46 protein-coding genes and 1 pseudogene (2 of these 47 only partly in view) are annotated in these 57,671 nt (G+C 71.5%); 23 read left to right on the top strand and 24 right to left on the bottom strand.

The annotated features are described in order from the left end of the window. On the top strand, positions 1-1,563 hold the final stretch of the coding sequence (locus ACIG5F_RS20350) for a protein kinase (protein WP_396519544.1). The gene continues 2,949 nt to the left of window position 1, outside the view; only the last 1,563 of its 4,512 coding nucleotides appear in the window; its start codon lies beyond the left edge, outside the window; its stop codon occupies positions 1,561-1,563. A 22-nt stretch (positions 1,564-1,585) separates the two neighbouring features. Beyond that, positions 1,586-2,392: a hypothetical protein gene (locus ACIG5F_RS20345; RefSeq protein WP_396519542.1), complete on the top strand. Its 807-nt coding sequence runs from the start codon at positions 1,586-1,588 to the stop codon at positions 2,390-2,392. A 193-nt stretch (positions 2,393-2,585) separates the two neighbouring features. On the opposite strand, the gene ACIG5F_RS20340 is transcribed toward ACIG5F_RS20345, so the two are convergent. Genes ACIG5F_RS20340 through ACIG5F_RS20280 form a run of 13 tightly spaced genes read right to left on the bottom strand, consistent with a single transcriptional unit; the run spans position 2,586 to position 13,642 of the window. Then, positions 2,586-3,812: a beta-ketoacyl-[acyl-carrier-protein] synthase family protein gene (locus ACIG5F_RS20340; RefSeq protein WP_396519540.1), complete on the bottom strand. Its 1,227-nt coding sequence runs from the start codon at positions 3,810-3,812 to the stop codon at positions 2,586-2,588. Beyond that, the gene (locus ACIG5F_RS20335) at positions 3,809-4,048 is read right to left on the bottom strand and encodes an acyl carrier protein (RefSeq protein WP_396519538.1); all 240 of its coding nucleotides are present in this window, start codon (positions 4,046-4,048) and stop codon (positions 3,809-3,811) included. Before ACIG5F_RS20335 ends, ACIG5F_RS20340 begins: the two co-directional genes overlap by 4 nt. A gap of 13 nt (positions 4,049-4,061) precedes the next feature. Beyond that, positions 4,062-5,066 (bottom strand): beta-ketoacyl-ACP synthase III, encoded by a 1,005-nt coding sequence (locus tag ACIG5F_RS20330; RefSeq protein WP_396519536.1) that lies wholly within the window; start codon positions 5,064-5,066, stop codon positions 4,062-4,064. Continuing rightward, positions 5,063-6,817 (bottom strand): beta-ketoacyl synthase N-terminal-like domain-containing protein, encoded by a 1,755-nt coding sequence (locus tag ACIG5F_RS20325; protein ID WP_396519534.1) that lies wholly within the window; start codon positions 6,815-6,817, stop codon positions 5,063-5,065. The genes ACIG5F_RS20330 and ACIG5F_RS20325 overlap by 4 nt, the downstream gene beginning before the upstream one ends. Continuing rightward, entirely contained in the window at positions 6,814-7,683 is an 870-nt protein-coding gene (locus ACIG5F_RS20320) for an ACP S-malonyltransferase (protein WP_396519532.1), read from the bottom strand. Before ACIG5F_RS20320 ends, ACIG5F_RS20325 begins: the two co-directional genes overlap by 4 nt. Beyond that, positions 7,680-8,864 carry a beta-ketoacyl synthase N-terminal-like domain-containing protein gene (locus tag ACIG5F_RS20315; protein ID WP_396519530.1) on the bottom strand — a complete coding sequence of 395 codons (1,185 nt, stop codon included), beginning with the start codon at positions 8,862-8,864 and terminating at the stop codon, positions 7,680-7,682. Before ACIG5F_RS20315 ends, ACIG5F_RS20320 begins: the two co-directional genes overlap by 4 nt. After that, complete coding sequence (locus ACIG5F_RS20310; protein ID WP_396519528.1) at positions 8,861-9,640, bottom strand: polyketide synthase; 780 nt, start codon at positions 9,638-9,640, stop codon at positions 8,861-8,863. The genes ACIG5F_RS20315 and ACIG5F_RS20310 overlap by 4 nt, the downstream gene beginning before the upstream one ends. Further along, positions 9,637-10,383, bottom strand: a complete 747-nt coding sequence (locus ACIG5F_RS20305) for an enoyl-CoA hydratase/isomerase family protein (RefSeq protein ID WP_396519526.1) — start codon at positions 10,381-10,383, stop codon at positions 9,637-9,639. The genes ACIG5F_RS20310 and ACIG5F_RS20305 overlap by 4 nt, the downstream gene beginning before the upstream one ends. Continuing rightward, positions 10,380-11,624, bottom strand: coding sequence for a hydroxymethylglutaryl-CoA synthase family protein (locus ACIG5F_RS20300; protein ID WP_396519524.1), 1,245 nt, complete (start codon positions 11,622-11,624; stop codon positions 10,380-10,382). The genes ACIG5F_RS20305 and ACIG5F_RS20300 overlap by 4 nt, the downstream gene beginning before the upstream one ends. Next, complete coding sequence (locus tag ACIG5F_RS20295; protein ID WP_396519522.1) at positions 11,621-11,887, bottom strand: acyl carrier protein; 267 nt, start codon at positions 11,885-11,887, stop codon at positions 11,621-11,623. Before ACIG5F_RS20295 ends, ACIG5F_RS20300 begins: the two co-directional genes overlap by 4 nt. Continuing rightward, the gene (locus ACIG5F_RS20290; protein WP_396519520.1) at positions 11,884-12,150 is read right to left on the bottom strand and encodes an acyl carrier protein; all 267 of its coding nucleotides are present in this window, start codon (positions 12,148-12,150) and stop codon (positions 11,884-11,886) included. The genes ACIG5F_RS20295 and ACIG5F_RS20290 overlap by 4 nt, the downstream gene beginning before the upstream one ends. Beyond that, complete coding sequence (locus tag ACIG5F_RS20285) at positions 12,147-13,388, bottom strand: cytochrome P450 (protein WP_396519518.1); 1,242 nt, start codon at positions 13,386-13,388, stop codon at positions 12,147-12,149. Before ACIG5F_RS20285 ends, ACIG5F_RS20290 begins: the two co-directional genes overlap by 4 nt. A gap of 11 nt (positions 13,389-13,399) precedes the next feature. Next, a complete protein-coding gene (locus tag ACIG5F_RS20280; RefSeq protein ID WP_396519516.1) occupies positions 13,400-13,642 on the bottom strand; it encodes a hypothetical protein in 243 nt (80 codons plus the stop codon). A gap of 109 nt (positions 13,643-13,751) precedes the next feature. Between ACIG5F_RS20280 and ACIG5F_RS20275 the strand changes: the two genes are divergently transcribed. The 13 genes and pseudogenes from ACIG5F_RS20275 (at position 13,752) to ACIG5F_RS20215 (ending at position 23,709) form a co-directional block, all read left to right on the top strand. After that, a complete protein-coding gene (locus ACIG5F_RS20275) occupies positions 13,752-14,009 on the top strand; it encodes a hypothetical protein (protein ID WP_396519514.1) in 258 nt (85 codons plus the stop codon). A gap of 413 nt (positions 14,010-14,422) precedes the next feature. After that, positions 14,423-15,001, top strand: coding sequence for a LuxR C-terminal-related transcriptional regulator (locus ACIG5F_RS20270; protein WP_396519513.1), 579 nt, complete (start codon positions 14,423-14,425; stop codon positions 14,999-15,001). A gap of 209 nt (positions 15,002-15,210) precedes the next feature. Then, entirely contained in the window at positions 15,211-16,008 is a 798-nt protein-coding gene (locus tag ACIG5F_RS20265; RefSeq protein ID WP_396519511.1) for a DUF4142 domain-containing protein, read from the top strand. Continuing rightward, the gene (locus ACIG5F_RS20260) at positions 15,999-16,832 is read left to right on the top strand and encodes a 4Fe-4S domain-containing protein (protein WP_396519509.1); all 834 of its coding nucleotides are present in this window, start codon (positions 15,999-16,001) and stop codon (positions 16,830-16,832) included. The genes ACIG5F_RS20265 and ACIG5F_RS20260 overlap by 10 nt, the downstream gene beginning before the upstream one ends. Then, positions 16,829-18,058, top strand: coding sequence for an NAD(P)/FAD-dependent oxidoreductase (locus ACIG5F_RS20255; protein WP_396519507.1), 1,230 nt, complete (start codon positions 16,829-16,831; stop codon positions 18,056-18,058). Before ACIG5F_RS20260 ends, ACIG5F_RS20255 begins: the two co-directional genes overlap by 4 nt. Before the next feature lie 16 nt (positions 18,059-18,074). Beyond that, positions 18,075-18,353 carry a hypothetical protein gene (locus ACIG5F_RS20250; RefSeq protein WP_396519505.1) on the top strand — a complete coding sequence of 93 codons (279 nt, stop codon included), beginning with the start codon at positions 18,075-18,077 and terminating at the stop codon, positions 18,351-18,353. Then, positions 18,350-19,027 carry a DUF742 domain-containing protein gene (locus tag ACIG5F_RS20245; RefSeq protein ID WP_396519503.1) on the top strand — a complete coding sequence of 226 codons (678 nt, stop codon included), beginning with the start codon at positions 18,350-18,352 and terminating at the stop codon, positions 19,025-19,027. Before ACIG5F_RS20250 ends, ACIG5F_RS20245 begins: the two co-directional genes overlap by 4 nt. Positions 19,028-19,047: 20 nt before the next feature. Continuing rightward, positions 19,048-20,961 carry an ATP-binding protein gene (locus ACIG5F_RS20240; protein WP_396519501.1) on the top strand — a complete coding sequence of 638 codons (1,914 nt, stop codon included), beginning with the start codon at positions 19,048-19,050 and terminating at the stop codon, positions 20,959-20,961. A 23-nt stretch (positions 20,962-20,984) separates the two neighbouring features. Continuing rightward, positions 20,985-21,419: a roadblock/LC7 domain-containing protein gene (locus ACIG5F_RS20235; RefSeq protein WP_396519499.1), complete on the top strand. Its 435-nt coding sequence runs from the start codon at positions 20,985-20,987 to the stop codon at positions 21,417-21,419. 26 nt (positions 21,420-21,445) lie between these two features. After that, positions 21,446-22,051 carry a GTP-binding protein gene (locus tag ACIG5F_RS20230; RefSeq protein ID WP_396519497.1) on the top strand — a complete coding sequence of 202 codons (606 nt, stop codon included), beginning with the start codon at positions 21,446-21,448 and terminating at the stop codon, positions 22,049-22,051. 32 nt (positions 22,052-22,083) lie between these two features. Continuing rightward, positions 22,084-22,470, top strand: coding sequence for a thioredoxin family protein (locus ACIG5F_RS20225; protein WP_396519495.1), 387 nt, complete (start codon positions 22,084-22,086; stop codon positions 22,468-22,470). Between the two features lie 24 nt (positions 22,471-22,494). After that, a pseudogene (locus tag ACIG5F_RS20220) lies at positions 22,495-22,944 on the top strand (peroxiredoxin); the annotation flags it as partial. Between the two features lie 141 nt (positions 22,945-23,085). Continuing rightward, on the top strand, positions 23,086-23,709 hold the full coding sequence (locus ACIG5F_RS20215; protein WP_396519493.1) for a LuxR C-terminal-related transcriptional regulator: 624 nt from the start codon (positions 23,086-23,088) through the stop codon (positions 23,707-23,709). Positions 23,710-23,712: 3 nt separating this feature from the next. Here ACIG5F_RS20215 and ACIG5F_RS20210 read toward each other — a convergent pair whose 3' ends face one another. The 4 genes from ACIG5F_RS20210 to ACIG5F_RS20195 form a co-directional block, all read right to left on the bottom strand. Continuing rightward, positions 23,713-25,785, bottom strand: coding sequence for a BTAD domain-containing putative transcriptional regulator (locus tag ACIG5F_RS20210; RefSeq protein WP_396519491.1), 2,073 nt, complete (start codon positions 25,783-25,785; stop codon positions 23,713-23,715). Next, entirely contained in the window at positions 25,778-28,615 is a 2,838-nt protein-coding gene (locus tag ACIG5F_RS20205; RefSeq protein ID WP_396519489.1) for a BTAD domain-containing putative transcriptional regulator, read from the bottom strand. Before ACIG5F_RS20205 ends, ACIG5F_RS20210 begins: the two co-directional genes overlap by 8 nt. Before the next feature lie 585 nt (positions 28,616-29,200). Beyond that, positions 29,201-30,124 carry a prolyl oligopeptidase family serine peptidase gene (locus ACIG5F_RS20200; RefSeq protein ID WP_396519487.1) on the bottom strand — a complete coding sequence of 308 codons (924 nt, stop codon included), beginning with the start codon at positions 30,122-30,124 and terminating at the stop codon, positions 29,201-29,203. Between the two features lie 245 nt (positions 30,125-30,369). Next, the gene (locus ACIG5F_RS20195; protein ID WP_396519485.1) at positions 30,370-30,837 is read right to left on the bottom strand and encodes a MarR family winged helix-turn-helix transcriptional regulator; all 468 of its coding nucleotides are present in this window, start codon (positions 30,835-30,837) and stop codon (positions 30,370-30,372) included. Positions 30,838-30,917: 80 nt separating this feature from the next. On the opposite strand from ACIG5F_RS20195, the gene ACIG5F_RS20190 reads away from it, so the two are divergent. Continuing rightward, positions 30,918-31,814 carry a nuclear transport factor 2 family protein gene (locus tag ACIG5F_RS20190; RefSeq protein WP_396519484.1) on the top strand — a complete coding sequence of 299 codons (897 nt, stop codon included), beginning with the start codon at positions 30,918-30,920 and terminating at the stop codon, positions 31,812-31,814. Between the two features lie 79 nt (positions 31,815-31,893). Here ACIG5F_RS20190 and ACIG5F_RS20185 read toward each other — a convergent pair whose 3' ends face one another. From ACIG5F_RS20185 to ACIG5F_RS20170, 4 genes are all read right to left on the bottom strand, one after another. After that, positions 31,894-33,042, bottom strand: coding sequence for a peptidase S8 (locus ACIG5F_RS20185; RefSeq protein WP_396519482.1), 1,149 nt, complete (start codon positions 33,040-33,042; stop codon positions 31,894-31,896). Positions 33,043-33,059: 17 nt separating this feature from the next. Beyond that, complete coding sequence (locus ACIG5F_RS20180; RefSeq protein ID WP_396519480.1) at positions 33,060-35,240, bottom strand: hypothetical protein; 2,181 nt, start codon at positions 35,238-35,240, stop codon at positions 33,060-33,062. 196 nt (positions 35,241-35,436) lie between these two features. Then, positions 35,437-36,117: a hypothetical protein gene (locus tag ACIG5F_RS20175; RefSeq protein ID WP_396519478.1), complete on the bottom strand. Its 681-nt coding sequence runs from the start codon at positions 36,115-36,117 to the stop codon at positions 35,437-35,439. A gap of 5 nt (positions 36,118-36,122) precedes the next feature. Continuing rightward, positions 36,123-36,617 (bottom strand): SigE family RNA polymerase sigma factor, encoded by a 495-nt coding sequence (locus ACIG5F_RS20170; protein ID WP_396519476.1) that lies wholly within the window; start codon positions 36,615-36,617, stop codon positions 36,123-36,125. Between the two features lie 71 nt (positions 36,618-36,688). On the opposite strand from ACIG5F_RS20170, the gene ACIG5F_RS20165 reads away from it, so the two are divergent. From ACIG5F_RS20165 to ACIG5F_RS20135, 7 genes are all read left to right on the top strand, one after another. After that, positions 36,689-37,618, top strand: coding sequence for a hypothetical protein (locus ACIG5F_RS20165; protein WP_396519474.1), 930 nt, complete (start codon positions 36,689-36,691; stop codon positions 37,616-37,618). Continuing rightward, the gene (locus ACIG5F_RS20160) at positions 37,618-38,778 is read left to right on the top strand and encodes a peptidoglycan-binding protein (RefSeq protein ID WP_396519472.1); all 1,161 of its coding nucleotides are present in this window, start codon (positions 37,618-37,620) and stop codon (positions 38,776-38,778) included. Before ACIG5F_RS20165 ends, ACIG5F_RS20160 begins: the two co-directional genes overlap by 1 nt. Next, a complete protein-coding gene (locus ACIG5F_RS20155; protein WP_396519470.1) occupies positions 38,775-39,461 on the top strand; it encodes an ABC transporter ATP-binding protein in 687 nt (228 codons plus the stop codon). The genes ACIG5F_RS20160 and ACIG5F_RS20155 overlap by 4 nt, the downstream gene beginning before the upstream one ends. Beyond that, positions 39,452-40,663 carry an ABC transporter permease gene (locus ACIG5F_RS20150; RefSeq protein WP_396519468.1) on the top strand — a complete coding sequence of 404 codons (1,212 nt, stop codon included), beginning with the start codon at positions 39,452-39,454 and terminating at the stop codon, positions 40,661-40,663. Before ACIG5F_RS20155 ends, ACIG5F_RS20150 begins: the two co-directional genes overlap by 10 nt. Before the next feature lie 501 nt (positions 40,664-41,164). Beyond that, on the top strand, positions 41,165-43,921 hold the full coding sequence (locus ACIG5F_RS20145; protein WP_396519466.1) for a LuxR C-terminal-related transcriptional regulator: 2,757 nt from the start codon (positions 41,165-41,167) through the stop codon (positions 43,919-43,921). A 98-nt stretch (positions 43,922-44,019) separates the two neighbouring features. Further along, positions 44,020-45,171 (top strand): glycosyltransferase, encoded by a 1,152-nt coding sequence (locus tag ACIG5F_RS20140; protein ID WP_396519464.1) that lies wholly within the window; start codon positions 44,020-44,022, stop codon positions 45,169-45,171. Between the two features lie 16 nt (positions 45,172-45,187). Continuing rightward, positions 45,188-46,660 carry a DHA2 family efflux MFS transporter permease subunit gene (locus ACIG5F_RS20135; protein ID WP_396519462.1) on the top strand — a complete coding sequence of 491 codons (1,473 nt, stop codon included), beginning with the start codon at positions 45,188-45,190 and terminating at the stop codon, positions 46,658-46,660. Positions 46,661-46,706: 46 nt separating this feature from the next. On the opposite strand, the gene ACIG5F_RS20130 is transcribed toward ACIG5F_RS20135, so the two are convergent. The 3 genes in view from ACIG5F_RS20130 to ACIG5F_RS20120 are tightly spaced (at most 15 nt apart) and all read right to left on the bottom strand, a layout consistent with a single transcriptional unit that may run on beyond the window. Then, on the bottom strand, positions 46,707-47,906 hold the full coding sequence (locus tag ACIG5F_RS20130) for a cytochrome P450 (RefSeq protein ID WP_396519461.1): 1,200 nt from the start codon (positions 47,904-47,906) through the stop codon (positions 46,707-46,709). An 11-nt stretch (positions 47,907-47,917) separates the two neighbouring features. Further along, positions 47,918-53,893: a type I polyketide synthase gene (locus ACIG5F_RS20125; RefSeq protein WP_396519459.1), complete on the bottom strand. Its 5,976-nt coding sequence runs from the start codon at positions 53,891-53,893 to the stop codon at positions 47,918-47,920. Between the two features lie 15 nt (positions 53,894-53,908). After that, on the bottom strand, positions 53,909-57,671 hold the 3' end of the coding sequence (locus ACIG5F_RS20120) for an SDR family NAD(P)-dependent oxidoreductase (protein WP_396519457.1). Its footprint extends 6,488 nt past the window's final position; the window shows 3,763 of its 10,251 coding nt (coding positions 6,489-10,251); its start codon lies off the right edge, out of view; it ends in the stop codon at positions 53,909-53,911.

Here is a 57,671-nt window from a genome sequence, read left to right as displayed (position 1 = left end):
AGTTCGTTCGCGCGACTGGCCCTGCTCCCGGTGACCGCGTCGGCCGCGATGAAGTTCAGCCCGGACGGCGCCATGATCGCCGTGGGCGACCAGAAGGACATCGACGTGTACCGGGTGTCCGACGGCACGAAGCTCGCCACCCTCTCCGCCGCCACCAGCGGCTTCGTCATGTCCGTGGACTTCGACCGGAACGCCGATCAGGTGGTCAGCTGCACGTCCGACGGCGCGGTGCAGGTGTGGCGCACCAGCAGTTGGACCCAGGCCCAGGCGTTGCGGGCGGCGTCGAGCGATCTGGACGGGGGCGAGGCGCGCGTGTCCCCGGACGGCCGGTTGGTGGTGGCCAGCGGTGGCAAAACCGGCGAGCAGGTGCAGGTATGGGACACCGAGACCGGTCAACTGCTCCAGGACCTGACGCCGCCGGGCCAGTCGCTCGTCGGCGGCCTCGCGCTGACCGCGGACGGGCACACCATGGTGGGCTCCACCTATGCCGGCCCCATCGCGGTGTGGGCGCTGGGTCGGTCGATCCTGCCCGCCATCACGACCGCCGCCGTCACCGCGACGGCCTTCCAGCCGCGCGGCCATCTCCTGGTGACCGCCACCGGCGACAACTCGATACGGTTGTGGGACACCACAACCGAGGGCTTGGTCCGGTCGCTCACCGGTGACGACGCCGAGGTGGATTCCGCCGTGTTCAGCCCGGACGGCCGCGAACTGGCGACGGCCGACAAGAACGGCACGCTCGTCGTCTGGGATCCGGCGACCGGCGCCGAACTTCACCGATACGTCGTGCCTGACACCAACCTCATGAGCGTCGCGTTCAGCCCGGACGGCGCCAAGATCGCGGTGTCGGCCAACACGACGACCAACGATGCCACTCAGGACAAGGTGCTGCTGCTCAAGACGGCGGATCTGTCCGTGCTGGCCCAGCACGCCACCGCGCAGGAGCCGCACAACGACATCCCCGGCATCGGCACGACGGGCAACTCGCCCGGCAACGTCGCGTTCAGCCCGGACGGCCACACGCTGGCGGTGGCGATGCTCGGCGGCCGGATCGGGTTGTGGGACATGGCCGATCCCGCGGCCGCGTGGCAGACGCTGCGCGGGCATGACGGTCCCGTCACCTCCGTGGCGTACAGCCCGGACGGCAAGATCCTGGCTTCCGGCGGCAACGACAACCTCGTGCGGTTCTGGCGGGTGGGGGACGGCCAACCGGTCGGCGCCATCGCCCACAACGCCGGCGCCGGCGTGCGCCAGATCGCGTTCAGCCCGGACGGCGCCACCCTCGCCACCATCGCGCTGGACACGGTGCTACGCCTCTGGGACGTCCGGACGTTGCAGCCGATCGCCCAACTCGACCGGTCCGGCGGCATCCTCAACGATGTCGCGTTCGACCCGAGCGGGCAGCGCGTCGCCACCGCCAGCGCGGACGGCGCCACCCGGCTCTGGGACGTGGACACCGATGACGCCCTGCGTGCCCTGTGCGGTCTGGTCGACCGTGCCACCCTGGCCCAGCAGTGGGCCAAACTCGGGCCCGACCACGGCCCGGCGCCGACCTGCCGATGATGCGAGGAATGCCATGCCGCTGGTGACCGTGCGGGGTGCCGGACTGCCCGACGTGGTCCTGGGCCCGGGGGAAACGCTGGTGTTCGGACGGGCTCCGCAGCTCTCGCCCGGACCCGGCTGGGTCGCCATGACCCTGCCGGACTGCCCACCGCACGTCTCCCGGCAGCTCGGTGAGCTCGTGGTGGCCGACACCAGGGTGACGCTGCGCTGGCTGGGCTCCGGCGAGGCGCAGTTGTCCAGTCTGTTCAACGCACCCGGCGGCGCCCGCAGGGTGGGCATGACGCGGTCCATGTCCGCCTTGCTGGACGAGGGCGAGAACCAGCTGGTCCTGTTGCTGGGCCGGCAGGACGCCGCCGGCCGGCTGACCGATCGGCTGCTCACCATCGAGGTCGAGGGGATCTCGGCCGGCCGGCCGGCTGTGTCGGACCCGCCGGCCGGGTCGACCGAGACCGAGACCGAGGCCGGGCCGAGCCTGGTCCGCAAGAGCCGTGACTGGTACGTCGCGCTCGCGCTGACCGAGCCGTGGCTGGTTGGCCAGGACGACTATCCGCGACCGCCGTCGAATCGGGAGATCTACGAGCGGGTGCTGCACTGGCACCGGTACGCCTGGAACCTGCACCGCCCGCAACGGGTGGACGACGCAATCCGGATCATCTCCGCGCTCGCGTTCGGGGTGCGCGACGACCCGTTCCTGGCCCCACATCCCGGGCGGTTGCAGAACGTCCGGGGCGCGGTCGCCCGGCGGGCAGCCGAGTTGCGGCTGGTCACCCAGGCGGATCTGGCCGAGGTGGAGCGGGAGGCCCGGTCACGGGGCGAGGACAACCGCTGACACTCCGGGCCTCTGGCCAAGGTCTTGTGGTCCGGTCGCCGAGCGTCGTGAGGCAGGTGCCCGACGGCGAGACCTGCTGGCTGAACGGCCCGCCTGGCCGCCGCGCATCGAACCTCCGTTCAGTGAACGCGTGGAAACATCGCGCATGTGGTCCGGGCTGACCCGCGACAACGAGGTGCTGCACCCGAAGTCGTCATGTCGCGGTGAGCACCAGCACTGCGTTGTGGCCGCCGAAGCCGAACGAGTTGCTCATCGCCACCTCGCCGCGATGCGCTCGCGGCGTGTCTCGGACGAGGTCCAGCTGGTTCGACTCGTCGGGGCACACCAGGTTGGCCGTCGGCGGCAGTTGTCCTTCCCGCAGCGCCAGTAGCGAGTAGACGGCCTCGATGGCGCCGGAGGCGCCCAGCGTGTGGCCGGTCACGCCCTTGGTGGAGCTGACGGCCACACGGTCGCCGAGAAGGCGGTGCACGACCGCGGCCTCGATCGCGTCGTTGAGCCGGGTCGACGTGCCGTGCGCATTGACGTAGACGACCTGGGAGGCCGGCAGGTGCGCGTCGGCGAGGGCGGCGCGCATCGCGTGCTCCGCGCCGGCGCCGGTCGGATCCGGGGCGGTGACATGGTGGGCGTCGCAGCTCGCGCCGTACCCGCGTACGAAGCCGTGCACGCGGGCCCCACGCGCCTGGGCCTGCTGCTCGCGTTCCATCACGACGACGCCCGCGCCCTCGCCGATCACGAACCCGTCGCGGTCACGGTCGAACGGACGCGAGGCCGTGCCGGCGCCGGCCGTTCCCCGTGACAACGCGCGAATCCGGTGAAACGCGGCGATCTGCAACGGAGTGATCGCCGCGTCGGCGGCCCCGGCGATCACCACGTCGGCGGCGCCGGCCCGCAGCAGGTCCCGGCCGACGCCGATCGCCGTGGCGCCGGAGGCGCACGCGGTGGAAACCGACAGGTTGGGCCCCCGGGCCCCGAACTCGATGGCCACCTGCGCGGCGGCCATGTTGGACAGGCACATGGGCAACGTGAGCGGGGAAACCTTGTGGGGCCCCGATTCGAGCAAGCGGGACTGTTGCGTCTCGCTGGTCGCAACGCCGGCCAGGCCGGTGCCGAGCACCACCGCGACCCGGGTCGGATCCCACGTCTCGATGTCGATCCCCGAGCTGGCAACGGCTTCCCGTGCGGCCAGCAAGGCGAGGTGGACATAGCGGTCCATGCCGCGGGCCCGTTGGCCGCCGAACAGCCGCCCGGCGTCGAAATCGGGCACGCGGCAGGCCATGTCGACCGGCAGGCCGGCGAGGTCCTCGTGGGCCAGGGCGGTCGACCTGCCTCGCAGCACCATCGACCAGTTGGCCGCGACATCCAGGCCGGCCGCGCTGACGACCCCGACACCCGTGACCGCGGCGGCGAATGCACCGCTCACCCGTTCGCCCCCTTCTCGCGCAGCAGGTCGATCACCTCGGAGATGCCGGACAACCGCGCGAACTCGTCGTCGTCGATGGCGACGCCGAACCGGTCGCCCAGCAACTCCCCCAGCTCCACCTGGGCCAGCGAGTCCAGGTCCAACTCCTCGAACGAGGCGTCCGCGCGCAGGGCGCCGGGATCGATGTCGAACGAGGCGGTCAGGATCGTGCCGAGCTGGTCGTAGATGGCGTCCATGATGTGCTCCTTCTCAGTTGTCGAACGGATTGCCGCAGGTGAGCCGGGGCCAGGTGAGCACGGTCGATCCCCACGAGAACCCGGCGCCGAAGGCGGTGAGCAGCACCCGGTCGCCAAGGGTGAGGCGCCCGAGCGCGTTGGCCTCGGCCAGCGCCAGCGGGATGGACGCGGCCAGCGCGTTGCCGACGCGGTCGATGTTGACCACGGCCCGCTCGCGCGGCACACCGAGCCGGTCGGCGACGGTGTGCAGGATGCGGATGTTGGCTTGGTGGCCGACGAAGCTGTCCACCGTCTCCACCGGCCAGCCGGCCCGGTCGAGCACCGCCGTGGCGGATCGGGTCATCCGCTTGACGGCGTTCTGGTACACGGCCCGCCCGTCCATGGCGAGATAACGCTCGACGCCGTCGTGTTGCCGCGAACCGCCGGCCGGGACGGCCAGCAGCGCCACGCCCTCGCCGTCGCTGCCCAGGTCGAACGGGCCGATGGCGCCGGGTTCGCTCGGCCGGCCGGCACGCAGCACGGCCGCGCCGGCGCCGTCGCCGAAGATGGGCCGCGTGGCGCGGTCCGCCGGATCGACGAAAACCGAGAACGCCTCGGCTCCGACGAGCAGGACGGTGTCGGCGATGCCGGCGGCGATCAGGCCGGACGCGGTGGCAAGGCCGTAGGCGAAACCGCCGCAGGCCGAGGCCACGTCGTAGGCCGCGACGGTGCCGACGCCAAGCCTCATGGCCACCTCGGGGGCCGTGGCCGGGCAGGTGCGGTCCGGCGAGGTGGTGGCGACGACGACCACGTCCACCGACGTAATGCCGGCCGAGCGCAAGGCGCGAGCACCGGCCTCGACGGCCAGGTCGGACGTGGCGGTGCCGGGATCGACGTGCCGGCGTTCGCGGATGCCGGTTCGAGACTCGATCCATTCGGGTGTGCTGTCCAGTCCGGCGCACAGTTCGTCGTTGGTGACCAGTCTGGGCGGCAGATAGCCGCCGAGGCCGGCCAGAACGGCCGCTCGTTCGGTGCTCACGATGACTCCCGAAGTGATTCGGCGTCCCGCAGCGGCCCGGCTTCGGCGGGCCAGCACAGCACGCGGTCAAAGGGATAGGAGGCCAACGGCACCCGCCGCGGCCGTCGGTCGGCCGGCCACAGCTCGGACCAGTCGACAGCCGCACCGCCCAACCAGCTGGCGGCAGCCGCGGCATCCGCGTCGGGCAGCCCGGCCGAGAAGAGGTCCGGGTCATCCGCCGCGAACACCAGGGGATGCTGTTCGCCGCGCGCCAGCGCGGCCGAGGCGGCGGCGAATTCGGCGGCGTCGGCGGCGGCGATGACCACCCGGCAGGCCAACGCGGCACGGCCGGTTTGCAGGGTCCAGACGACCGCCGGGAAATCACCGCTGACGAAGTTCCCCAGCGCGCCAGCCAGACGGGCCAGGCTGGACCGGGTGCGCGTGCTGAGCGGGACCGGCCAGCGCTCATCCCGTCGCCACGTGGCACTGGGCAGTTCGGGCGCCTCCTCCACCACGATGTGGGCGTTCGCGCCGCCGACGCCCAACGCGGTGACACCGATCCGCCGCACCCGGCCGTCCGGCCAAGGCATGGTGGCGGTGGCGATCTCCACCGGTCGATGGTCGGCCGGGATGTCAGGGTGCAGCGAGGTCACTCCCGGTGTGGACGGAATCACCTTGTGCCGCAAGGACAACACCGCCTTGGCCAGGCTGGCGGCACCAGCCGCGCCTTCCAGGTGGCCGATGTTGGCCTTGATCGAGCCCAGCCACAGCTTGCGGTCGGGACCGGCGGCCGCGGGCCGCGTGTCGAGCAGGTCCAGCAAGGCCCGCACCTCCAGCGGATCTCCTTTGCCGGTGCCGGCCGCGTGCGCCTCGACGCAGCCGAGGTCGGCGGGATCGAGGCCGGCCTGGGTCAAGGCCCGTGAGATCAGCTCCACCTGCGAACCGGGGTCCGACCGGGTCAGCGTGCCGCGGCGGCCGTCGTGGTTGAGGGCGCAGCCGCGAATGACGGCGTGCACGGGGTCTCCGTCCGCGATGGCGTCGTCAAGGAGTTTGAGCACAAGACAGAAAACGCCCTCGCCCCGGACATAGCCGTCCGCGTCGGCGCTGAAACAGCGTGCCTGCCCTGAGGACGACAGTGCCCCGAACCGCTGCATGACGGCCTGCATGTGGCCGTGCAGGTAGAGGTTCGGACTGCCGGCCAGCGCGAGGTCGAAGTCACCGGCCCGCAGTCCGGACACGGCCTGCGCGACGGTGGTCAGGCCGCCGGCGCACGCGGTGTCCAGGGTGATGCTGGGGCCGCGCAGATCGAACTGGTGGGACACGCGGTTGGCGACGAAGGTGGACAGCAACCCGATCGCGCTGTACCGGTCGACGAGGTGCCGGTCGGCCATCCGGTCCCGCATGTCGCTGCTCGTCGTGGAGGCGAACACGGCGACGTTGCGACCGGCCAGCGAATTCGGGGCGATGCCGGCCGATTCGAGGGCGTGCCAGGCGGATTCCAGCATGAGCCGCTGCTGCGGGTCCATCCACATGGCCATCCGCGGCGTGATGCCGAACAGACCGGGCTCGAAGTCCGCGACATCGGGTATCAGGGACAGCACCGGCTCGGCTACGCCGGCGAGCTCAGGGCGGTAGTCGTGCAGCCGGGCCGGCGGCGCGGGCCGGGCGGTGCGCTCGCCGGCGGCCAGCAGCCGCCAGAACTCGTCCGCGTCCTCGGCGCCGGGAACTCGTGCGGACAGTCCGATGACGGCCACAGGCGCCGCCGGGCTCATCGCCGCGCTCCCGACAGTGCCGGCGTGGCTCCGGGAATCTGCCGCAGCATTCGCACCAGGACCTGACTGGGGCCGGGCTGGTGGAACCGGATGTCGGGGCAGCGGCGCACGGCCCACAGGATCGACTCGTGCCAGCGCACCGGACTGACGAGATGATCGGCGAGCGATGCGCCGATCTCGGTCGCGTTGTGCGGGCGAGCGGTCAGGTTGGCGATGACCGGCACTCGCGGGGCGCGGAAGGGGAAGTCGGCGAGCACGGCGGCGAACCGGGTGGCGGCCAGCCGCATGTGCGTGCTGTGGAAGGCCCCGGTGATGGGTAGCCGTCGGATGTCGATCGCCTGGAGCCGGCGGGCCAGTTCCTCGGCCGCGGTGATCTCCTCCGACGGCCCGGCCAACACCGTCTGCACCGGCGTGTTGAGATTCGCCACCTGGACCCCGGCCAGACCAGCGGCCACGAGTTCCGCCCGCAGCACATCGGCCGGCAGCCCCTGCACCGCGGTCATCGCGCCGGTAGTGACCGACGCGGTGATTTCCGCCCGCTGCCGGACCAGGTCGACCCCGTCGAGGAAGTCGAACGCGCCGGCCGCTTCGAGCGCGTTGTACTCGCCCAGGCTGTGTCCGAGGGCCAGATCCATGACCAGGCCGTCGGCCTGAGCCGCGCGAGCGGCCAGCGCGCTGACCACGTAGGTGGCGGGCTGGGCATGCCGCGTGAGGGCAAGACGCGCCTCGTCCGCGCACAGGGCGCGCACATCCTCGCCGAGGCGCTGGGACGCGGCGGCGGTGAGGTCCGGGAACCGGTCGAGCAGGTCCAGCCCCATGCCGGCGCGCTGCGCACCCTGTCCTGGAAAGAGAAACGCCGTCGTCATCGTCGCCACTCCCCTTCGTCGGCAAGCACGATGGCCGCGTTGACCCCGCTGAAGCCGAAGCTGTTGGTCATCGCGACCCGGCGGTCCAGCGGTAGCGCGTCGCGGCCGATGAGTCGGCCGCCGATGCCCGCCATGGGCCGGGTGGTCGCCGCGTTCGAGTGCGCCCGGCCCTGCCGCAACTGCACCACCGAAGCGATCAGCTCGACCAACCCGGCCGCGCTCAGCGCGTGGCCGAGCAGTCCCTTGGACGAGTTCACCAGCGGACCGCTGTCGATCCCGAACACCTCGGCCAGAGCGTCGGCCTCGGACCGGTCGCCGGCCTCGGACCCGGTGGCGTGGGCGTTGACGTAGCCGATGTCAGCGGGCGACAAGCCCGCGGCCGCCAGCGCGGACCGCATGGCCGCGGCCTGTCCGGATCGGTCCGGTGCGGCGCCGCGCCGGGCGTCCAACCGCTGGCCGGCGCCGAGGAGCACGGCCAAGCCCTGCTCGGCGGGCTCCAGCACCACCGCGGCCGCGGCCGGGCGTGGCACGAATCCCTGTCGCAGCTCGTCGAACGGCCGGCACACCGCGTCCGGTTCCGGATGTAGCGCGCCGCTCGCCCGTAGCGCACGGATCTCGGTGTCCGACAGCTCGGCCGCCGGCGCGACCACCAGGCACCGGGGCGCGGCCCCGAGGGCGAGCAGCCGCATGGCCTGAATCACCGCGACCGCGCCACTGGCCGACGCCGCGCCGACCGTCCAGCCTTCGGCTCGCAGGTCCAGCAACTCGCTGACGACGCCGATCACGTCGGTGTCCAGGTGGGTCACGGCGTGAGTCGGGCGCACCCGGCGAGCACCGGACTCGTCATCGAGCACGGTGCGTGCTTGATACCGCATGGCCAGGTTGTTGCCAGCCACGATCAGCGCGCACTCGCTGAGCTCGGCCGCGGACAACGCGGCCTCCCGCACGCACCGCAACGCCACCACCGCGGCGGTCTGCGCCGGCGTGGCGCTGCGAGCCGCGACCCGTCGCGCATGCCGGGCGTCGGCAGCGTCGAGACAGCGCGTCGCGGATCCGTGCAGAACATCGATGAAGTGCGGTTCGGCCAACGGTTTGTCGGCGAACAGCGCGCCGGCGAAGCCATCCAGGTCGTGGGTGGTGGGCGTGAGCACCGCGGCGGCGCGCACCGTCGCGGTGCTCATCGGGCAGCCGTTCGCAGCACGCCGTAGCCACGCTCGGCGAGGTCCGCGACATCGCCGAGCTCCCGGGATTCCATGTGCGGTCCCAGTTCCCGGTCCATCGCGGCATCCGAAGCGGCCAGGCACTTGGCCGTCAGCTCCCGCTTGACCAGCTCGAGGCTCCGCCGTGGGGCCCGCGCGATGGTCGACGCGATCTCCCGGCTGCGGGAGGGAACCTCGTCGTGCGGGACGACCTCGACACCGCAACCCCGCCGCTTCAGCTCGACACCTCGATACCCCCGCGCGGTCAGCACCATCTCGGTGCCCAGCGCCTCCCCCATCCGGGCCGGGACCACGTAGGTGGCGCCGACGTAGGGCGCGACGCCGTACTGCAGGAAATTGGCCGCGTAGTAGGAACGTTCGCTGAGCACCGCCACATCGGCGTACAAGCCGAGCACCAGTCCGCCGCCGAGGGCATGGCCCTGCATCTCGGCGACCACCGGCACCGGGCAGGTGGCCAGCACCCGGGCGAAGCGCCGGTACTCGGGCAGCGGCAACCCGTCGGCGAGGCCGACCAGCGTGTCCTTGGTGGCGCCGGCGCAGAACACCGACGGCAGGCCGGCCGCGATCACCACTCTGGTGTCGGCCCGCGCCACGGCGGCGTCGACCGCGGCGAACAGGTTGTCGAGCCAGTCCCGCCGAAACGTGTTGCCGTGCTCGCGGTCGCCGAATCGCACGATGGCCAGCGGGGCGTCGAACTCGACGCTGATCGGCCCGAACATCAGCGGCTGTGTCGTCACAGCAGTCCCTCCTTCACCAGTGCGCGAATGCGGTTGGCCACCTTCGGATCGTTCAGCCGCGCGCCGAACGTGCGTTCGGCGAGCAGGCCGTAGCGCTCATCCGGCGGGAACAACACCCTGTGCACGTCCTTCAGGTCGCCGAGGGTGTCGCGGTCGCTGCGGCGCACGGCCGCCAACACCCGCCGCAACGCAGTCGTCGGCGACTCGTCGAGCACGTCGATCAAGCCGACCCGGTGCGCCTCGGCGGCCGTGAGCCGATCGGCCAGCATGGCCATCCGCAGCGCCCGGTGCTCGCCGACGCGGCGGGCGATCCAGGGCATGATGATCGTCGGCAACATGCCGAAGTAGACCTCGGTCAGCTGGCAGGTCACCGAGGGCGAGGCGATCACCACGTCGCAGGCCGCGGCCAGGCCGACACCGCCGCCCGTGGCCCACCCCTCCATCACCGCCACGGTCGGCAGCCGGCCGCCGGCCAGCCGGCACAACAGCCGCCACAGGCCGGTGGCCATGGCGCCGAAGCCTTCGGCGTCCAGCTTGCGCAGCGCGCTGCCGGCGCAGAAGGTCTCGCCGACGGCGGTGAGCACCACGGCCCGGCAGGCCGGGTCGGCCTCGGCCTCGTCAAGGGCCCGGTGCAGCCGGTCGACCAGCTCGGGCGTGAGGGCGTTGCCGACCCTGTCGTCGTTGAGCAGCACGACCAGATGTCCCGGCTTGCGGATCGTGCGCACGGCGTCGTCCACGGTCATGTCATGTCCTTGTCGCACCAGCGGTAGGACCGCCGGTGGCCGGCGATGGAGTCGAGCATCAGCAGCGGCCCGATCCGCTGCGCGCCGACGATCAGGTCGGCGTGGGTGTCGATGTGGGCGTCGGCGGCCGCGGTGCCCTGGACCGTCCCTCGGGCCTGATCGAGGATGGTGTCGTAGCGCTCGATGTCGATCGGGACCCGCGCGGACAGCGCATCGTCCAGCGGCCCGGCGAACGCGGCTCGGTCGGTGTTCGCCGACACGGTCAGTGCCAGCAGTTCCGAGGAGCACCCACCGCCGTAGGAATAGACACCGAGCTCATGGCCGGTGCTCGTCGAGCGGTGGCGCAGCGAGCTGGCCACCGCCATCAGCGTGCAGCCCGAATAGATGTTGCCGACCTCCCGCGGCACCCGCAACGACGCCGCCACCCTGCGGTCGAAATCCGTGACCACGTCGGCGTTGCCCAGGCCGGCGAGCTTGCGGGCGGCGGTGCGGTGCGCGCCCCGCACCATGCCCGGAAACGGGGTGTGCATCGCGAACGCGTCGAACGAGGTCCGGAAGTCGACGTTCTCGTGCTCGGCGAAATCTCGAAAGGAACCGAGCAGGCATTCCACATAGGACAGCACAGAGCGATCGACGTCGATCATGTCGACGTCCACCGCGGGACGCCAGAAGTCCTCGTTCGCGAAGCTGAACCGGCCGTGCCGGACCGGATACCACCGGGCCAGCCGAGGTTCGCCCAGCAGGACCGCGATCGCTCCCGCGCCCTGGCTGGGCTCGGCGTAGCTGTGGCGGGCCGGCACGGGCAGGTCCCCGGCGATGACCAAGGCCTTGCCGCCGGACCGACCGCCGGCCGCCAACATCGACGCCACGGCCTGCAGCGCGGCCACACCCCCGTGACAGGCCTGCTTGACCTCGAACAGCCGGCAGGTCCTGGGCAGGTCGAGATGGGCGTGCGCGAAGGCCGCGGCCGACTTGGCCAGGTCCACACCGCTCTCGGTGGCGACGACCAGTGTCTCGATCTTTGCCCGGCCCGCGGGCCCGAGCCGGTCGAGCACCGGCCTGGCCGCGTTCACCGCGTACGTCACGATGTCCTCGCACGGCAGCGCGACGCTCTTGCGCGCCATCCCGAGATTGGCCATCCGGCCGGCGTCGAGCCGGCGAGCGGCGAAGACGTCGGCGACCTCGACCACGGCGACACCGAAGTAGGCGCCGAGGTCCTCGATGCCGACCACCGCGGTCATGGCGTCACCTGCTGGTGCACCAGCGTCGCCAGCTCGCCGAGACTTCGGGCCGAGCCGAACAGGTGCAGCGGCGGGTCGATGCCGAGCGCCTCGACGGTGGCGACCACCAGGTCCATCCGGTCGATGGAGTCGAGGCCCAGTGCCGCCAACTCGGCCTCCGGCCCGATCGCGGTCGGCGCCACGTCGACAACGGCGAGCAGCAGCTGCTCCTCGATGACCGCGAGGACCTTGTCCCGCGTGATGCCGCCCATCGCCGCCGTCACAGCCGCTCGGCCGACACGCGGTCGATGTGCACGGCCAGGTTGCGGACGTCGGCGTGCTCGTACACCGTCTCCAGCGAGATGACGATGTCGAACCGGGACCGCAGCTCGGCGACGAACTCCACGGCCAGGATGGAGTCGACGCCGATGTCGCCGAACGAGATCGAGCGGTCGATCTGGTCGGCGTCGAGCAGCAGCAACTCGGAGAGCACCTCGACGATCTCGTCCTCGATGCCGGCGGCGGTCTCGATGGGCTGGGTGGTCATGCTGGCACTTCCTCTCGGTTGGCGCGGTTCAGGGTCATCGGTCCGCCCAGCCATCCGGCGAAGGCGTTGGAGCGCGCCGCGACGGGTGGCCCGGCGACGGTGGGCCGGACGTCCAGCCTGAGCAGGACCTCCAGCAGCGCGGTGACCTGGGCTCTGGCCACGGCCGCGCCGACGCAGTGGTGCGGGCCATGGCCGAAGGCGAATCCCGCCCGCTCGGTGCGGGCCGGGTCGAACACGTGTGGATCGCGGTACAGCCGGGGATCCCGGACCGCCGCCGCGAGCATCACCCGGACCACGTCACCGGCCCGCAACCGCCGATCGGCCAGCACGACGTCGTGGGCGACGGTACGGCCGACCATCGTGGTCGGGGCGGTCCACCGCAGCGCTTCCTCGACGAAACCCGCGCGCAGCGCGGGCTGCCGGCGCAACCGGTCCAACCAGGAGGATTCGCGGGCGAGCAGGAAGGCGACCCCGGTGAGGACCAGGCGAGGCGCTTCGGTGCCGCCGACGATGACGCCGATCAGGTTGGACAGGACGTCTCGGCGGGACAGCACACCGTCGGTCCGGGCCTGGTCCAGCGCGGCGATCAGACCGGTGGCGCCGACGCGGATCTGTTCTGTCACCGCGTCGTCCAGCAGTTGTGCGACGTGGGCGAAGGTTCCGCTGGCCTGCGCACGGTCGCGACCGACGTCGTCGGCCATGTCGGTGTCGCCGAGAATGCCCGCCACCTGGTCACCCACCAGCAGCGCCTGATCCGCTGGCAGTCCGACCAGCTCAGCCATCACCGCCATCGCGGCCGGCCACGCGACTTCGGCGCCGAAGTCGAACACCGCGCCTGCCAGGTGCGGCGTGAGCAGCCCCGTCAATGTCGCCGAGATGGTGTCACGCCAGGATTCCACGGCGTTGCGGGCGAACAGACCCTTCATGGCGCCACGCACCGCCGCGCGCCGCTCCCCGTCGGAGGCGATGAGAATGCTGCCACGCAAGGGATCTGGATTGTGCGGGCCGTTCCACGGGAAGACCCCCACACCGGAGACGAAGGTGCGGTCGTCGGCGAGCACCTTGCGCGCGTGCTCGGCGCGGAAGATCCCCCAGAAGTCATGTCCCAGTGCCGGTGAGGACAGTCGGTGCACGGGCGCGGCTTCCCGGAGCCGGTCGAGCACGGCGAAGGGATGCCCGTCGGCGTAGAGCGCGACATCGCCGAAGTCGGTTGCGGTGTCGAGGCTTTCCACTGGCATGCCCCTCTCGTTCACAGGCGCCGGGTCAGCGAGCCCGTGACCAAGTTGAACCGGGCGGACAACAGCGGCAGCAGGTCGGCCGAATGAATGCCGGCCAGGTCGTCCGTCATCCCGACGGGGCCGGCGAGTAGCCGCCGGACCAGGTCACCGGCCTGCTTTTCACGCTCGACCGGCGTGATACCGGCCGGCAGCCGGAACTCCGGCTTGGCCAGCAGCCGCTGTAGCGCCGCCGCAGTCGTCTCGGTCGTGGTCATGGTTACCAGCAATAGCCGGTCGCCGAGTGCGGTGACCACTCCCGTGCCAGCGGCTGGAACAGCCGTTGTCCCACGAGGGGTGGCGTCGATCCAAACGGGGGTGCGGCTGTTGGGCACGGTGTCAGCCCGTTACGCCGCCGTGACGTCGATCGCCGAGGCCGGCTCGCTGCCGGCCGTCGGCGACAACGACGGCGCGCTCACCCTCTGGCCCGTCGGCGCAGCAGGACCGACCGCCATTCGGTTGACCGGCCACAAATCACCTGGCCCGCCGGCGGGTGTGCTCGACCTCGGCCCGCGCAAGATTGTGAGCAATCCTCACGAGCGCTTTCGCGGCGTCACGGGCCGGCCCGATCCGCTCGGCCTCTGATCGGCTACAGCCGTCGAACCTGAGGAACCACGCGCTGCGCTCGGACCGGTTCGCCTCCCGCATGACGAAGCAGGCCACAACGCTGCCAGCGAGTCCGACCAGCTCGACATCACCCGGGCCAACGCCTCGGCGCACCTCAGCTTCAGCCACCGTGTGCGCTTCTGCCTCGGCGCCACCCTGGCCCGGACCGAACTGCGGGCGGCGATCACCGCTTTGGTCACCCGGTTGCCCGGCGGTGGCGGCGATCCGGAATCGGGGCCATCGTCGGGCGTGCGACGTCGTGCTCGACGGCCCCACGGAGACGCTCGGAGAAAAAATGAAGTCGGTGGAGTCAGGCTGGGCGGACCACGAGCGAGGGAGGGACGATGAGCCGGACTCAGGTGCTGGTTCGAGCATCGGATCCGCTCGTTCGCATGGGGATCGGCGCGATGCTCGGCGCCTGCTCGGAGCTTGAGGTTCGCACCGAGGACAGCGGCCGTGAGGTCGATGTCACGGTGCTCGCGGAACGAGCGGTGGGGCCCGCCGTGCTGCACGCGAGCAATCGGCAGCGGAGCGGCGCGAGGTGGGCGTGCGTGGTAGTGACAGACCAGTTCGACGCCGACAGCGTGCTGCTGGCGGTGCGCCTCGGCGTGAAGAGCGTCGTGCCCGCGTCGTCGGCCACCGCGGCGATGTTGGTCGCCGCCGTGACCGGAGCGACCAGGGGCGTCTCACTGCTGCCGGCCGACCTACAGGCGGCGCTGTTGGGCCAGCTCGACGAGCTGCGGTCGACCGTGCTGGACGTGCACGGCCTGTCGATGTCCCTGCTGGACGCGCGCGAACGCGACGTGCTTGGCCAGGTCGCGGATGGGCTGGCTATCGACGAAATCGCGGCGAGAATCGGATGTCCGGACCGAGTCGTCCGGACGACATTACACCGTTTGATGCACAGACTCGGTGTGAACAACCACTCACATGCCGTCGCTTATGCGTTGAGGGCCGGCGCGGTGACATGATGCGTCGATAGACTTCGAGAACGTTTCACCATGAGCGTCTCCGCAGGGTTTGACCTGCGGAGACGCTTTTTCTGTGCCCACATTTCAGCAGCGGCACGATCGGGACCATGAGGCGACAAAAGAGGGAATCTCTATTCCATCGAAAGCGCACTGAGCGTCTACTCGATGCCATCAGGAAGTCGGACGCAAACTCGCGGAACGGAGGACGGATGCCCTGCTTCTCACGTGCCGCGAAGTGGGCCCGGCGGGCGACGCGGCTGCTGTTGGTCGTCACGGCCACCCTGACGCTCGCCTCCTGCGGCGTCTCCGCGACCGGCGGCTGGTACGGCGAGGTGCCGGGCGAGGCCCTGCGCAAGGACACCACGCTGAGCTCGCAGTACGGCCCGCTGTACCCGGCCGACATCAAGCTGCTCGTGGCGGTGGCCCAGGCCGGCCTGTGGGAGGGCCCGGCGAGCGAGGACGTCGCCCGCCGCAGCACGAACCCGGCGGTGCGCAAGGTGGCGGCCCAACTCGCCCAGGAACACCATGTCCTGAACGAGATCGACGTCGCCGCGGCGGCCCGGGTCGGGGTTCAACTGCCCCAAGCCCCCACCCCACAGCAGAACGGGTGGCTGGACGAGATCAGGGCGGCCCGCGGCGACCAACTCGACCGGGCCTACGTCAACCTGACCAGGGCCGCGCACGGCACGGTCTACATGGCCATCACGACGGTCCGGTCCACGACGCAGAACGACGTCATCCGCTCGATGGCGGTGATCGCCGCGGAGTACGTCTCGCGGCACATGGCCTTGTTGGAGAGCACCGGGCTCGCGACCTACGACGCGCTGGCCGTGCACTCCGGAACGGACGCGCAGTACCAGTCGGCGCCGTCGCCGACGGACGTCGGGCTCGGCGTCGTCCTGGCCGCCGCGCTGGGGCTCGCCACGCTGGTCCTCGTCCGGCTGGGCTCGCGAGTGCGGCCCGCCGAAGCCGCCGAGGAAGAAGAGGAGGCCCCGCAATGGGTCTGACGAGTCTACATGAGACGGTCATCGCGGCCGGCTACACCGGCAACGACACCGGTGTGCGCAGCGTGGTCGCCTTCTCCGCACGACTGTCCTACCTGTCGCTGTGCCTGACGCTGTGCTGGGGGATCTTCACCTCCACCGGCTGGATCCGGCGCTTCACCGGCCACCACGCGCTGCGCAGCGGACACTCCATGCTCGCCACCTTCACCCTGGCCACGGCCGCGGTGCACGCCTTCGGGTTCTGGTTCCTGGACGAGCAGCTCGTGGTCGGGGCGCAGGTGTTCATCCCGTTTCTCGACGGCTACCTGCGGCACGCGATCGGCATCATCGCCTTCGACCTGCTGGTGGCGATCATCGTGACCGCGGGGATGCACCGGGTGTTCCGCTACCGGAACTGGTTGCGGTTCCACCAGACCGCGTATGTGGTCTTCACCCTCGCCGTCGCCCACGCGTGGTGGGGCGCCTGGGCCAACGCCAACTTCGAGCTGCTGTGGCTGGCCGGCATCACGGTGTCCGCCCCGGCGCTCACGCTGGCCGCGGTCAGGTTCCTGCCGACCAGGGCGCTGGCGCGGATCGGCCTCATCGACAGCGACACCGCCGCGGTGAAGCCGATCGACAAGGCGGAGCCGCTGAGCGTCAGCGTCGACAACCAGCGCTGCCACCGCTACGGCTTCTGCCAGTCAGAGGCGCCGGACGTGTTCCAGCTGCGCGAGGACGGGCGGCTCGCCTACCGGCAGAGCCCCGAGGTGTCGCGGAATCTGGACGTGCTCTCGGCCGCCAGGTCCTGCCCCATGCGGGCAATCGAGGTCACGGGGAAGGCATCATGAGCGACTTGCCGCGGATCGTCGTCGTCGGGGCGGGCATCGCCGGCCTGTGTTCGGCGGAACGGTTACGGGAGCTCGGGTTCGACGGCGAGATCGTCATCATCGGCGCCGAGCCGACGCTGCCGGTGCACCGCCCGTCGCTGTCCAAGCAGTTCCTCACCGGCGAGCTGGCGGCCAAGGACGTCCTGACCGCGCCGGCCGACGACCTGGACGCGACCTGGCGGCTGAACACCTCGGTCTCCCAGCTGGATTCGCGCCGCCGGATCGTGCATCTGCCCGGTGGCGAGGAGCTCGACTACGACGGGCTGATCATCGCCAGCGGGGTCGAGCCGCGCCGACATCCCGGTGGCCTCAACGGGCATCCGCGCGCCGCCGTGATCCGCACCCGCGCCGACACCCGACGCCTGCGTCAGCTGCTGGACGGCTCCCGCGAGCAGGTCGTGGTGATCGGCACCGGCTTCATCGGCTGCGAAGTGGCGTCGAGTCTGCGCCACATGGACCACCCGGTCACGGTCGTGGGCCGCGCGAGTGCGCTGATGAGCAACCTGCTCGACAGCGACCTGGCGACGCGGCTGACGGATCTGCACCGGCGCAACCGGGTCCGGCTGGAACTCGGGGTGAAGGTGGAGTCATGGGCCGCGGGCTCGGCGCGGATCGATCTGCTGCTGTCCAGCGGGCGAAGCCTGAGCGCCGCCTGCGTGATCGTCGCGATCGGATCCGCCCCGGCCGTGTCGTGGCTGCGGGACTCCGGGGCCACGCTGGACAACGGCGTGGTGTGCGAGAGCACCTGCCATGTCCGGGGAATGGAGGACGTGGTCGCCGCCGGCGACGTCGCGTCCTGGCCGAACCTGCGGTTCGACACCACGCCGCGGCGGGTCGAACACTGGACGAACGCGATCGAGATGGGCCGGGCCGCGGCGGAAAGCCTGTTGAGCGGGCGGGAGTCGGCCTCGCCGTTCACCCCGATCCCCCGGTTCTGGTCGGAGCAGCACGGCCTGCGCATCCAGGCGGCGGGCATGCCCGCGGTCGGCACCGAACGCGTCTCGCTCGACCCGGCGTCCACTTCGGAGCGGTCGCTGACCGGCTATCTGCTCGAGGGGGAGCTGGCCGGCGTCATCGGCTTCGACCGCTCGGCGGCCGTCCTGAACTACGCCAAGGAGTTGCAGAACAAGGCACTGGTGACCGCGGGGGCGCGCCCGCGGCCCGCGCAACTGGCCGGCCGGCGATAGCGGAAGGGAGTCCGTCGTGCACCCGAAGACGTTCATGCTCCTCGCCACGCTCGCGCTGGTCGGCTTTCTCGCGGTCGCGGTCGCACAGGCGCCCAACTTCTCCTCGCTCACCACCGTGGTCCCGGTCCTCACCGCGGACTCACCGCATCCCTTGCAGGTCACCGTTGCGCTGCCCTACCGGGAACCGCAGCGAAGACTGCTGGCGCCGGTTCCCGCGAACGGATTCGACGCCAAGTGGCCACTGTCCGGGCCGGGGACGGGCATGCGAACCGATCACGCGACGGAGGGCAGATGACGCACCGGGAGACAGCGGCGTCGTGGCAACGGTCCCCGACCCCGCCGAGCCAACGCAACACCATCCCACCCGACCCGGTTCGGTACGGCGGCTGGGCCGACTACCGCGAGTGGGCCGAGCACGACTTCCGGGACCGGGCCCCCACCGAGGATTCCGACGGCGGGTCCCAGGGCGCGATCGTCGTCGAGGCGCTGACCGAGCTGGTGCCGATCAAGGTGCTGCTGGAGGAGGACGGCGTGGGCTTGCGCAAGGGGTGCCTGATGCCGTCGAACGGACTGGCGGCGACCGAGCCGGAGCCCGAGCCGGCGCCCGAGTTGGAGGATTCCGCGATCATCCGGCCGTACGTGCGGTCGAACGGCCGGGCCGAGGTCGGGCACGAGCTCGAGTTCGAGACGCTGGTCGAGCTCACCCGTCCGTACGCGTCCCTGCCGGTCAGGGAACTGACGGAGGACCAGCGGCACATCTGCCGGGTGTGTGTGGTGCCGCAGTCGGTCGCCGAGGTCGCGGTGGCGATCTCGGCGCCGCTCGGGCTGACCCGCACGATCGTCAGCGAAAGCATCGACAGGGGATACCTGCGCGTGCACCGGACGATGTCCACTGTGGCCGGTCTGCCGTCGCTGGATCTGCTGCGGCGCGTCTATTCGGGGCTCGACCGACTTTCCGACGCCCGATGAGCGCGGAGAAGGGAGGCACCATGGGCAGGCAGTCGGGGTCGGCGCCGCCGAGCATCGGAATCGCCGTTCTCGTGGTCGTGCCGGTCGCGGTGGTGATCCTCATGACCATGGCTGTGCTTCTGCACGGCGGGTGGCTGTGGCCGGCGGCCCTGCTGACCGCGGTCGGAGGTCTCGGCGCGGGCGCGGTGATCGTCGTGTGCCAGCGAAGGCTGGCGAGCTCGAACGCCACGCTGCGCGGCGAGATCGACTCGCTCGCGGGACAGCCGCTGACCGAGATGCTGGCCGAAGCCGTCCGGAGCCGGGACATCGAGGGATTCCGCAGGCAGCTGCCGGTCTTCTCGGACGCCGGGCTCGCCCGGCTGACCGGCCGGATCGAGGACGCCTGCGCGACCGCGTTGCGGATGGCGGCGGAGCACGAGGACCTGCGGCTGGGCTACTCCGAGGTGTTCGTCAACATGTTCCGCCGCACGCAGAGCCTGCTACAGCGGCAGTTGCAGGTGATCGAGCGGTTGGAGCAGGGCAACCGGTCGCCCGAGGACATGCACCTGTTCTTCCAGCTCGACCACCTCATGACGCGGATGCGCCGCCACAGCGAGAACGTGTTGGTGCTGGCCGGAACCGAACTGGTTCGGGCCACCAAGAACCCGGTGACGATCGCCGACGTGTTCCGCGCGGCGATGTCGGAGGTGGACAAGTACCAGAAGATCCGGGTGCTCGGCACGCCGTCGGTGCGGATCTCCAACACCGCGGCCGGAGATCTCATCCGGATCATCGCCGAGCTGCTGGACAACGCCACGACATTCAGCCCTCCGGACAAGGAGGTAACCATCAACGCCGAGCTCGGGCGGCGCCAAGGGCTGTCGATCGGCGTGTTCGACAACGGAATCGGCATGTCCGACAAGGACATCCACCGGGTGAACGAGCAGCTGACGAGGCTGGGGTCGGTGGAGATCGCCCGGTCGCGCCGGGTCGGCCTGTTCGTGGTCGGCCGGCTCGCCGGTCGCAACGGCTTCAAGGTGGAGCTGTTCGGCGGCGACGACGTCGAGGGCGTCTCGGCGCTCGTGTCGGTGCCCAGTTCGGTGCTGCTGGAGGAGGACGCGGTGCGCGCGATGCTGCCCGGCGACTCCAGGAGGGCCGGCCGCGGCGCGAAGCGAGGCAAGCTCGGCGGGTCCGCGGTGGCGGTCACGACGAGCCTGCGGCGTCCCGCCGCCGCTCGCGCCGTGCGGGAGGCCCCCTCGACCCCACGCCAGATGTCGTCCTGGTACAGCACGTCTCAGGCGTGGCGGACCGAACGCGACACCGCGCGTGGGCGCCGGGTCTCGGCGGTCTCCGACGCCGAACGCATCGAGCGGACGCACGCGGACGTGCCGGTGGACCTGCCGGTGCGGGTGCCCGGCGGACGCGCGGCCGAACAAGCCACCGTGGCCCCGAACGAGCAGCCGCCGAGGGCGCTCGTCGACCGGGCCGGCGAGCCGTCGGCCGTACGGACCGAGGCGCAGGATCCCGACGAACTCGTGCCGACACCCCTTCGCGAACCCGCCCTCCAGGACGACGACCGAGACGCGCGAGTGGCCTCCCGATGGTTCAGGGCCCGGGGCGCGGCGGACGACCCCTCGCCACCGGCGGGGACCTCGCCGCCCGGCGAGAACGGCCGGCCGGCCGAGTCGGAGACGAACTCCTACACATACACCGAAGACGGGCTGCCGATGCGACGGCAGGGCACACACCTGCAACAGGCCATCGCGGGCGGCGAGCCACCTCCGGACGCGCCGACGCAGATCAGGGCGGTCGAGCGCGACCCGGCGCACATGCGGCGACGGTTGTCCAGTTATCAGCTGGGTGTGCGGAAAGCCAAGGAACAAGAGGACCGGATGCGCGGCAAGCAGGAGCACGCGGGCGGTTGGACCGTGCTGGACAGGAAGGCAACACAATGAGCGGAGAGTCGAATCAGGAAGCCATGACCTACGAGGAGCTCGTCACCGAGTGCTCGTGGCTCATCAACGACTTCGTGGACCGCGTGCCCGGCGCGGCGCACGGCATCACGGTGTCCGCGGACGGTCTGCTCATCGCCGCCTCGCGCACGCTTCCCGAGGACCGGGCCGACCAGCTCGCCGCGGTGTCCTCAGGACTGCTGAGCCTCACCGACGGCGCGGCGCGCTGCTTCGAGGCGGGCAACGTCCGGGAGACCATCGTCGAGATGGACGCGGGCACCATGCTGCTCATGGCGATCAGCGACGGGTCGTGCCTGAGCATCCTGGCCGATCCCGGCTACGACATCGGCCAGATCGCCTACGAGATGGCGCTGCTCGTGGATCGGTTCGGCCGCCAGCTCACCCCCGGCGAACGGGCGGACGACGCGGCGGCGGTGTCCGCCGGTTCCGCTTCGAACTGACGGGACCGGACAGAGAGGAACGCGAGATGAAGAGGCTTGAGTTCGGTCCCATGAAGAAGTCCGGCACGGTGACCTCCACGAAGATCGTGGTCGCCGGCGGGTTCGGGGTGGGCAAGACGACGTTCGTCGGCGCGGTGTCCGACATCGCGCCGCTGACGACCGAGGCGATGATGACGGCCGTCAGCAACGAGCTGGACGACACCACCCGGATTCCGGACAAGGTGGCGACCACGGTGGCGATGGACTTCGGCCGCGTCGCACTCGACGACGATCTCCTGCTCTACCTGTTCGGCACGCCCGGCCAGGAACGGTTCTGGTTCATGTGGAACCACCTGGTGCGCGGCGCGCTCGGCGCGGTGGTGCTGGCCGACACCCGGCGGCTGTCCGACTCGTTCAGCTCCATCGACTTCTTCGAGAACCGCAAGATTCCCTACGTCGTGGGCGTGAACACCTTCGACGGAATCCTGCACCACCCGCTCGAACACGTGCGGCGGGCCATGGCGATCAACCCGAGCATCCCGGTGCTGCGCTGCGACGCGCGCGACCGGGGCGAGGTGCGGCAGACCCTGCTGCAGCTGATCGCGTACGTGATGCAGCGGGTCGAGCAGGTCGCCGAGCCGGTGACGGTATGACGGACACGACACAGCCACAGGGACGGTCAGCCATGACGAACGGCAACAACCGCGAGGTGATCGCGCTGGACGTGTCCACGTTCCAGGAGCTGAGCCGGACCAGCGACGTGATGGTCATCGACATCTCCGCCGAGTGGTGCAGTCCGTGCCAGGCGTTCACCGACGTCTTCCGCGACGCCGCCGCCTCGTACGACGACGTCGTGTTCGCCTCGGTCGACGCCGACGAGCAGCTGGAGCTGGGCGCGGCGTTCAACATCAAGACCATTCCGACCGTCGCGGTGATGCGCGCGGGCGCGTTGATCTTCGTGCACGAGGGTTCGCTGAGCGCGCAGGCGCTCGCCGACGTGATTCGGCAGGCCCGGGCGCTCGATGTCGAGAAGGTGCGTCAGTCGGTCGTCGGCCGCGCGGCCTCGTCGTAGCGGCACGGAGCAAGGAGGCAGACCATGGCATTGGAAGTCGGCTCGCGGGCGCCCGATTTCACCTTGGAGGACAACAAGCTCAAGCCGGTCACGTTGTCCTCGTTCATCGGCGACAAGAGTGTGCTGCTGGTGTACTACCCGCGCGCGTTCACTCCCATCTGCAAGGGAGAGCTGTGTCAGATCCGCGACGAGATCGAGGTGTACCGCAACTACAACGTGCAGGTGCTCGGCGTCTCGGTGGATTCGCCGTTCTGCCTGGACCAGTGGGCGCAGAAGCAGAAGTACCCGTTCCCGTTGCTGTCGGACTTCTGGCCGCACGGCGAGGTGGCCACGACCTACGGCACGTTCAACGACGCCGCCGGCGTCGCCCGGCGCGGCACGTTTCTGATCGACACCGAGGGCATAGTCCGGTTCGCCGAGGTGCAGCAGGCTGATCAGGCGCGCAACCAGTCGGCGTGGAAGGCGGCGATCGCGAGCGCGCTCAAGCCGAAGAAGCTCGACTCGGGGATCTCGGTGCCGACCGCGGCCGGCGACTGGATCGACCTGCCGCCGGAGACCACGTGAAGTCCGGGCCGCCACACTTCTCCTCGGCCGGCCGAACAACAGGAGTGGCACATGAAAGACGTGCAGGTCAGCGTGTGCGCGCTTGATCCGATCACGAAGGCGGGCGTGTCCAGCTGTCTCGCGGCGGAGCCGGGTCTGGTCCTGCTGCCGCCGCCGCAGCAGTCGCGGGCGGACGTCGTCGTGGCCGCGTTCGAACGGCTGTCGGCCGGCGAGGTGCAGGCGATGCGCGCCACCGCCGCCGAGGTCCGCAGACCGGTGGTGCTGCTGGTCAACCAGCTCAAGGACGGCGACCTGCTGGCGGCGTTGGACTGCCGGGTCGTGTCGATCCTGCCGAGGGCCGCCGCCGTCGACGGCCGCATGGCCCACGCCGTGCGGTGCGCGGCGGCCGGCGGGGCGGCCCTGCCGCCGAACCTGCTCGGGCAGCTCGTCGAGCACGCCGAGCGGCTCCACCGGGAGCTGCTGGAGCCGAGCGGGCTGGTCGGCGCGAACCTGGAGCCGAGGCAGGTCGAAGTGCTGCGGATGATGGCGGACGGGCTCGACACCACCGAGATCGCCCACAGCCTGTGCTGTTCGGAGCGGACCGTGAAGAAGATAATCTCCGTGATCACCACCCGGCTGCGGGCGCGCAGCCGGCCGCACGCCGTCGCCCACGCCATGCGGGCCGGCGTCATCTGATCGTCAGGCGCCGAGCCGGCCGAAGAAGCGGGCCCGCATCGCCACCACCACACCGCGGTGCGGATGCTCGGCCGGGCAGGTGTCCAGGGCCTGGTTGAGGATCCAGAACATGGGCAGGCAGGCGCAGGCGGCGAGTTCGTCGTCGTTGGCCACCAGCCAGTCCACCACCCATGGCTCCAGCTGCCCGTCGCTGACCGCAGCGAGCTGGTCGCAGACTCGCTCGACCCGCGCCCTCGCGTCGGCCAGCGACCGAGCGGCCCGGCGGTGCAATGTCGGCAGCACATCCGGCGGGGTGCCGTCGTAGAGCGCTCGGCGTTGCAGCGGATGGGCGAAGGTCAGGCGCTGGCCGACGTGCGCGAGCACCTTCGCGCGGATCGCCTCGTCCAGCACGTCGAGCAGCTGTGACGGCTGCCGGCCGACGACGGCGGCGAGCTCGGCGGTGGTGAACCGCATGCCGAGCACGGCGGCCACGCGCAATGTCTCCAGCGTCGAGCCGGACAACCGGGCCAGCCGGGCGGTCATCGACGCCACGAGCACACGTTCGGCCGACGCCGAGCCGACGCCGTCGCACAGGTCGACGACGCCGTCGCCGATGCGGACGGCGTTGTCGCGGACCAGTGTCGCGATCGTCTGCCGCAACACCAGCGGGTTGCCCAGCGCGGTGGTGATCAGCGCCCGCAGCGCCGGCCCCGGCGGCACGCCGACGACCTGACGGACGAGCTGGGCGGAGGCGGCCAGGCTCAACGGCCGCAACGGCACGATGACGTCCTCGCGGGCGGCCATGCCGCGCCGCAGCCGGGCGAACGCCGCACTGTCCACATCGGACGGTGACGTCGCGATCAGCAGCAGCGGCAGCGATCTGCTGGCCACGGACAGCTGATCCCACACGAGCAGACTGGCCTCGTCGGCCTCGTGCAGGTCGTCCACCACGAGCACCAGCGACGCGGTGACACACAACTGCTCGACGCGCCGGAGCACATCGTTCGCGGTGATCGAGGCGGCCGGCCCGAGGCCGAGCGCCCGACTCAGCACGCCGAGCGGCTCCGGCCCGCGCTCGCCCGCCACCGCCCACGCGAGATGGCAGCGGCTCGGGTCGATCGAGGTCAGCAGCGCCGACTTGCCCACCCCCGTCGCACCTTCCACGAGCACCGCACGCCCACGCCTGGCCTGGACCTCGTTGACGTGCGAGCACAGTTTCGCGGTTTCGAGGTCCCGCCCCACCAGCTGCGGCCGGGCGACCCCCTCGGGCACGGTCGAGAGCAGGTCGGCCTTCGCCCGGCGGCCGATGTTCGGCTCCGGCATCGCGAGGGCCGGATCGCCGGCGAGCAGTTGCTGGTGCAGCCGGCGGATCGGCGCGCCGGGTTCGACCCCGAGCTGCTTGCGCAGGATGTCGCGCAGGTGCGCGATCCGGTCCAGCGCCTCCATCCGGCGTCCGCCGCGCTGCAACGCGACGATCAGCGACTCCCACACCGATTCCCGCAGCGGGTGTTCGTGCGCCAGCGCCTCGAGTTCGGGCACCAGGTCGCTGTGCTCGCCGAGCGCGAGCAGGTTCTGGACGCGCAGCTCCACCACGGCGAGGCGTTCCTCGCCGAGCTCGGCGCGGCGCCGTTCGGCGAACGGGCCGGGCACACCGCCGAACGCCTCGCCGCGCCACAACGCGAGGGCGGAATCCAGCTGCTGCACCGCTCCTTCGTGATCATCCGCCGCCTGCCGCTCGCCCGCCCGGTCCCGCAGGCGGTGGAATGCGGCGAGGTCGGTGCTGGCGCGCGGCAGCCGCAGCCGGTAGCCGGGCGGCTCGGACACCAGCATCTCGCCACCGGACCAGCGCGCCCGCTCCGGTTCCAGGACCCGGCGCAGGCCGGAGATGTAGGTGTGCACGTTGCCGTCGGCGCTCGCGGGCGGCGTGGCTCCCCACACGCTGTGGATCAGCTCGTCCCGGGTGACGAGCTGGCCGAGGTGGTCGGCGAGCACGGCGAAGACCGCCCGCTGCCGCGGGGGGCCGAGCTGGACCTCCTGGTGCTCCAGCCGGGCCCGCACATCGCCCAGGAGATCGATCCGGAACAGCGTGTCAAACACGGTCGGCCACCCGATCGCGGCGCGACTCGGCGCGCCGCACGTCCCAGCCGGCCCGCAGTCGGGTGAAGCACCTCCCCGCGGCGTCGAGCGCGGTCGCCGCGTCCTCCGGCCGGCCCTGCCCGGCGAGCAGGACCGCGGCGTCCTCCGCCGCCTGCGCGTAGGCGAACTCCCAGCCGGCCCGCCGATGTTCCTCGGCCACGGCGAGCACCGCGTCGGGATCCCGGTCGAGCAGCGCGCGGCAGTGCCGCGCAGTCGTCCGTGGGCCGTTCTCGGCCGCCGTGACGGCACGCTGGGCGATGGCGTCGAACCCCTGTTCCACGGCCAGGCGGACCAGCCAGGGAAGCCAGCGGACGCGGTCCTCCGCCGGATCGAGCAGTTCCGCGAGCAGCTCGCAGGCCTCGCCCGGTTCGCCACGCTGTTCGGCGAGCAGCGCCCGCGCCGCGATCACCGTGCCGGACTCCCGCCGGCCCTCAGGATCCGGCGCCACGAGGTCCAGTTGGGCAGCGGCTTCGTCCGTGTTGCCGCGATGGGCGCAGATCAGCGCGACGGTGCCGTGGGTCAGCCGCAGCTCGGTCAGCGCGGTGAGCGCTTCCTCCCACTGTCCGCGCCAGTACCGGGCGCACAGGTCCCGGCTGAAGTCCGAGCCGTCCTCACGCCACGCCGCGGGCTTGTCCAGCGACACGGAGAACGTGTTCCTGCGCGCGGCCGACAGCGCGTCCGAGGACAGGATTCGGCTGGTCAGGGCCGAAGCCAGCCGCGGAGCCCGCACCGCAAGCGCGGCGGAGTTGGCGGTCAACCAGTCGTCGAGCCAGGAACTGTTGTCGATCGGCGCGAGCATCAGCTGCTCGGCCACCCGCTCCGGCGGCGTGTCGACGGCGGCCCACGCCTCGGCGAGCTGGCGGTGCAGGGAGCCTCGGACCGCCGAGGTGTACCGGCCGTAGTAGGCGCGCTGGATCATCTTGTGCCGGAACGAGAACTCGCCGCCGCACGACCGCAGGTAACCGCCCGTGACGGCCTCGGCCAGCGCGGCGGACACCTCGTCCGCGGGCATCGTGAGGGCCGCGGTGATCTCCACGAGGGTGAACGCGTCGCCGCACAGCGACGCCCAGCCCAGCAGCTCCCGCACTGGTTCGGGCACGGTCTGCATGTGGTCCTGGATCACGTCGACGATCGAGCACTGGTTCGGCTGCGGTTTGCGGTTCCTGATGTCGGCCCGGCCACGGTCGGTCACCACCGCTCCGACACTGACCAGCTGCTCGACGAGAACCTCGAGCAGCCAAGGGTTTCCCGCCGCCTGCGGGGCCAGCCCCCGCAGGCCCGGCCCGGGGACGGCCTCGACGGCCGTGGCGACCAGCTCCTCGACCGCGGCGTCGGGCAACGGCCCGAGCGCGATCACCTGGGCGTGCGGCCGCAGGGCCAGGCGCGTCCGGTCGACCTCCGCCCGACTGGGCACCGGCCGGAGCGCGGTGATGAGCAGCAGCGGCAGTCTCGCGGTCTCGGCGGCCAGGCGCCGCACCACGTGCAGGCTCATCGAGTCCGCCCAGTGCAGCTGGTCGACCACCAAGATCAGCGGCCCGTCCGCGCACAACTGGTGGACCAGCGCGATGAGGCCCTCGGCCGGCTCCTCAGCGGTGGACGAGGATTCGAGCTCACGGACGGCGGCGGCCAGCGCGGCCCGGCGCGGGTCCGGCGACAACCTGGTCACGTCCAGACCTTCGACCAGCACCCGGAGGGGTACGGCCTGCCCGAGCTCGTCGGCGGCGGCCCAGGCGAGCTGGCACCCGCGGGTGTTGGCAAGCGCCTCTCTCAGCACCGCCGTCTTGCCGATGCCCTGCTCGCCTTCGAGCCACACGACGCCACCGGTCCCCCGGCCCAGCGCAGTGACCGCGGTGCGGACCGCCGCGGTCTCCGTCTCCCGGCCGATCAGGCGGCGCGCGGCGGTCCGCGGCGTCTTGGTGACCAGCGGGATCGGCCGGGTCACGCCGGGCACGCCGTCGACGGTCCACCGCAGCACCGGGTCGTCACGCACGATCTTGGCGTGCAGCGCGGTCAGCGCCGGGCCGGGTTCCGTGCCGAGGCTCTCGATCGTCGCGTGGCGCATCCGGTGGAAGGCGCCGATGGCGGCCTGCCGCCGGCCGGTCAGGTACAGGGCCAGCATCAGGAGCCCGTGCAGGCCTTCCCGCAGCGGGTGCTTGACCGTGAGCTCGTGCAGCCCGTCGATCAGCGGGTACGGCCGGCCCGCGTTGAGCAGAATGCGCGCACGCCGTTCGACCGCGTCGAGCTTCAGTTCGGTGAGCCGGGTCCGCTGCCTGGCCGCGAAGGGACCGGGAACTCCGTCCAGCGCGTCGCCACGCCACAGCGCCAGCGCGGCATCGAGTGCGGCGAGCTCGCCGTCGACGTCGCGGTTGTTGCGGCACGCCCTCGCGTCATCGCGCAGCCGCTGAAACGAATCGACATCGACCACGCCGGCGGGCAGCGTCAGCCGGTAGCCCGACCCCGCCGACGTGAGCAGCGTTCCCTCGGAGCGAGACGGCCGGTCCGGCTCGAGCACCGCGCGCAGGGCGGAAATGTGCGTGTAAATGCCGCCCTGTGCGCTCGCGGGTGGCTCGTCTCCCCAGACGGCGTCCACGAGCTCGCTCCTGCTGACCGAGCGGCCCGCCTGCAACGCCAGCATCGCCAACACCGCTTTGCGCTGGGCGAAACCGATTTCGACCTCGTCGCCGGCCCGCCACGCGCGCACCGGCCCCAGCAGGGATATCCGCAGGGCGCCCGGATCCGCCCCCGGGTCGTCCGACGGGCGCAGCGTTCTCTCATCCTGCGAGACAGACATTACCCACCCCTCCGGCCGCGTCACGCAACCGCGTGACCAGCAGCCAAGCACAGGCCAGGCAGATTCCACCGTGGACAGTCGAGCCAGACGCCCCGAACCTACATTCACCCACGACGGTCGTCAAAGACTCTTGTTCACAGTCCGCGGCGCAGTTGAGGTTGACTCATCCGGACAATCGCGGTATGGCCCTCGGGGTTCGCCAGGCGCGACGCATTCTCGCTGAGCCCGGACACGGTCCCGGTCCTGCACGACTCGGCCGTCAGGCGGTCGCGCCGTCTCCGCGGTGGACGACGCGTTCGCGGTCGCCGCGGCGGACGGCGACGTCGCCGGTGTGCCAAAGGGCGGTGAACTCGGGCTGGCGTGGAGGAGATCGGTGACCAACACGGTGGCGGTGCCGTCGGGGCCGCGACGGGCGACGGCCGCTCGGAGGTCGGACACCAGCACCTTGGCATGGGTGCGGGTGGTCGGCCTCGCCGAGCTCAAGCAGGGCTGGGTTCCCGCCGTGACCGTACGTCCACAGTGGACGTACGGTCACGGCCGGTGGCGTCAACGAGAGCTACGCTCGATCGACCTCGAAGCGGCAGGTCAGTTCTCAAGGTGTTTGCGGAAGAAGTCGACGGTCAGCCCGACGACCTGCTCGGTGTACCACGGCAGCGCCTCGTCCGGGCGGCCCAGCAGGGCCGACACATCGCCATGATCGGCCCCGTCCAGCACATAGCGAGTGCTGTCCACCCCGGCTTCGCGAAGTGCGTTGTGCAGCCGAAGCGTCTGCGACGGCGAGATGATGCAGTCGGCCGTGCCATGCCAGATCTGGAACGCGGGCGCCTCGTCGGTGATGTGGTTGAGCGGACTGGCGTCGGGGACCAGGTCGTGCACGGTCTTTCCCGTGCCCTTGCCGTGCAGGTACAGCGCCAACGGGTAGTCCGCCCCGTCCAGGGCAGCCTGCATGTCCGCATCGTAATCCTCGGCGATGGTCCCGAAGTCGACGATGCCGAACTTGTTCACAACGGCCTGCACACCGGGCGTGTGCTCCAGGCCGGCCATGGTGACGAGATAGCCTCCCGCCGACTCCCCCAGGAGACCGACCCGGGCGCCATCGAACCCGAAATCCTCGGCTTTCGCACGCAGGAACGCGACGGCATCCTGGACATCCGCGATCCCGTCGGTGTATACCGCCCCCTCCCCCACGGTGCGGTACTGGATGCTGGCCACCGCAAATCCGCTTTCAGCCAGGCACGTGCGCAGGTGCTGCGCGTTCCCCTTGTCGGCGTCCACAAATCCGCCGCCGGTGACATAGACAACCAACGGCTTCGGGCCGGGCCCGACAGGGACCAACAGGTCGAGCAGCAGAGACCTGTGCGAGTGCTCCGCAAAAGGAACATCGACGTAGCGGGCCAGGTCCAAACCCTTCAGAGAAAATTGAGGACTCCCCGTCGGCGGAATCACCACACTCGTGCTGTTGTCGCTCGGCGCAATACTCTTGGCCACTCGAAACTCGATTGACGACACAACCATCTCCCGTACTTGAAGGTCAATTTCACCGTAAATTGATCAGTGAACGGATGTCGCACGTCGCCGTCTGGACATCGATGTCCAGACGGAGCACCGCCCCCAGCACCACGCCCACCCCTCAGACTTGGTCGGCGACCAACTCCGTTAGTAGAGTTGGTCGCTGACCAAATGTCAACCACTACCACCGAGGAAGGACTCGCGGTCGACTCCCGTCGACCCGCGCGCTGGACAGCCCGCGCGATCTACACGGGATTGTTCGCCAGGTTCTCGAGCAGGCTGGTGGAGATGGCGGTCAGATGAGGGAGCTGAGCGGGCTCCAGGGCGTCGATCACGAGCGAGCGCACGGCTTCCAGGTAGAGGGGGGCCGCCTCGACGACGACTGCCACGCCCTCGTCGGTCAAGGTGGCGAGGGTGATGCGAGCGCTGGTGGGACACGCCGAACGCCGGACCAGGTCGCGCTGTTCGAGCTTGGCGACCACATGCGACAGCCGCGACGGCGAGGCGTTGACGAACTCGGCAAGCTCACCCATGGACCGGGTCCGCCAGTCGGCCTCGGACAGGTTGCTCAGCACGGCGTACTCGAAGTGCGTCAGGCCGGTGCGCTTGCGCACAGCCGCGTCGAGGGCGTGCGGGAGTTTGAGCAGGAGGCCAATGAAGGCGTCCCATGCCTGGCGTTCGTCGCTGTCCAGCCAGCGCGGCGTGATGCTCATGACTCAGTCTAACCCAAGACTTGACGCTTCAAACTTCCGATGTACAGTTGAAGCATCAAACGTTCCTAGGAGGCTTGCTCATGTCCCACCCCTCGACCAGCGCCACGGACATCGACTCGGCGGACCCCGCGGTGGACGCCACGAGCGCCACCCCGGAGGTGGTCGCCCTGGTGACATCCCTGTTCCGGGACAAGTCCTCCCGCGACCCCGACCGCTTCCTGTCCAACTTCGCGCAACACGACCTGACGGTCGGCGACGGCACCCGGGGCGCGAAGTTCGCCACGTGGCAGGAACTGGCGGCAGCCGTCGCGCCCGTGATGCCCGCCTGGCCGCCCGCCAGCCGCGCGTACGCCACCAAGATCCTCGGCGATGCCCGCAGCGCGATGGTGTTCTACACCGACTCCCCCGAGATGTTCGGCAACGAGATCCGCCTCATCGCGCCGTTCGACTTCCGCGACGGCAAGATCATCCGCCAGGTCGACTACTGGGACGGCCGCCACTTCGGCAGCGAGACCACCGCGGCGATCCGCATGCCGCAGGACCAGTTCGCCACCGAGTTCGGCGAGGCGGCCACCGGCGAGCAGTCCCCGGCCGCCCTGCGCGCCGTCGTCTCGGCGCTGTCCGAAGCCTTCGCCGCCGGTGACGCCGCGGCGGCCGCCGCCCTGTTCAGCCCGGACGCCACCTTCGAAGACCTCACCCTGCACGCCGCCATCGTCGGCCGCCAGTCCATCAAGGGCTTCCTCGACCGCTCGTTCCCGCTCCTGCCCTACGGGCTCGGCACGTCCGTCCGCCACACCGTGGGCAGCGTCCACGGCGGCGGCTACGAATGGGTCCGTCCGGACGGTCCGGTGCGCAACGGTGTCATCGCCATCGAACTTCAGCAGTCCCGCATCACCCGGTTCACCACGATCTGGGACGGCTCTCTCGTCGACGACGCCACTCTGACCGACATCCTGGCCACCACCATCGAACACTGAGCGGTGCGCACGAAGTGGCCGGCCAAGACGAGAACTCGCCTTGGCCGGCACACCGCCGGTCGAGACGGTCAGGGCTTCGTCAGAAGGCGGCGATGCCGTTCGGGCTGCCGAGACCGGTCGGCGCGTCATAGCCCGGGGCGGCAACGCACAGGTAGTCGTTGCCGCAGGCGCCGCCGTTCTCACGGGCATCGTTGTTGCCGGTGGTGATGTCGAACAGCGCGGCGGTGTGGCTGTACTCGTCGCCCGGGCGGACCGTGGCGGCGTTTCCGGCCAGGCCGTACAGGCCGGCGATGAACGGAGCCGACGCGCTGGTGCCGCCGACCGACAGCCAGCCGCCGGCGTCGGTGTTGTAGATGGCGATATGGTCGGCCGCCGCCGACACGTCGGCGACGGTTCGGCTGCCGCAGTGGTTGTCGTGCTGCCAGGCCGGCTTCGCGATGTACGCGGAGCAGCCGCTGGAACTGTACTGCCACGTGGTCTCGGTCCAGCCGCGGGCGTTGTCGGCCTTGGCCAACACGGTCCCGCCGATCGAGGCGACCGTGGAGAGCACGGCCGGGAAGGATCCCGGGCCGAAGCCCGCATCGCCGCTGGACGCGACGATGACATGGCCGGGATGGTCGTATGCGCCGGCGTACTGGACGACGGAGCCGGTCTCGCCGGCGCCGTAGCTGTTCGACACGACCTGGGCCCCGAGCGCCACGGCGGTGTTCTCGGTCGCGGCCAGGTCGGCCAGACTCGGCGTGTCGCCCTCGACGACCAGAATCCGACAGTGCGGACACGCGGCCGAAATCATCGACACGTCAAGGGTTTCCTCGACTTCCCAGTCGCTGTCGGCCGGCGGCAGCGGGGCGGTTCGGCCCCGCTGGTTGACCTTGGTCAGGCAGCCGTTGGCCGCGGTGCACGCGCCGAGACCGTACTGGGCGCGGTAGATGTTGAGGTCCTGTTCCAGGTTCGGCGCGTCGAAGGCGATGGACACCGCCACCAATGCCGTGCTGTTCCTGGTGATCGGCACGTTGTACGCGGACTGCAGATCGTCGGCGCCGAGGCCGACCGACGCATCGGCCCGGGCGTGGGCCGTTCCCGGCGCGTACCAGCTCAGGCAGCGCGCCTGGCCGGGCACCGGCGGGCACAGTGGACGGGACGTTGTCGCCGCGGAGGCAGGGGCCGCGGCGGACGTCGTGAACACGGCCAGGGCCAACGCCAGGCTCGCGATCGTGCGCATACGCATGGCTTTCTCCAACAAGGTCAGTAGAGCGCGTACGCGCGGGTGAGGGTCTCGGTGATCGCACCGCCGGCCGCGTCGTGGGCGGTGGTCCTGAGCGTCACGAGCTCGTCGGGCCTGGTGGCGTTGACGACAAAACTGGCGTGGAACTTCCCGTTGCCGGTGGCGGAGACCGTGGCGTCCTGCCAGGTGGCGCCGTCGTCGGTGGAGAACTGGACGGACGCGTCGGTGATCGCCGAAACGGCCGCCTGGTCGAGATGGCCGAACGTAAGATCGACCCCCTGCGTGAGAGACGGCGACACGGCGCCGGTCAAGTCCATGTTGGACACGTCGTAGGCGACCGTCATCAGCGGTTCCACCGCGCACTTGGTGTCCGAGCCCTGGCTCGAGCAGAGCCACGGCGCCGGGAGGCTGCCGCCCTCCTGGTGGGCGGACGGCCAGGTCCACTCGGTGTGGGTGGCGGTGCCCAGTGTGTACATCGGGCCGGTGCGGTTCGCGTCCACGGTCAGATGCAGGGTCGACGACTCGGCCGCGACCGGGATCTGCCGGTCGAACTGGAGCGTGCCGGCGCTCAGCGGGCCGTCGGACACCTTGGCGCCGTTCTGGTCCAGTCGCCAGCTGCCGGACACGGTGTCGCGTGGGTCGCCCCACAGGCCGATGCCGGCGTGGCCGGGTTGGTTGTCGCTGAACGGCGTGAGGAAAAAACTCTCGGTGTCGCCGGAGCGCGTCGCGCCCGCGACGATGAGCGCGTTCTTGTCCGCGCCCGGGCCGGCCGTGGCGGTGGTGTGCAACGGGAACTTGTTCCAGTTCTCGGTGACCACCTGGCCGGCGTGGTAGTTGGCCAGCACCGAGTGCTGAATGCCGAAGAACCAGGTGGAACCCTGAGCCGCCACGGTGTACTTGACGGACTCGGCGTTGCGGGCGATGGTCGGGTCGCCGGGCACGTAGATGGTCTCGGCGGCCGGCATGTTCTGCTGCACGCCGAGGTCCGCGCCGATGCCGTACTGGGCTTCGAACGGGAAGACGGTGCTCACGAGGAACAGGCCGGCGGTCGAGTAGTCGGAGTAGAAGCTGGTGTCGATCGTGGCCAAGTCCTTGGCCCGCACCACATACCGCTGTGCCGGGATGGTTCCGGTGGCCAGGTACTGGAGGTTGTAGACGTACGGTGTGCCGGGCCCGGGCGGCGAGGTCAGCCACACCTGCGGATAGCTGTGGATCGAGCCGACGCTGACCGGCGTCGGCTGCGGCGACACCCAGACCGGCGTGCCGGCGCCGAAGCCGAGCTCCATGCCGACGGGGCGGCCGGTGGCGTCCGTCCTCATGAGGTAGAAGGCGCCGCCCGAGTTCTCCGTCGGCCGCGGCGTGACCATGGTGAGCCGGCTGGTCGCCTTCTTGGCGTCCATCCGGATCGTCTGGTCGCCGGCGACCTTCAGCTGTGAGTTGAACACGTCGTGCTCGGCGGTGACGTTTCCGTCCGCGTCCGTGTCGTAGTAGACGACGGCGGCGAAGTAGTTGCCGTCCGGCACACTGAACTTGGCTGTCCCCTGGTACATCTCGTTGGGCGCGGCGTAGCGGGCCGCGTCGTCCACGTTGACCAGGATCGCCAGGCCACCGTTGTCGGGCGTGCCGTCCATGTCGTTGCCGGCGAGAGTCACGGTGTGCATGGGGAAATGCGGCGTCACCGGGGTGCTGGCGCCCGGCGCCGCGACGCGGACGTCGCCACCGAACAACGCCGGCTTGACCGCCTTGGCCTTGTCCGCCAAGTACTGCTTGGTCACCGCCGCGCCGAACTCCTTGGCGCCATTGGCATCCAGGTAGCCGCCAGCGGTGAGCCCGGGCACCGCGGCCGCTGCCCCGCTGACGGTCACCGGCACCTTGTCGGCATTGTTGGCTGCTGCCAACGCGGTCACGTCGAACAGGCTCAGGTCCAGACCGTTGTTCAGGTACGGCACGGCACTGGCCGGGATCTCGTAGTGGTGGCCGTTCAGGGTGAGTGCGATGTAGGTGTGGCCGATGCCCTGGCCGCCAGGGACTACCGATGTGGCCGTGCCCCCGCTGGCCAGTGTGTGGACGATGACGTGGTCGCCGGTGGGTAACAGCACCTGTTTCATCGATGGCTGAACGGGTTGTGCCGCGGCGGCCGGCGCCGCCGGCATGGCCAGGGCAAGAGCCAGCACCCCCAGCGCGATACGGGACGTGCGCAAGAGAACCTCCCGAACTGGTCGGATTCGGTGCGGCGACGACCGTCTCGACACGATGGGCGCACGGCAACGGTCGGTCACCGCATGATCGCCGAATCGTAGGGCCGCCGCGCATTTCCGGGAGGTCTCTTTGACAATGCGCACAACCGCTCAACCTTCCGCCGCCGCCAACCGTCGAACACGGAAGGCCGGCGACGGGTCACCGGGCGGGGCCGCTGCCCGACGTGAGCAGATTTCCGTTGGCGTCGAACGCGGAGAGCTGCACCGTGCTGGTGGCGCCGATGTCCTCTGCGTCGTACTTCGGCTCCGCCCAGAAGACGGTCACGTTCAGCTCGGGCACCAGCTGGCTGTGCACGGTGAGCTCTTCGCCCTGGTACACGGCCTTGAACTGGGCCGCCGGCCCGACAAAAGAGCCGTACAGCGGCAGGAAGGTCTGTGGATGCCCGGTGGTGACGCCGCGGAAGCCGCTGCCACCGAGGTCGGCCGCGGTGGCCGACACCGGCCGGAGCTTGCCGTCGTCGGACTCGTGGGCCAGCACCAACTGGTAGCCGGCGCCGCCTTGGACGGGGGCGAAATACAGCACGACGCGGTCGGGGTTGTCGACGACGCCGGTGTCGATCACCGGGCCGAACGGCGCCGCGTCGATCGCCGCCGGATGTGACGCGGTCATCGCGAAGGTGGCGCCTTCGCGGGCGTCCCGGTACATCCGGACACCGATCACACTGCCGGCGACGACCATGAACGCGAGCACCGCGGCGGCGGCGGTGAGCAGCCGGCGGCCCGTCCGGCGGCGGCTGCCGAGGCGCATGACCCGCTCCACGTCGACCTCGGCGAACTGCTCGGCGGGCGGCTGGGCCATCGCCTCGCGCAGTCTGTCCATGTCGTTCATGACACCCGCTCCACGTCCTGGGTCGACACGCGCATCTTGGTCAGGGCCCGGGACGCCGTGCTCTTCACGGTGCCGACCGACACCTTCAGCTCGGCGGCGACGTCGGCCTCGGACAAGTCCCAGAAGTGCCGGAGCACGACGATGGTCCGCTCCCGCGGGGACAGCCGTGCCAACGCCCGCATCAACCACTCCTGGACGGCGACCTCGTCGGCGAGGTCGCCGGGCGCCGCCCGTTCCGGCAACTCCTCGGTGGCGTCCTCCCGCAACGGCCGCCGCCACCGGTCGACAACCAGGTTGGCCAGCACCGTCCGGGCGTAGGCGAACGCGTCCCGCCGGCGGATCCGGGACCACGCCGCGTACACCTTCACCAGCACCGCCTGCACGTCGTCCTCGGCCTGGTGCCGATCCCCGGTGAGCAGGTAGGCCGCGTGGTGCAGCCGTGAAGTGCTCACCTTGACGAACTCCACGAACTCGACGTCACCTCTTGCCATACGTGCTCCGACGCCGCAGACCCGCGCTCGGTTGTCTCAACCTTTTCGGACGCTCGCCCGTCACACCTGACATGACCACCACGATAAGGGCTGTTTCGGCGCTCGTCGCCCTCGGCGTCTCCGGGATGCTGCTCGCCGGATGCGGCGCGGCCTCGTCCGGCGCCCCCGCGACCGGCGGCCCGACCGGCACGTCGGCGCCCGTCTCGACGCAGGCCGGACCGGACACGAACACGCCGGAGGGCAAGTTCGAGGCGTGGTCCATCAAGTTCGAGAACCTGATGGCCGACTGCATGAAGGCCGCCGGCTTTCAGTACGTGCCGCGGCCACTGCACCTCACCCAGCCGGCCGGCAACGTGGCCGGCAAGGACCCGGCGCTGGTGTCGTACGACGTGTTGAAGGCCTACCGGCAGAAATACGGCTACGGCAAGTTCTACGCGTCCGATGTCTATCCGAACGACCCGAACGTGGTCGCGCCGAGCGACCCCGCGGGAAACCCGAACGACGCCATCCGCAGCGCACTGGACCCGGCCCGTCAACAGGCGTACGACCAGGCTTACGACGGCGGAGCCCATGACAGGCAGATGACGACCGCCACCAAGAAGCCGGACCCCACGGCTGGCGGCTGCCTGGCCAAGGTCAACCAGCAAGCGGGCCCGACACCCGGCGGCGCGGCGGCGACAGCCACTCCCACGACCGGGGCGGACGCGGCCAATGCGGAACAGCAGTTCCAGACCGACCCGGCGGTGCTGGCCGCCGCACAGAGCTACGGCAGCTGCCTGGTCCAGCACGGCTACACCGTGCCGAGCGTCAAGCCAGGGGTCATCGAACGCACCCTGGAGCAGGCGATCCAGCAGGAGCGCAGCACCAGCCCGGCCCCCGACAAGAAGCAGGGTCTGAGCAAGGAGATCAAGACCTCGCTGGACGACCTGGAGTGCGGCAAGGCCTACGAGGCGGCGGCCAAGCCGTTCGTGGAGAAGCTGCTCCAGGTCGGGGCCGGCTGATGACGCCGAGGCGGGTCATGCTGGTCGTGGTCTGCGTGGCCGCGGCGACCGGCGCGGGCGGCTGGGTGGTAGGCGCCCAGATCACGTCGCCGGCCGACGCCGCGGCCGCGCACCAACCACCGCCCGCGTCACTGATCACGGTTGCGGTGGCGAAGCAGGCACTGGCCAGCACCATCACCGCCCAAGGCGCTGTCGCGTACACCGGCGCCACCCCGCTGACGCTGACCGGCACCGTCGGTGGCGGCGGCGCCACCCAGCTGGTCACCAGGGCGCCGGCGGTCGGCACGACGGTCCGGTCCGGGGACCGGCTGCTCGAGGTCAGCGGCCGCCCGGTTTTCCTGCTGCCGGGCCAGGTCCCCATGTATCGCACGCTGACCGACGGTCTGAAGGGCGATGATGTCAAGCAGGTGCAGCAGGCGCTGACCGCTCTGGGTTACGGCCGCCTGACCAGCGGCGTGTTCGACGCCGCGACGCAGGGGCAGGTCAAGCGATGGTACGAGCACGGCGGCTACGAACCGCAGCTGGACGGCGACAAGGTCACCGTGCCGTCCGGCGAGATCCTGTTCCTGCCGACGCTTCCGGTGCGGGTGGACACCGTCACGACCAGGGCCGGCGCGACCGCGTCCGGGTCGATCGGCACCGCGACGAACAGCGCCGTGAACATCCAGAGCACTCTGCCGTCGGCCGACGCGCAGTTCGTGCGCGTCGGCATGAGCGCCACGCTCACACTGCCGGACGGCACGACCATGCCCGCGACCGTCGACGCGATCGGCAAGGACGCCGCCCCGCCGCCGACCACACAGAGCACCGATCAGCAGCAACCGCAACAGGGGCAACAACTACAACAGCCGCAACAACAGTCCACCTCCGACGCCACCGCGATGCGCCTGGTCGCCCGGGACCCGGCCGCGCTCGCGGCGTACGCGAACAAGGCGGCGAAGATCGACATCGAGGTCGGCAAGACCAACGGCGAAGTACTGGTCGTGCCGGTCGCGGCCGTCGCGACCAGCCAGGACGGTTCGACCCGGGTGCAGGTTCAGCGCGCAGGCGGCCAGCTCAAGGACGTGCCGGTGCGCCTGGGCCTGACCGCCAACGGCCTGGTCGAGGTGTCGGGCGACGGCCTCACGTCGGGCGACCGAGTGGTGGTGGGCAGCAAGTGACCACCCCGGTGATCCGGCTGGACGGGGTGAGCCGGGTGTTCCCCGCCGACCCGCCGGTGCACGCGCTCACCGACGTCCGGCTGTCCGTGGCGCACGGTGAGTACGTGTCGATCGTCGGCGCGTCCGGCTCCGGCAAGTCGACGCTGCTGAACACGTTGGGGCTGCTGGACAAGCCTACCTCCGGCAGCTACATGCTCGACGGCCTGGAGACTGTCGGCCTGAACGACCGCGAGCGAACCTCGTTGCGCGGCAGCCGGATCGGCTTTGTCTTCCAGTCCTTCCACCTGCTCGGCTACCGCAGCGCCGTGGACAACGTGGCAATGGCCGAGCTGTACGGGAAAACGGGCCGCCGCAACCGCCTCGAACGAGCCGAGCAGGCGCTGGAGCAGGTGGGACTGGGGCACCGCGCGGGTTTTCGCCCGGACAAGCTGTCCGGCGGCGAGCGTCAGCGGGTGGCGATCGCCCGCGCCCTGCTGGGCCGGCCGGCGCTGTTGCTGTGCGACGAGCCGACCGGAAACCTCGACCGGGCCAACACGTCCGGGGTGCTCGACCTGTTCGACGAGCTGGCGGCGAAGGGCGTCACGCTGGTCGTGATCACCCACGACGAGCAGGTCAGCCGGCGGGCCCACCGGCGGGTCCGGATCGAGGACGGCCGACTGTGGGAGGAAGCGCTGTGCGCCTGATCGACCTCCTCGACGAGGCACTGGCCGGGGTGGCGTCGCGGCCGGTGCGGACCGCGCTGACCATGCTCGGCACCGTCATCGGCATCACCACGCTGGTGATCACCCTTGGCGCCGCGGCCACCGCCGGCAACCAGATCGCCGGCCGGTTCGACGCGGTCAGCGCCACCGGCGTCACGGTCACCGTGCCGGCCGCGCCGAATCCGAGCGGGCCGCCCCTGGTGTCGTGGGCCGGGCTGGCGGATCTGGTGCGGCTCAACGGGGTGCACGCCGCGGCCTCGGTGGCCGAGCTGGACCCCGGTGGCAATCCCGCGGTGCGGGCGAACGAGTTGCACGACCCCAACACCGTCACCGACCGCGCGTTGCCGGTGGTCGCCACCACCGCCGGCCTGCCCGAGGTGGTCGGCGCCAGCGTCGCGCAGGGCAGGTTCTTCGACGAAGGGCACGTCACACGGCACGACCGGGTGGCGGTTCTCGGCGCCACCGCGGCGAAGCTGCTCGGCGTGACGCGGATCGACGACCAGCCGGCGGTTTTTGTCAACGACCAGGCCTTCACTGTGATCGGCGTCCTCGGCTCGTCCGGGCTGGACCTCGATCACGCGCTGGACGCGTCGGTGATCCTGCCCTACACCACGGCCGCCGACCGGCTCAAGGTCGGCGCGCCGACCAAGGTGTTGATCCGCACCGACCTCGGCGCGGCCCCGCTGATCGCCCAGCAGGCCCCGATCGCTTTGAGCCCCAACGACCACGGGTCGCTGCGGGTGGTCGCGCCGCCGGACCCGTCCACCCTGCGCGGCGGCGTCGAGCACGACGTGAACGGCCTGTTCGTCGTGCTGGGCCTGGTCTCGCTGGTGGTCGGGGCGATCGGCATCGCCAACGTCACCCTCGTGACGATGATGGAACGCATCGGCGAGATCGGGCTGCGCCGCTCCCTGGGCGCCCGCCGTCGGCACATCGCGGCCCAGTTCCTGCTGGAGTCCGGCGCGGTCGGCCTGATCGGCGGCGTGATCGGCAACAGCGCCGGCATCGTCGCGGTCGTGGTGATCTCCGTGCTGAACGGCTGGACGCCGGTGTTGGACCTGTCGCTGGCGGTGGGCGCGCCGGTGGCCGGAGCGATCGTGGGGTTGGTCGCCGGCCTCTACCCGGCGCTGCGGGCAGCCCGGATGGAACCGGTGGACGCGCTCAGAGGTGGGATGACCGCATGACAACAGTGCGCCGATCGGGTGACCACGTTCTCCGGATCACTGTCGCGGCGCAATCATTTCGTCCGAATGCCGGATTTACGGTCGCATCCCTCGGCGACGCGCATCGAAGATCTCACAGGAATGCCACAACCGCGACCTTCCCAATGCTGGTTTCCTCGGCCGCCGTCCGTTGTGACATCGGCCATCCGGTCAGCTAAACCTGACAGGACAAAGCCTCACGTTCGACCGCTGCGCACCAGGGGCTGCCGGTCGCGCACGGCCGCTGACCAGTCAGCTCGGCCACGAGGAGGCGACTTGCACAGGGCCCCGCATTTGTGCACTTTTTCACCATGACATGGACGAAGGGCCGCCGCACGTTCATGTCCGTGCGATCATCACGTCAGGCGCGACACATCCACCACCATCGCGCCGCGGGGGGCCGCCAACTCGATGTCGAGAAGGAACACTCACGATCGAACCGAGAATCGGCGCCTGCCGCGGCGCGGAAGAGAAAGGCAGGCAATGACCGATTTGTCCGCTGTCGACGGGACGGACCGGTCGGCCTTGGGGCACGACGTGGCGCAGCTGATGGCCGTGCACGACCGATGTGTCCGGGAGAGCCGGCCCGCGCTGGTCACCGTGGTCGCCCACGCCGGCCATGGCAAGACCCGCACGCTGGACGGGTTGACGCGACGAGTGGAAGTCGACGGGACCCTCGTGCTGCGCGCGTCGCCGACTCCCGGCGAGCGGCAGCTGGCCTTCGCGGTCATCGAGCAGCTGTTGGCCACACCGGCCCTGGAGGGGCCGTTCCGCTGTCGGTTGCAGGCCCAGCTGAACGAGATCGCCGCCGCGACCCCGCAGTTGTCCAGCGAGCGGCCCAGTTTTCCCATCGGCACGGCCAACGGCGCGCCGCTGCGGGAGTTCTTCCAGGTGTTCGCCGAGCTCGCGGCGCAGACGCCGGTCATGGCGATCGTCGACGACTTCCAGGACGCCGACCCGCCGTCGGTGGAACTGCTGCTGCACATCGGCCGCCGCCTGCGGCATCTGCCGCTGATGCTGGTCTTCGCCGAGCGCCCCGAACTGATGCCCGCCCATCCGGAACTGCGGTCCCGGGTGGTCCGCGAGGCCACCGACCATCTGCGGCTCAGCGTCGTGCCCGACGTCTCCGAGTACGGGCTGCCGGCGGACTGGCTCGACATCTCCGGCGGCAACCCGGGCCTGGTCCGGGCGCTCGTCTGCGATCACCTGGCCGGCGGCCGCTGGCCCGGCGACGCCTTCGACACGACGGTGTCGGGCTGGGTGCACTCGCAGGATCCGCTCCTGGTCGAGGTGGTCTCGGTGCTCGCGGCCAGCCCGGCATCCGACCGCGACACCATCACCCGGCTGGTCGGCATCGACCGGGACACCGTGGACCGGGCGCTGACGTTCCTGGCCGAGGGCCTGCCGGCCCGGCCGGAGCCGCCGCTGCATCCCGCGCTCGCCGCCGCGGTGCTGCGCGCGCTGCCGGCCGACCGTCGGGTCCGGCTGCACCAGGACGTGGCCCGCGCGCTGTACGACAGCGGGGCCGAGGGCGACCTCGTGGTGGACCAGATCGTCGCGGCCGGGCACAGTGACGACGAGTGGGCCTTCGCGCTGCTGTGGACCGCGGCCGACCGGGCATTGGCCGCGGGCCGGCTCACCACTGCCATGGACCTGCTGCGGCTGGGCCTGCGCGGCAAGGTCACTGACCGGCAGCGGGCGCGAGCGTTGGTCGCCTTCGCCCGCATCGAGTACCGCAACAATCCGGCCGGCGCCCGGCGGTACTTCGGGCGCATGGTCGAGGCCGCGCTCAACGGGCACTGCGAGGACCGGGACCTGTCGGCGACCGTGAAGTACCTGCTCTGGCACGGCGCCTACGGGCCGGCGGCGCGGGTGCTGGACTTCTGGTGCACGGCCGTCGCCGACGGCCGGCGGCCGGCCTGCGAGGAAGTGCGCAAAACGGTGGCCTGGAGCCGGTTCAGCCATTTCCAGCTGGTCGAGATGGTGCCGAGCATGGCCGCGATCGGGCCGGCGCCCGGTGCGGCGGTGACCCAGCGGCTGCTGGGCATCCAGGCCGTCAGCAACGTGGTGGCCGGTGCGCCCGCGCAGCCGTGGATCAGCGACGCCGAGCAGATCCTGCGCCACTCCCGGCTCAGCGACGACCCGTCCCTGGGGGCGAGCCTGGAACCGTTGCAGGGAGCCATTCTGACCCTGCTCTATGCCGGCCGGCTGGATCTGGCGGCCCAGCGGGCCGACGAGCTGATGGCCCGCGTCGCCTCCCTCGACGCGGTGACCTGGCTGGCGGCGGTGAGCTCGGTGCGGGCGGAGATCGCGGTGCGCCGGGGTGAGCCGCAGCTCGCCGTGAACTACGCCCGCCGGGCCCTGAAGCTGATCGACAACGAGAGCTGGGGCGTCATGATCGGCCTCCCGTTGGCCAGCCTGGTGCACGGCCTGATCGAGACCGGTCAGCACGAGGAGGTGGCGCGGACGCTCGCCGTGCCGGTGCCGGACGTGCTGTTCGGGTCCCGGCCGGGGTTGATCTACCTGGGCGCGCGGGCAGCGGCAGCGGCGGCGCAGGAGGACTGGCACGGGGCGCTGCGCGATTACGAGCGCTGCGGAACCATCATGCGGAACAACGGGATCGACCTGCCGGCGGTGGAGAACTGGCGCACCGGGGCCGCGTGGGCGCACCTGCGGCTTGGCCGGCCGGATCTGGCCGTGGCGCTGGTGCAGGAGCTGCTGGAGCTGCCCGGCGGGGACCTGCCCGGTGTGCGCGGGCCGGCGCTGCGGGTGCTCGCGGCGGCCGCCGACCAGCCCAAGGCGCGGCTGGAGCTGCTGTCCGAGGCGGTGCGACTGCTGTCGGAGGAGAGCGGCAGCCGGCTCGAGCTCAGCCGGGCGCTGCACGACCTCAGCCAGGCGCACCAGGATGTGGGGCAGGGCTCACGGTCGCGGATGCTGGCCGAGCAGGCGGCGCGGCGACGGGCGTCGAGCCTCGCCCCGGTGGCGCCGCCGGACGACACCCCCGCGGTGGCGGGCGCGGTGGCGACCTTGAGCGAGGCGGAACGGCGGGTGGCGGTGTTGGCCGCCACCGGCAACACCAACCGGGCCGTGGCCGACGCGCTGTTCATCACCGTGAGCACCGTGGAGCAGCATCTGACCCGCATCTACCGCAAGCTGAACGTGACCCGCCGACGCGAGCTGACGACGAAGTTCCGGCAGGAGCTCATGGCCGCTGACGCCGTGGGGCAACGCTCGTCCTGACCGGAGTTCCCGCATGTCGCGGCGGCTAGGGGTTTCCGTAGGGGTTTCCCGCCCCGACAGGGGTGCCCCGGGCCGTCGCGGTGTGGGGAAATCGGCTAATGCGAGTTCTCGCCACCGTCACCGCGAACGCCTCCCACACCAGATCGCTGGCCATCGCGGTCGAGCCGCTGATCCGGGCCGGCCACGAAGTCGTCATCGCGTCGTCGCCCGATTTGGAGGCGCTGCTGGGTCCCCTGGGAGTTCCGGTGCACCCGGTGATCCCCAGCCTCGGGCCGATGATCGGGCCGGCCGACCGCGCCGCGGTCGACGTGTTCCTGGAGGCCGTCCAGGCCGACCTGGCCACGGGCGTGCACCTGTTCGCCGGGCTGCCGGCCGTGTCGCGCGGCACGCGCACGCTGCTGGAGCTGGCCGAGCAGGTGCGGCCGGACCTGATCGTCCGCGACGACGCCGAGTTCTGCGCCCTGCTGGTGGCCGAGCATCTCGGCATCCCGCACGTCTGCCTGCCCGGCTCGTTCGCGAACCTGCTCGACCCGGTGCTCGGGGCCGAGTCGCTGAGCCCGCACTGGGCCGCCCTCGGTCACCACGAGCCGTTCGCCCCCGAGGCGATCTACCGGCACGGCCGGGTGGACTACGTGCCGGCGGCGTTCGACTTCGCCGCCCACGACACGGGCGCCGTGCTGCGCTACCGGCAGCCGGTCCTGACCCGGGAGGGCGAGCGACTGCCGGCGTGGATCGCCGAGGCATCCGGCGAGAAGCCGCTGATCTACGCCGCGCTGGGCACGCGGCTGCCACCCGGCCACGCCGGCGTCGTGGCCGCGATCATCGATGCAGTGTCCGAAATGGACTGTCAGGCTCTGGTGTCCATCGGCGGGCTGGCGGCGCCGGCCGGCCCGCTGCCCGATCACGTGCACCTCGTGGAGCAGGCGCCCCAGCCCCTGGTGCTGGAGGCCGCGGACCTGTTCATCACCCACGGCGGCTACAACAGCCTCCGTGAGGCGCTGCGTTCGGGCACGCCGATGGTGGTGGTGCCCGGAGTCCTGGACCAGCCGCACAACGGAGCCCGTGTGGCCGAACTCGGCCTGGGCGAGGGAACCACCACGCCGTCGGCCGAGGTGCTGGCCGACCTGTGCCGGGAAGTCCTCGGCGGGCCGAGCTACGGCCGCCGGGCCCGCCAGTCCCGGGCCGCCGTGCTCACGCTGCCGGACATGGCGCAGCTGGTGGCCGATCTGGAAAAGCTGGCGACTCGCTGACGTGAAGGGAAAAACCGTGACTAGTCGGCAGGCCGCGCCGCAGGCGGACCGGCTCGACCAGGCGGCCGTCCTGGTGGCGGTGGCGGTGGCCCTGGGGTCGGTGCTGCCGGTGGTCGACAACACCGTCGTCAACGTGGCGCTCCAGGCGTTGGCCGTTCAGTTCCACACCTCCCTGGACACGCTGCAGTGGCTGGCGTCCGGCTACATGCTGGCGCTGGCCGCGGTCATTCCGCTCAGCGCCTGGTCGGCCGGCCGGTTCGGCGCCAAGCGGGTCTACCTGGCCGCGATCGCGGTGTTCACGGTGGGCTCGATGCTGACCGGGGCGGCCTGGGACATCGCGTCGCTGATCGGATTCCGTGTCCTGCAAGGACTCGGCGGGGGCCTACTGTCCACTGTGGGCGTCGCCATGCTGGCCAGGGCGGCCGGACCCGGTCGGATCGGCCGGATGATGTCGATCATCAGCATCCCGGTCATGCTCGGTCCGATCTTCGGACCGGTGCTCGGCGGCTGGCTGGTCGACACGCTGGACTGGCGCTGGGTGTTCTTCGTCAACGCGCCGATCGGGCTGGCCGCCGTCCTGGTCGCCCTGCGGGTCCTGCCGGCCGACGGCCCCGGCCGGCCCGGCCGGCTGGACTTCGTCGGCCTGGCCATGGCCTCCCCCGGCACGGCGCTGCTGATCTACGGCGTGTCCAACGTGCTGTCGGCCGGTGGGGTGGGCGCGGTCGGCGTGTGGCTGCCGATCGCCGCCGGACTGGCGCTGATCGGCGGTTTTGTCCTGCGCGCCAACCGGATCGCCAACCCGCTGGTCGACCTGCGGCTGTTTCGCGACCGGACGTTCACCCTCGGCGCCGTCGCGATCGGGCTGTTCTACGCCCCGTTCCTCGGCGTGCAGCTGCTGATCCCCACGTACTTCCAGCTGGTGCACGGCGAATCGGCGCTGGTGTCGGGGCTGATGCTGGCCCCGCAGGGCATCGGCGCGATCATCACCATGCCCGTGGGCGGGCGCCTGGTCGACCGCTTCGGGCCGCGCTGGGTGGTGCTGCCCGGCCTGCTGACCATGGCGGCCGGGCTGGCGGTGTTCGTGGTGGCCGGGCCGTCCACGCCGTACTGGGTGCTGGTGGCGGCGCTGCTGGTGCTGGGCCTCGGGTTGGGCGTGGCGGTGGCGCCGATGAACGCCGCCGCGCTGCGTGCGCTGGCGCCCGACGACATGGCGATGGCCTCCACCACCACGAACATGATCCGGCAGACCTCCGGCGCGATCGGGGCGGCGGTGTTCTCGATCGTGCTGGCCGGTCTGCTCGCGGCCCGGTTCGGCGTGCCGGCCAGCCAGGGGCAGGCGGCCGCCACGACCGCGCTCGCCGCGCCGGCCACGCACGCGGCGGCCTCGGTCGCCACCACGGATTCCTTTGCCACGACCTTCTTGTGGGCCATCGCGGCCATGGTCGTGAGCGTCCTTCCCGTGCTGCTGCTCCCCCGTCGCCCTCGCTGACCGAGAGCACCGGCGTGGCGGCTCTCGCGAGCCGCCACGCCTTGTCTCACGCCCAGCGCACCGGCAGGCTCCGCGGGCCGCGCACCGGCATCGCCCGCCGCCAGTCGATCGCGGCCGGGTGCACGTCCAGCGCCAGGTCCGGGCAGCGTTCGAGCAGGCTGCCGATCGCCACCTTGGCCTCCATCCGGGCCAGCGTCGCGCCCAGGCAGAAGTGCATGCCGTGGCCGAACCCGAGATGCCCGTGCGCGTTGCGGCGGATGTCGAACCGGTCGGGCTCGGGGAACTTGGCCGGGTCGCGGCCGGCGTCGGCCAGCGAGACCACCACCACCTCGCCGCCGCCCGGCACCGTGACGCCGCCGATGTCGATCGGCTCGGTGGTGAACCGGAAGGTCGGGATCTCCAGCGGGCCGTCGTAGCGCAGCATCTCCTCCACCGCGTTGCCCAGCAACGACATGTCCCCGCGCAGGGCGGCCAACTGGTCGGGGTGGGCGAGCAGGGCGACCACCCCGTTGGAGATCAGGTTGACCGTGGTCTCGTGGCCGGCCACCAGCAGCAGCCAGACCGTGCCCCGCAGCTCGTCGGCGGACAGCCGGTCGCCGTCCTCGTCGGCGGTGCGGATCAGGCCGCTGATCAGGTCCTCGCCCGGGTCGCGCCGCTTGTCCTCGATCAGCTCGGTGATGTAGTCGCTGATCGCCACGGTCGCGGCCCTGCGGGTCTCCACGTCCGGGTGGGTGATCTGGTCGCTGACCCAGCCGCGGAAGGTCGCCCGGTCCAGCGTCGGCACGCCGACCAGCTCGCAGATCACCGTGATGGGCAGCGGGAACGACAGCGACTCGACCAGGTCGGCCCGGCCGTCGGGCCGCGCGAGCATGTCGTCCAGCAGCTCGTCGGCGATGGCCTGCACGCGCGGCTCCAGCAGCTCGATCCGGCGCGGGGTGAACGCCATCGTGACCAGCTTGCGCAGCCGCGAGTGGTCGGGCGGGTCGGAGTTGAGCATGTGCGTGCCGGCGGCCGAGGTGATCACCGGCACCGACGGCGCGGCCGCGTCCAGCCGCTTGGACAGCCGCGGGTCGGCCAGCGCCGCCCGCCCCGCCTCGTAGCCGACGACCAACCACGCCTCGAAGCCGCCGGGGATCCGCACCCGGTGCACCGGGCCGCGGGCCCGCAGCTCCGCGTAGAACGGGAACGGGTTGCGGAGGAACTCCTCCCCCAGCCCGACGAGGTCGATGACCTCGGTTGTCGTCATGTGTGCTCCTTTCACAGCGTGTGGGAAAGCCAGTCCTGGACGATCGCCGCGGTCACGTCGGCGTGGTCGTCGAGCATCGAGAAGTGGTTGCCGGGGCCGTCGACCGTGTCGTGCGCGGCCGGCCAGGACGGTTGCCAGGCCGGGCCGTGCGCGTCGCCGGGCGGCGGCTCGGTCGCGCGGACCAGCAGCGTCGGCGCGGACAGTTCGGCCGGCCGCCACGACCACAACAGCCGGAAGTAGCCGCCCATCGCGGTCATCCGGTCGTCGCTCATCGGCGCGCCCGACCGCCGGTGTCCGAGCACGGCGTCGGCCACGCCGGGCAGCAGGCCGGTCACCGCGTCGTCGCCGAACGAGAACGCGTCCAGCAGCACCACCGCGCGCGGGGCGAAGCCGCGCCGTTCCAGCTGGCTGGCCACGGCATGCGCGATGCTGCCGCCGGAGGAATGCCCGAGCAGCACGAAGGACGAGTCGCCGGCCGCCTTCAGCACCGACCGGGCGTGCCGGTCGACGAGCGCCTCCAGGTTCTCGGGCAGCGGCTGGCCGCCGGTGAACCCGGGCTGGGGCAGAGCGAAGACGTTGCGCCGGCCGCGGAACGACGCGGCGAACCGCGCGTACTGGTGCGGACCGGCGATGGCCAGCACCGAGGGCAGGCAGATGATGTCGGTCGGCATCTCCCCCGCCGCCAGCCGCACCAGCGGCGCGGTGTCGGCGCCGGGCCCGAAGGTGGGCCGGAACCGGGCCGCATCCGCGAGCAGGCTCAGAAACTCCGCGACCTTGTCCTGTTGGCGCGCGGCGGCCAGCAGCGGGAGCCAGGTTCCGGTCGGCTCCTCTTCCGCCGGCGCGGCCGCGGACAGTGTCGTCGGCAGCTCGCCGACCAAGTGGCGGGCCAACTTCCGCGGCGTCGAGTGTTCGAACAGGACAGTGGTCGGGATGCGCAGCCCGAGTGCGGCGGCCAGCCGGTTGCGCAGGTCGACCGTGGTCAGCGAGTCGAAGCCCATCTCCAGGAACTCGCGCCCCTCCTCGACAGCGCCCGGCGAGCCGTGGCCGAGGACCCGTGCCACCTGACCGGCGACGAGTTCGACCAGAATTTCCTCCCGCTCGGTGTCGGGACGGCCGGCGAGCTTGTGCGACAACGAGTCCCTCGACTCGCCGCCGTCCGAGCTGCGTCGCATCGGGACCCGCACCAGCCCCCTCAGCAGCGGCGGCACGTCCTGGCCGCGCAACGCCGGGAGGTCCAGCCGGACGGGCGCGACCACGGCGTCGGGCTGGGCGATCGACAGGTCGAACAGCTCCATGCCGTCGGCCTCGGTGAGGGCGATCATGCCGCTTCGGCGCAGCCGTGCGGTGTCGGACGCGCCGACTCCGCTGAGCATGGCGCTGCCGATGTCGCCCCACAGTCCCCACGCGATCGAGGTCGCTGGCAGGCCATCGGCCGCGCGTTGCCGGGCGAGCGCGTCCAGGACGGTGTTGGCCGCCGCGTACGCGCCCTGGCCGGCGCTGCCGAGCAGGCCGGCCGCCGAGGAGAACAGCACGAAGGCCTTGAGGGGCGAGGACGCGGTCAGCTCGTGGAGGTTGAGCGCGGCGTCGACCTTGGGGCGCAGCACGCGGTCGATCGACTCGTCGGTCAGCGAGTCGAGGGTTCCGTCGCCGAGCACGCCGGCGGAGTGCACCACCGCGGTCAGCGGGTGCTCGGCGGGAACGGCCGCCAGCACCTCGGCCAGCCGCTGCCGGTCGGCGGCGTCGCCGGCCTCGATCGTGACGTGCACGCCGAGTTGGCTCAGCTCAGCCATGATCTCGCCGGCGGCCGCCGCCGACCGCCCGCTGCGGCTGAGCAGCAGCATCCGCCGAACACCGTGCCGGCGGGCCAGATGCCGGGCGACCAGCCGCCCCAGGCCGCTGGTGCCGCCGGTGATCAGCACCGTGCCGGCCGGATCGAACTCCGGGCCGGCGCCCGGATCGAACGCCATGCGTTCCAGGCGGGGCGCGCTCAGTGCGCCGGCCCGCAGCGCCAGCTGCGGCTCCCCGGCGGCGAGAACCGTGGCCAGGACGTCTTCCACCGCACCGAAATCGTCGGCATCGACCAGACAGAACCGGTCCGGCCACTCCGACTGCGCCGAGTGCATGAGCCCCCACGCGGCCGCTTGGGCCAGGTCGGTCGGGGCCTGTCCGTCCACCCCGACCGCGCCGGAGGTGACGAGCACGAGCCGGGAACGGGCGAAACGGTCCTCGGCCAGCCACGACCGGGCCAGGTCGACGACCTTGGCCAGGCCACCGCGAACGGTGGCGCCGTCACTCGGCCACTGCGCCACGACCACGTCCGGCACGGACTCGCCGACCGCGGTCAGATCGAGACCGGGCAACACAACCCGGCTCGGGTTGCCGCCCTGGTGGGGAACACGAACCCAGTGCACGCCGAACAGCGAGTCGTGTCGGGCCAGTCGGGCCCGGCGCAGCTCCTGCGCGCCGACCTCGCGCAGCCCGAGGGACTCGATCGACACCACCGGCTCGCCGGCCGTGTCGGCCACCTGAAGCGAGACCGACCCGGACGGCAGCGGCGTCAACCGCACCCGCAGCGCCGTGGCGCCCCGCGCGTGCAGCCGGATTCCGTTCCAGGCATAGACAAGCGGGAAGGTCCCGGTCGTGGTCGCGGTCACGTCCCGGGGGCCGACGCCCACCGCGTGCAGGGCGGCGTCCAGCAGCGCGGGGTGCACACCGAACCGCTCGGCGGCGTCGCGCTGGTCGTCGGGGATCACCACCTCGGCGAAGATCTCCTCGCCGCGCCGCCACCCCGACCGCAGGCCCTGGAACGTCGGCCCGTACTCGATGCCCAGGCCGGCGAACAGGTCGTAGAGCCGGTCCACCGGCAGTGGCTCGCTGCCCGCCGGCGGCCACGCCCGCAGGTCGAAGCCGGCCGGCTGCCCGGAGCGGCCCAGCGACCCGGAGGCGTTGAGCGTCCACGGCCGGCCGGGTTCGGCGTCGTCGGGCTGCGAGTAGATGTGAACGGGACGGGAACCGGCCGGGTCGGGCTCCCCGACCATGAGCTGGAACCGCATGGCCCGCTGCTCGGTGAGCACCAGCGGCTCCCCGATCACCAGCTCCTCCACCAGATCGCAGCCCACGTGGTCGCCGGCGCGCATGGTCAGGTCGAGGAAACCGGTGCCGGGGAACAGAACGGTGCCGATGATGGCGTGATAGGCCAGCCACGGCTGGGCGCGCAGGGACAGGCGGCCGGTGAACACCACCGCGCCGCCGTCGCCCAGTTCCGTCGCCGCGGTCAGCAGCGGGTGGTCCACCGGGACCAGCCCCGCCGACTCGAGATCGGCGGTGGCGGCAACCGGAGTGGGCCAGTGGCGCTCGCGTTGGAAGGCGTAGGTGGGCAGGTCGACGACGTTGCCCTTGGGCACCGCGGTGGTCCAGTCCACGGTGGCGCCGTGCACGTAGGCGGCGGCCATCGACCGGAGGAACGCCGCCAGGCCACCGTCATCACGCCGCAGCGAGCCGATCGCCGCCGCCGCACCGTCCACAGTGTCCTGGACGGCGGCGGTCAGCACCGGGTGCGGGCTGGCCTCGATGAACACCCGGTGGCCCTGCTCGACCAGAGCCCGCACGGCCGGCTCGAAGCTCACCGGTTCACGCATGTTCCGGTACCAGTACTCGGCGTCCAGCGGCTCGCTCAGCCAGTCGGCGGTGACCGTCGAGAAGAACGGGATCTTGGCCGGTCGGGGTGCGATCGGCGCGAGCAGACTCAGCAGTTCCTCGCGCAGGGGCTCGACATGGGCGCAGTGCGAGGCCACGCCGGCCGCGACGCGCTTGGCGTTGGGCACCGCCGCCAGCACCGCGTCCAGGCCGACAATGTCGCCCGCGACGACCACGGAGCCTGGTCCGTTGACGGCGGCGATCGACACCCCGGGCGGCAGGAGCTCACGGACCTTGGCCTCGGGCAGCGGCACCGAGACGATGCCACCCTTGCCAACCAACGCCTTCAACGCCTGTGACCGCAGGCAGATCACCCGCACCGCGTCGTCGAGCGACAGCGCGCCGGCCACATACGCTGCGGCGATCTCTCCCTGCGAATGGCCGACCACCGCCGCCGGCTCCACGCCGTGCGAACGCCACAGCGCGGCCAGCGACACCATCACCGAGAAGAGCACCGGCTGCACGATGTCGATCTCGGCCAGCGCTTCGGGGTCGCTGAGCGTCTCCCGCAGCGACCAGTCCACAGAGGACTTGAGTGCGCGGGCGCACTCCTCCATCTGCTCGGCGAAGACCGGACTGGTGTCCCACAACTCGGTCGCCATGCCCACCCACTGCGAACCCTGGCCCGGGAAGACGAAGACCGCCTTGGCCGCGCCCTTCGCCACGCCGGCGACGCCCGCGCCGTCGGCGATCTCCGCCAGGCCCCGCCGGAAGCCCTCCCGGTCGGCGGCGACTACCACCGCGCGGTGGGCGAACGTGGCCCGGGCGGCGACCAGCGAATGGGCCACGTCCGCCGTCGCCACCTCGGGGTGGGCCGCGATGTGCTCGTGAAGCCGGAATGCCTGGTCCCGCAACGCCGATTCCGTTCGCGCCGAGAGAATCCACGGGGTGAGGCGGTCCGCCGGCGGCTCCGCGGTCTCGGCGTCCCCCTGCTCGACGATCAGGTGCGCGTTGGTGCCGCTGATGCCGAACGAGGAGACGCCGGCCCGGCGCGGCCGGCCGTTCTCCGGCCACGACACGGCCCGCGTGAGCAGCCGGACGTCGCCGGCCGACCAGTCGACCTCCAGCGAGGGCTGGTCCACGTGCAGCGTCGCGGGCAGGGTGTCGTGGCGCAGGGCCAGCACCATCTTGATCACGCCGGTCACGCCGGCGGCGGCCTGGGTGTGGCCGAGGTTGGACTTCACCGACCCCAGCCACAGCGGCCGGTCCCGGTACCGGCCGTAGGCCTGGAGCAGCGCCTGCGCCTCGATCGGATCGCCGAGCGCGGTGCCGGTGCCGTGCGCCTCCACGGCGTCCACATCGGACGGTTCGAGGCCGGCGTCCAGCAGGGCCGCGCGGATGACCCGCTGCTGGGCCGGCCCGTTCGGCGCGGTGAGCCCGCTGCTGGCGCCGTCCTGGTTGACCGCCGAGCCGCGCACCACCGCCAACACGCGGTGACCGTTGCGCCGAGCCTCAGACAGCCGCTCCAGCAGCACCACGCCGACGCCCTCGGCCCAGCCCGTGCCGTCGGCCGCCGCGGCGAACGCCTTCGTGCGGCCGTCGGCCGAGAGCACCTTCTGCCGGCCGAACTCGACCAGCGGCGCCGGCGTCGCCATCACCGACACGCCACCGGCCAGCGCCAGCGAGCACTCACGCCGCCGAAGTGACTGCGCGGCCAGGTGGATCGCCACCAGCGAGGACGAGCAGGCGGTGTCCAGCGTGATCGCCGGCCCCTCGAAGCCGAAGGTGTAGGCGATCCGGCCGGAGATGACGCTGGACGTGCTGCCGGTGACCAGGTGGCCCTCCAGCTCCGGCGGCGCGGGCTGCCAGCGGAAGCCGTAGCCCTGGTCCGCCGCGCCCATGAACACGCCGACGTCCTGGCCCCGCATGGCCGTCGGGTCGACGCCGGCCCGCTCGAACGCCTCCCAGGACACCTCCAGCGCCAGGCGCTGCTGGGGGTCCATCGCGGCCGCCTCGCGGGGCGAGATGCCGAAGAAGTCGGCGTCGAACTCGGTGGCATCGCGGAGGAATCCGGCTGTCCTGACGTAGGTGGTACCGGGGTGGTCGGGGTCCGGGTCGTAGAGGCCGTCCACGTCCCAGCCCCGGTCGGTGGGCAGCGGCCCGAGCGCGTCCCGTCCGTCGGCGAGCAGGTCCCACAGCTGCTCGGGCTCGGTCACGCCGCCGGGCAGCCGGCAGCCCATGCCGACGATCGCCAGCGGCTCGCTGGCCGCCTCGGTCTGCTGCCGCAGTTTCTCGTTGGCCTTGAGCAGCGCCCGCAGCGCGTCGAGCGTCTTCTGGTCGGTCTGGGTCATCGTCTGCCTCCGGGTTCAGTGGTCGGAGCTGTCCAGCGCCAGCTGAACCAGGTCGTCGAGGTCCATCACGTCGATCGCGTCCGGCAGTTCCTCGGCGGCCTCGTCGGGGAACCGGCTGCGGCGCAGGTGCCCGGCCATGGCCGCGGGCGTGGGGTAGTCGAAGATCGCCGCCGTTGTCAGGCGGGAGCCGGTGGCCGCGCCGAGGCGGTTGCGCAGCTCCAGCGCGGTCAGGGAGTCGAAGCCCATGTCGAAGAAACCGCGCTCGACGTCGATCGCGTCGGCCGAGGCGTGGCCCAGCACCGCCGCTGTCTCCGCGCGGACGAGGTCGAGCAGCAGCCGGTCGCGGGACTCGTTGTCGGGCAGGGCGGCCAGCTTCGCCGAGATGTCCGAAGTGGAGTGTCGCTCGGCCCCGCGGGCGCGGGGGCGGATGATGCCGCGCAGCATCGGGGTCAGCGTCCCGTTGTCCGCCTCGGCCCGCAGCGCGGCCGCGTTCAGCCGGACCGGCAGCACCAGCGCCCGGTCGACGCCCAGTGCGGCGTCGAACAGGGCCAGTCCCTGGGCCGCCGACAGCGTGTCCAGCCCACCGCGGCCGACCCGGACGTGGTCGGCGGTCGCGAGCCGGCTCGTCATGCCCAGCTCCGGCGTCCACGGCCCCCAGGCCAGCGACTGCGCCGCCACGCCGCCGGCCCGCAGGCGGGCGGCGAAGGCGTCGAGAAAGGCGTTCGCGGCCGCGTAGTTGCCCTGGCCCGGGCCGCCGAGGACGCCGGCGGCCGAGGAGAACAGCACGAACGCCGCGAGGTCGAGGTCCTTGGTCAGCTCGTGGAGGGTGACCGCCGCGTGCACCTTCGGCCGCAGCACCTCGTCCACCTGCTCAGGCGTCAGCGCCGACACCACCGAGTCCGCCACCACCCCGGCGCTGTGCACCACGGCGGTTAGCGGGTGCTCGGCCGGGATCCGCGCCAGCACTGCCGCCAGCGCATCCCGGTCGGCGACGTCGCAGGCCTCGACGGTGACCGTCGCCCCCATCTCGGCCAGGTCCGGCGGCACTTCCCGGGCACTGCGGCTGACCAGCACCAGGCGCCGCACACCGTGTTCGGCCACCAGGTGGCGGGCCAGGAGCGATCCCAGTCCGCCGGACGCGCCGGTGACCAGGACCGTGCCGTCCGGGTCGATGGCCCGCGGCATGGTCAGCACGATCTTGCCGATGTGCTTGCCCTGGCTCATGGTGCGGAACGCGGCCGGCGCCCGGCGCACGTCCCATCGCGTCACCGGCAGCGGCCTCAGGCGGCCGGCCGCGAACATCTCCAGCACCTCGGCCAGCATCTGCCGGATCCGTTCGGGGCCGGCGTCCATCAGGTCGAACGCCTCGACCTCGTCGCGGATGTCGGCCTTGCCCATCTCCAGGAACCGCCCGCCCGGGGCCAGCAGGCGCAGCGACGTGTCGATGAACTCGCCGGTGAGCGAGTTGAGCACCACGTCAACGCCCCGCCCGCCGGTCGCGGCGAGGAACTGGTCGCCGAACTCCACCGTCCGCGAGGACGCCAGGTGCGTGTCGTCGACACCGGACTCCCGCAGCACGTCCCACTTCGCCGGGCTGGCCGTGCCGAACACCTCGGCCCCGAGGCACTTGGCCACCTGCACAGCGGCCATGCCGACGCCGCCGGCAGCAGCGTGCACGAGCACCGACTCCCCCGCGCTGAGCCGGGCCAGGTCCACCAACCCGTAGTAGGCGGTCAGGAACGCGACCGGCACCGACGCCGCCTGCTCGAACGACCAGCCGTCGGGAATCGGCGCGACGGTCCGGTGATCGGTCACCGCGGTCGGACCGAACGCGTGCGTGAACAGGCCGAGCACCGCCTCGCCGACCGCGAGGCTGGTCACGTCCGGCGCGACCTCGGTGACCACGCCGGCGCCTTCGATGCCGATGGTCACCTCGCCGGGGTAGGCACCGAGCGCGCCCAACACGTCACGGAAGTTCACGCCGGCCGCGCGCATGGCCACCCGGACCTCACCGGGCTTGAGCGGCTGCTCGGGCGCGGCGACGAGGGCGAGGCCGTCAAGCGAACCCCGCCGGCGGATGTCCAGCCGCCAGCTGGGCTCGTCGGTCGCCAGCACGTCGTCGATCGGCACCAGCCGCGGCGCGTGCGGGACTCCCCCGCGCAGCGCCAACTGAGGCTCGTCAGCGGCGATGAGCCGGCCCAGCTCGCCGGTCACGTCGTCGAGATTGTCGGCCGCCAGCACCACGAACCGGCGCGGATGCTCGGTCTGGGCCGACCGCACCAGGCCCCACAGGGCGGCGTGCGACGGGTCGTCCGGGCCACGGGTGACCAGCACGAGCCGGGAATCGGCGAAGCGGTCCTCGGCCAACCAGGACTGTAGGAGCCCCAGCACATCCACCACGCCGTCGCGCACCTCGGCCGGACTGCCCCCACGTCCATCGTCCAAATAGGACACGAGCACGACGTCGGGCACGGTCGTCAGGCCGGAGAGGTCATCGACCAGCGCCCAGGTGGGCTCGACCAGCGGAACCTCGGCCTCCGGCAACGGCGCCCAGTCGACCTCGTACAGCGTCTGACCGGCGGCGACCGGTCGCATCCGCACGGAATCCACCGAGGCGACCGGCCGGCCCGCGCTGTCGGCGACCGTGAGTGACACGGTGTCCTCCGCCGTCGCGACCATGCGGACCCGCAGGCTGCTCGCCCCCGCCTGGCGGCAGGTGATGCCGTTCCAGGAGAACGGCATCACGTCCCGCTCCGGCATGCCCTCCCGCAGCGCAACGGCCTGTAGGGCGGCGTCCAACAGCGCCGGGTGCAGTCCGAAGCCGGCCGTGTCCTGGTCGACAACGACCTCGGTGAAGATCTCCTCGCCCCGCCGCCAGGCCGCGACCAGGCCACGGAAGGCCGGGCCGTAGTGGAAGCTGCTGGCCGCGGCGATCCGGTCGTACAGGCCGTCGACGGGCACGGGCACCGTCCCCGACGGCGGCCATTCGGTCAGGTCGTGATCGGCCGAGGCCGGTCCGGCGGCCAGTGTGCCGCTGGCGTGTCGGGTCCAGTCGCCGTCGTCGCGCCGGGCATACAGGTTCAGCGAGCGCACGCCGTTCTCGTCCGGCGGGTCGACCGCGAGCTGGAACTGCACCGGCTCGTTCAGCAGCAGCGGGGCTTCGATGGTGAGCTCGTCCACCCGGTCGAGGCCCAGCCGGGAAGCGGCCTGCAACGCCAGTTCCACGTATCCGGCGCCGGGGAAGACGACATCGCCGCCGACCGCGTGATCAGCCAGCCAGGGATGGGTTCGCGTGGAAAGCGTGCCGGTGAACAGCATCGCCTCGGTGCCGGCGACCGGCACGCACGCTCCCACCAGCGGATGCCCGCCGCTCGCGAGTCCGGCGGCCGCGACATCACCGGACCGTCGGCCACCACGCATCCAGTAACGCTGGCGCTGGAAGGCATATGTGGGCAGGTCGGTCCGCCGCGCGCCGCTCTCGGCGAACACTCCCGGCCAGTCCACCGCCACGCCGTTGACCCACATCGTGGCCAGCGCGGTGAACGCCGACTGCTGTTCGTCGCGATCCTTGCGCCCGGTCGCGACGGTGAGCGGGATCGCCTCGGCGGCCAATGCGGTCAGCGTGCCGTCGGGGCCGATCTCCAGTGCCGCGGTCACGTTCTCGGCCCGCATGGCCGCCACGGCATCGGCGAAACGAACCGTGTCCCGCACGTGCCGCACCCAATACGCGGGGTCGGCGATCTCCGCCGTGACCCGCCCACCGGTGACCGTGGACACG

The organism is Kutzneria sp. NPDC052558 (assembly GCF_044547355.1).
Lineage (GTDB): Bacteria > Actinomycetota > Actinomycetes > Mycobacteriales > Pseudonocardiaceae > Kutzneria.
This window is presented reverse-complemented; position numbering and strand designations above follow the sequence as displayed.

Excerpts from the sequence above, each read along its gene's own strand:
- ACIG5F_RS20335 (WP_396519538.1), bottom strand. The coding sequence starts at position 4,048 with ATGGACGCCATCTACGACCAGCTCGGCACGATCCTGACCGCCTCGTTC.
- ACIG5F_RS20325 (WP_396519534.1), bottom strand. The coding sequence starts at position 6,817 with ATGAGCCCGGCGGCGCCTGTGGCCGTCATCGGACTGTCCGCACGAGTT.
- ACIG5F_RS20320 (WP_396519532.1), bottom strand. The coding sequence starts at position 7,683 with ATGACGACGGCGTTTCTCTTTCCAGGACAGGGTGCGCAGCGCGCCGGC.
- ACIG5F_RS20315 (WP_396519530.1), bottom strand. The coding sequence starts at position 8,864 with ATGAGCACCGCGACGGTGCGCGCCGCCGCGGTGCTCACGCCCACCACC.
- ACIG5F_RS20305 (WP_396519526.1), bottom strand. The coding sequence starts at position 10,383 with ATGACCGTGGACGACGCCGTGCGCACGATCCGCAAGCCGGGACATCTG.
- ACIG5F_RS20300 (WP_396519524.1), bottom strand. The coding sequence starts at position 11,624 with ATGACCGCGGTGGTCGGCATCGAGGACCTCGGCGCCTACTTCGGTGTC.
- ACIG5F_RS20290 (WP_396519520.1), bottom strand. The coding sequence starts at position 12,150 with ATGACCACCCAGCCCATCGAGACCGCCGCCGGCATCGAGGACGAGATC.
- ACIG5F_RS20285 (WP_396519518.1), bottom strand. The coding sequence starts at position 13,388 with ATGCCAGTGGAAAGCCTCGACACCGCAACCGACTTCGGCGATGTCGCG.
- ACIG5F_RS20280 (WP_396519516.1), bottom strand. The coding sequence starts at position 13,642 with ATGACCACGACCGAGACGACTGCGGCGGCGCTACAGCGGCTGCTGGCC.
- ACIG5F_RS20270 (WP_396519513.1), top strand. The coding sequence starts at position 14,423 with ATGGGGATCGGCGCGATGCTCGGCGCCTGCTCGGAGCTTGAGGTTCGC.
- ACIG5F_RS20265 (WP_396519511.1), top strand. The coding sequence starts at position 15,211 with ATGCCCTGCTTCTCACGTGCCGCGAAGTGGGCCCGGCGGGCGACGCGG.
- ACIG5F_RS20260 (WP_396519509.1), top strand. The coding sequence starts at position 15,999 with ATGGGTCTGACGAGTCTACATGAGACGGTCATCGCGGCCGGCTACACC.
- ACIG5F_RS20255 (WP_396519507.1), top strand. The coding sequence starts at position 16,829 with ATGAGCGACTTGCCGCGGATCGTCGTCGTCGGGGCGGGCATCGCCGGC.
- ACIG5F_RS20245 (WP_396519503.1), top strand. The coding sequence starts at position 18,350 with ATGACGCACCGGGAGACAGCGGCGTCGTGGCAACGGTCCCCGACCCCG.
- ACIG5F_RS20240 (WP_396519501.1), top strand. The coding sequence starts at position 19,048 with ATGGGCAGGCAGTCGGGGTCGGCGCCGCCGAGCATCGGAATCGCCGTT.
- ACIG5F_RS20235 (WP_396519499.1), top strand. The coding sequence starts at position 20,985 with ATGACCTACGAGGAGCTCGTCACCGAGTGCTCGTGGCTCATCAACGAC.
- ACIG5F_RS20230 (WP_396519497.1), top strand. The coding sequence starts at position 21,446 with ATGAAGAGGCTTGAGTTCGGTCCCATGAAGAAGTCCGGCACGGTGACC.
- ACIG5F_RS20225 (WP_396519495.1), top strand. The coding sequence starts at position 22,084 with ATGACGAACGGCAACAACCGCGAGGTGATCGCGCTGGACGTGTCCACG.
- ACIG5F_RS20215 (WP_396519493.1), top strand. The coding sequence starts at position 23,086 with ATGAAAGACGTGCAGGTCAGCGTGTGCGCGCTTGATCCGATCACGAAG.
- ACIG5F_RS20205 (WP_396519489.1), bottom strand. The coding sequence starts at position 28,615 with ATGTCTGTCTCGCAGGATGAGAGAACGCTGCGCCCGTCGGACGACCCG.
- ACIG5F_RS20195 (WP_396519485.1), bottom strand. The coding sequence starts at position 30,837 with ATGAGCATCACGCCGCGCTGGCTGGACAGCGACGAACGCCAGGCATGG.
- ACIG5F_RS20190 (WP_396519484.1), top strand. The coding sequence starts at position 30,918 with ATGTCCCACCCCTCGACCAGCGCCACGGACATCGACTCGGCGGACCCC.
- ACIG5F_RS20185 (WP_396519482.1), bottom strand. The coding sequence starts at position 33,042 with ATGCGTATGCGCACGATCGCGAGCCTGGCGTTGGCCCTGGCCGTGTTC.
- ACIG5F_RS20175 (WP_396519478.1), bottom strand. The coding sequence starts at position 36,117 with ATGGACAGACTGCGCGAGGCGATGGCCCAGCCGCCCGCCGAGCAGTTC.
- ACIG5F_RS20170 (WP_396519476.1), bottom strand. The coding sequence starts at position 36,617 with ATGGCAAGAGGTGACGTCGAGTTCGTGGAGTTCGTCAAGGTGAGCACT.
- ACIG5F_RS20165 (WP_396519474.1), top strand. The coding sequence starts at position 36,689 with ATGACCACCACGATAAGGGCTGTTTCGGCGCTCGTCGCCCTCGGCGTC.
- ACIG5F_RS20160 (WP_396519472.1), top strand. The coding sequence starts at position 37,618 with ATGACGCCGAGGCGGGTCATGCTGGTCGTGGTCTGCGTGGCCGCGGCG.
- ACIG5F_RS20145 (WP_396519466.1), top strand. The coding sequence starts at position 41,165 with ATGACCGATTTGTCCGCTGTCGACGGGACGGACCGGTCGGCCTTGGGG.
- ACIG5F_RS20140 (WP_396519464.1), top strand. The coding sequence starts at position 44,020 with ATGCGAGTTCTCGCCACCGTCACCGCGAACGCCTCCCACACCAGATCG.
- ACIG5F_RS20130 (WP_396519461.1), bottom strand. The coding sequence starts at position 47,906 with ATGACGACAACCGAGGTCATCGACCTCGTCGGGCTGGGGGAGGAGTTC.
- ACIG5F_RS20125 (WP_396519459.1), bottom strand. The coding sequence starts at position 53,893 with ATGACCCAGACCGACCAGAAGACGCTCGACGCGCTGCGGGCGCTGCTC.